Below are 48,733 nucleotides of genomic sequence, written 5' to 3' on the forward strand. Positions count from 1 at the left end.
CGGGCGTCTTGGCCGTCTGGGCCTGGGGCGGCTTGGGCTTGGCTTCGGGCGCCGGCGCGTTTTCCGGCAGCTTCACGGCTTCCGCCTCGGCCTGGTCGTTGACGATCGTCTCGGCAACCGGGTCCGGCTTGACATCCTGCTTGGGCTGCGGCTCGGGCGTCACTTCCGTCGCCGGCACGGGTGTCGGCTTGGGCTCGGCTTGCTTCGCCGGCTCGGGCTTCGGCTTTTCGGCCGGCTTCGGCTCGGGCTTGGGCGAGGGCGGGGGCGCTGCCGCGACGTCGACTTCCTTCTGGGTCGGCTCGGGCGTCGCCGGCTTGTCGCTGTCGATCTTGTTGTCGCCGACATTCTGGGCATCGGGCACGATGTCGGGACGGCTGGTCGGCTTGGGCGCCGGCTTTTCGTTGGCCGGGGCCTTCTTGTCGCCCTTCTGGATCTGGGTGATCGATTCCACCGGCACGATGTCGACCGGGAACGCCTCGACGTCGGCGACTTCGAGGGCGCTGGGCGCCGACAGCGTGAACAGGCCGAAGCCCAGCATCGCTGCATGCAGAACCACAGATGTCGTGAGGCCGGTCTTCATTTTGCGGGCTACTGGTCCTGTTCCTGCAGCGTGACGAGGCCGATCTTGTTGTAACCGGCGGCCTGGATGCGAGCCATGACCTTCATCACCGTGCCGTAGTCGGCGGTCTTGTCGCCGCGCACGTAGATGCGCTCCTCGTAGCCGGCCTTGGCGATGGCGCCGAGCTTGGCGACAACCTCGTCGATCGGAATCTCGGTCTCCTGGATGTGGACCTGGCCGGCTTCGTTGATCGAAATGGTGATCGGCTGCGTTTCCGAGTTCAGCGCCTTGGCGGCCGTCTCGGGCAGGTCGATCGGCACGCCGACGGTCATCAGCGGTGCGGCCACCATGAAGATGATGAGCAGCACCAGCATGACGTCGACGAAGGGCGTGACGTTGATTTCGGACATCAGGCCATGATGGCGGCCGCGCCGCCGGTGGCCGCGCCCGCCGCGGCCCGAACCGCCCGCGCTAACTGACATACCCATGGTCTACTCCTCAGGCCCGCTGCGCGACTTTTTCATCGATTTGGCGCGAGAGTATGGCGGAGAACTCGTCGGCAAAGCCTTCCATCCGGACGGCGATCTTGCCGGCGTCTGATGACAGCTTGTTGTAGGCGATGACGGCGGGAATGGCGGCCAGCAGGCCGATCGCGGTGGCCAGCAGCGCCTCGGCGATGCCGGGGGCGACGACCGCGAGATTGGTCGATTTCGAGCCGGCGATGGCCTGGAACGAGGTCATGATGCCGACGACGGTGCCGAACAGGCCGATGAAGGGGGCGGCCGAGCCGATGGTGGCGAGGAAGCCGAGGCGGCCTTCCAGCCGCTCCATCTCGCGCGTCAGCGCCAGGTCCATCGCCTTGTCGATCCGAGTCTGCAGCGCCAGCGGCGACTTGGCGCCTTTCTCGAAGCTCTTCTTCCACTCGCGCATGGCGGAGACGAAGATCGCGCTCATGCCGGTGGTCTTGCGATCCGACAGGTTGCGGTATAGCTCTTCCAGCGACTGGCCGGACCAGAAGATCTGTTCGAAGCGGTTCAGCGCCGCGCGCATGCGGTTATAGGCGACCAGCTTGTCGACGATGATGGCCCAGGTCCACACCGACGCGCCGAGCAGGCCCAGCATCACCAGCTTGACCACCCAGCCGGCCTGCCAGAACAGCGCCCAGATCGACAATTCCGCGCCGGTCTGGGCGAGAGGTAGGTTTTCCATCGTGTAACAGTCCTTAGATTTCCGAGGCTGGCTTTCGGCCAGCCTTAGCGCATCATCCCGTCGTGGTCCGTTCGCGCGAAGCTTCCGGAAGTGCCCCAAAATGCGCCTTTCGCGGCCTTTTCGGGGCGAAATTTGGTGAAAGGAAGGCCGCTCGGAATCCTTACGACTTTCACTGAGCCCTTAATGGACCGTTATGGTTAAGGATGGGTTAGGAATATGCCGCCGCGCTAACGTGTCGCCATCCGCAGCAAGGCCTGCGGCGGGTTGGTGGCCGGAATCGCCGCCCTGGCGTCACACGATCTTGTGATCGGCGCATCTCTTCGAGGGTGCTGGGCCATGCCTGCAGACATCGGATCGGCGTCGGATGCGACCGCTTCAGGACGCCGCGGGCATGAAGACTTCGATCCAGTCCTTGGGGAAGCGCCTGGGGCGGCCGTTTTCGCCGATGATCGCCGCCTCGACCCTGGCTTCGACCAGCACTTCGTCGCCGCGCTTCAACTGCTGGGCCATGGTGATACGGGCACCCGAAATCTCCACCGTGCGGGTGTCGATCGTCAGCACGTCGTCGATCCGCGCCGAGGCGCGAAAGTCGATCTCCATGCGGCGCACGATCCAGACGATCTTCTCGCCATGCTTGCCGTCGGCGAGCTCGGTGTGGTGGACGCCGGCAAGGCGAAGGAAATCCGAGCGGCCGCGCTCGAAGAACTCGAGATAGCGCGCATGGTAGACGACGCCAGAGAAGTCGGTGTCGGCATAATAGACCCGCGCCGCCAGCCGATGCCCGAATGGCGTCAGCGTACCGGAAAGGCCGGCAGCCAGCGCGTCTTCTTCACCATGATCGGCCATGGGACTTTCCTTTTTCGGGGCTTTTGGGCACCAGTCTTGTCTGTAGCGAACCGGATGGCAGCAATAGTGGCGATGATCAAGACCTCACTCGTGGCGTTGCTGGCGCTGGCGCTGTCGGTCTGCGCGGCGGGCGCGGCGACGTTTTCAATGAAGCGCGGCATCAATCTCGACATCTGGGACACCTGGCCGGACGAGGCCCGCTGGGGCGATGCCGAGGCCATCCTGCCGTTTCCCGAATGGCGCAAGCGGCTGGGCACAGCCGATCTCGATGCGCTTAAGGCCGATGGTTTCGACGTCGTGCGCATTCCCGTCGACCCTTCGGTCCTCCTGTCGGAAAAGACCGGGGCGCTGCGCGAGCGATTGTTCGAAAGCGTTCTGGAATCGGCCCGGCTCGTCAATGCGGCGGGGCTCAAGGCGGTCGTCGATCTCCATCTCTTTCCCGCCGGCGGCAATCGCAAGATCGGCATGGCCCAGGTCATGGACGACCCTTCCTTGTTCGACGGTTACGTCGACCTTGTCCGCCAGATGGGGCTCACGCTTGCCGGGGAGGACCCGGCCCTGGTCGCATTCGAAGTGATGAACGAGCCGGTCGTCGATTGCGAGCCGGGGCAAACCAAGGCCTGGCCCGGGCGCCTCAAGCGCCTCTACGCTGCCGCCCGCGCCTCGGCGACACGGCTGACGCTGGTGTTGTCGGGCGGCTGCTGGGCCAGTGCCGAAGGTCTCGCGGCCATCGACCCGAAGGACATCCCGGACGACAACGTCATCTGGACCTTTCACAGTTACGCGCCCTTCCTGCTCACCCACCAGGGCGCGACCTGGGCCGGAGACTTCATTCCCTACGTCACCGGGCTGCCTTATCCGCCGCATGCCGTGCCACGCGCCGAACTCGACACCGCACTCGAGAAGGTCAGGGAAAAGATCAGGTCCGAAGCACCCCTGCTGCGCCGTTCCGGCCTGCTGTCCTATCTCGACGAGCAGGTGGCCACCCTCGACACCAAGGCCAAGCTAGACGCGCTGCTCGATACGCCGTTTCGGCTGGTTTCCGACTGGGCCAGCAAGAAAGGCATTGCGCCTGAGAACATCTATCTCGGCGAGTTCGGCATGATCCGCCAGGAGTACGGCAATCCATTCGTCATGCCTGGGTCCTGGCGTGCTGCCTATGTCGGCGACATGATCGCCCGTGCCGAGGCGCATGGCTTTGCCTGGTCGATCTGGGGCTATGGCGGCGCCTTCGGCATCGTCGATGAATTCGAAGGCCGGAAGGCTGAGCCGGGCGTGCTGGAGGCGATCAGGAAGCTGAGGTGAACTTGGGTCCTGATTTCTATCATTGATTGTAGGAATATTTTCTTGTACCATTGCCTTTGTTTGGCGATGGGATGAGCATGACGAACACAAGTGAAGACCAGGCGCTCAGAAAGCTCCGCGCAAGACATGCTGCGCTTGACGTGGACATCAAACTGCTGCGCCTTCGGCTGAAAGCCGGCTTCAATCCAAGCCAACCGCGCGTGCCCGCCGGAGATCCCGACGGGGGGCAGTGGACGGACGGCGGTGGAGGTGCGGGACGCTCGCGGCCGAACCGCAACCCCGGTGGAGTTGGAACGCCGCCCATCAAGACGCCAGGCAGGGATGCCGCGGTGGGAGTAGCGCCAGCACGCGTTGCGACGCGTGCCGGCCCACGACACAGCCCGGCAAATCCCCACGTCCGGCACACGGTGACCCTGGCCGGAGGAAGGCGTTTCGTCTTCCAGACCGAAGGTGCGACACAAACCGTGACGGATGGCGCAGGCAATCCGGTCAGCAAAACGGTGTGGACGCCGACAGGGCCGATGTCCCTGCCTGTGATTCAACGTGTCAATGCGCCGGTTGCTCGGCAAGCTTTCGAGGCGGGGCGGCAGCTCTACAATCACCTTTCGGTTGGCAATACGCGCGACCAGAAGGCGTGCCTTGCATTTACGGCCAAGGAATTCCGGCCGAACGGGTCGTTGCTGACGCCGTTGAGCTTTGTCGGCATACTCTCGCGCGCAGAGACGGAGAAGGTCTGCACCAAGCTCGAACTCGTCCAAAGGCTGTCGGACGAAGCGATGCAGGAGGCCAGGCTCGCCGGGCCGTATTCGAGTGCCACGGTGTTCGGCACGGCGGTGCATTCGCGGTTACATAACAAAATCGTAGCTCTCAACGATCCGACCCTAAGGTCGGAACAGTCTTTGCTGAAACGAATCGAGGAGACCGTGATCGATTTCAGCGCGGTGCGCGTCGATGTTTTGGAAGATCGAGATGTTGGCCCGATCTGTGTTTATGATCTCAAAACAGGAAGACGGGGGCTTAGCCGCAGCCGGGCCATCGAGTTTGCGAGGCGGCTTGCCTATCTTGGCCGTCCGATCGTCATCATCGAAGTGAGGCCTTACGAATGACCGCTTCGGAACTCATCAAGCGTCGTCTCGGCCCCGTTCTGAAACGCCATCCGGATCTCGGGATGATCGGCCGCTGGATTGTCATGAAGCCGATCAGGCATGTGCTTCGCGGAATTGTCATGCTGAGCCGTGACCACGATTCCTTCGTCGTCCCCCAATGGGCCGTCACCCATTTCTGCGAACCAGTCGGCAACTTCCCACTCAACTGGGGCGAGCGTCTCTATCGGGACAGCCCAGGTCTTTGGCTGTGGGACGACCCCGATATGCCGGAATACTTCATCTCAAAGCTTGAAAGTGTGGTGCTGCCCATCTTTCGCAGCATCCAGACGCTGGACGATCTGGTCGGCTATGTCGAAACCAAGCCGCTCCCGTATCGCCATTTCGAGATCGACGAACTGCGCGGCGCCTGCCTGCATGCGGCGCGTGGCGATCTGGAGACGGCAAGGGCCAAGCTCGACGATCTCAGGAATGGCCGATCCTTGTGGTGCATTCCAGGCTTTGCCGAAGCGGAAGTGGCGGCGGTCGTCGATGGGCTCGGGCCGGCGCTCGACAAAGGCGACAGGCTTGCTATTGCCCGGCAACTGGCCAACTGGGAAGAAGCGCGCATGGCCAAACTGCCCAAAGGCTTCGCCCGCATCTGGGAGCCGACGCCGTTCCCGGTGGAGCAGGCACTGTAGCGCGGCGGCACGATGCCGAAGCCCAGGCTGTCCGAGAAGGTCTGGTCGCTGCCGCCCTGGAAGAAACGCGGCGTGTGATCAAGATCCAGCGCCCGTGCGGCGTCGCTCGAAACGCTGTTCGCGCACGCCGCCCGACCATTGGTCGCGCTCCTCCTCGGCAACGAGGGTGAAGCCAAAGGACTCGTAGAGATGGCGCGCGGGGCCGAGCCCGGCGAATGTCGTGAGGTAGACGCCTGGAAAGCCTCTGGCGCCGACATGCGCCATGGCCTGTTCCATCAGCCGCCGGCCGAGGCCGGTGCCACGCGCGCCGTCGCTGGTGATGAACCAGCGCAGATGCGCCAGCGGCTCGACTGGCGTGGACGCTTCGATGCTGATCGTGCCCAGCAGGCTGCCATCGTCGGCGTATTCGGCGGCGAAGAAATCCTGGCCTTGCCTGAAGTCGCGCAGGAAGGCCGACAACTCGCCGGCGACCTTGGCTTCGAAGAGCAAGCCGAAGCCCCATTCCCGGGCGTAATATTCGGCGTGCAACCGGACGATGTCGGCTATCACTCCCGGGCGATAGCCGAGCATGTGTCAATCCTCTTCCTGGAACAGGTTGATCTGCTGCACGGACAGCTCCCTCGGCACGTCGAGGCCAAGGTGTTTCCAGGCATTCGCCGTCAGCATGCGGCCACGCGGCGTGCGCTGGATGAAGCCCTGCTGGATCAAATAGGGCTCGATGATGTCCTCGATCGCATCGCGCGGCTCGGACAGGCCGGCGGCGATGGTCTCGATGCCGACCGGGCCGCCACCGAAATTCATCGCGATCATCGACAGGTAGCGCCGGTCGAGTTGGTCGAGGCCGAGCGCATCGACCTCGAGCCGCGACAGTGCCTCGTCGGCAATGCGGCGGTCGACCGGACCCGAGCCGGCGACGGCTGCGAAATCGCGGACACGCCGCAGCAGACGGCCGGCAATGCGCGGCGTACCGCGCGCGCGCCGTGCGATCTCGATGGCGCCGTCGTCGGCGAGCGGCATACCGAGAATGCGAGCGCCGCGGCGCACGATCAGTTCGAGTTCCTCGACCGTGTAGAAATTGAGCCGGGTCGGGATGCCGAAGCGGTCACGCAGTGGGTTGGTGAGCAGGCCAAGCCGGGTGGTGGCGGCGACGAGCGTGAATTTCGCCAGGTCGATCTTGACCGAGCGCGCCGCCGGGCCTTCGCCGATGATCAGGTCGAGCTGGTAGTCCTCCATCGCCGGATAGAGGATTTCCTCGACCGCCGGGTTGAGCCGGTGGATCTCGTCGATGAACAGCACGTCGCGTTCCTCGAGATTGGTGAGCAGTGCCGCGAGATCGCCGGCCTTGGCGATGACCGGGCCCGAGGTCGAGCGGAAATTGACGCCGAGCTCGCGCGCCATGATCTGGGCGAGCGTCGTCTTGCCGAGGCCGGGCGGGCCGACGAAGAGCACATGGTCGAGCGCCTCGCCACGCCCCTTGGCAGCCTCGATGAAGATCTTCAGGTTGGCGCGCGCCGCCGCCTGGCCGACGAAATCGTCCAGGGTCTGCGGCCGCAGGCTGTTGTCGGCGTCTTCGCCGCGCTTTTCCGGGGTGATGAGGCGGGTGGGCGTGTTCATGCCTTCGTCCTCGCATGGCGCCTGTCTGCGGGCAAGGCAATCACCGCGCCAGCTCCTTCAGGCCGAAACGGATCAGCTTGGAGGAATCGGCGTCGTCGCCGGCGGTCTTCATGGCGGCGGCAATGGCGTTGGCGGCGATGTCGCGGGAATAGCCGAGATTGACCAGCGCCGAGACCGCATCCGCGATCGGGGCAGGGGCGACACCCTCGCCGAGCTCCTGCTTGAGGCCGATCGTGCCCGAGGCTTCCCCGGCGAAGGCCGGCGCCTTGTTCTTGAGTTCGGTGACGATGCGTTCGGCGACCTTCTTGCCGACGCCGGGCGCACGGCTGACCATGGCGATGTCGCGCAGCGCGATGGCATTGGCCAGATCGGCCGGCGCCAGCGTCGACAGGATGGCGAGCGCCACCTTGGCGCCGACGCCGGGGACGTTGTTTTGCAGCAGCCTGAACCATTCGCGCTCCAGCTCGGACTTGAAGCCGTAGAGGCGGATCATGTCTTCGCGGACATAGGTCTCGATATGGAGGATCGCGGCTTCGCCGGCCCCGGGCAGGGCGGCGAGCGTCCGCGCCGAGCAATAAGCGACGTAGCCGACGCCGTGGACGTCCAGCACGCAATAGTCCTCGCCGATCTCGTCGACGGTGCCCTTCAATTTGCCGATCATGTGCTGCTTTCCGTCATGGATGGGTGTCGGGTGCGATGATGTCGAGGTCGGGGAAGTAGCTGCGATAGCGCGTGGCGTCGCGCGTCAACAGACGGTGCCCCGCCACCTGCGCATGCGCGCCGATGAGGAAGTCGGGCAGGGTGCGGTCGCGGGTTCCACCCGAACGCCGGTACCTCGCATGCGCCAGTCCGGCGAGGAAGGCGGCGTCCCATGGGATTTGTTCGCGACGTGGCTTGAGCCACGCCAGGGCGCCTTCGAGGCCTGCTTGGTCGCGCACCGGCGATGCGAGTTCCGACCAGATGATCGGGTTGATCGCGATTTCGCCTGCATGGAAACACACCTCGAGATGCCTCGCGGACCAGCCGCCCCTGAGTTGTTCCGGCAGCAAGACGTCGATGAAGATGTTGGTGTCAACGAGGGTCGAGATCGTCACGCGGCCCCCGCAGCCATTCCATGTAGTCGTCAGCGGTCATGCCACCGAGATCGACCGTACCTGCAACACGATCCAACCATTGCTTGAACTGTTGCGCCCTTTCCTCGGGCGTTTGTGCCGGCCGGATCGGGACGATGCGGGCACCTTCCTGATCGGTCACGAAATCCACCTCCGAGCCGGGCTCGATGCCAAGCCGGTCGCGGATCTCCTTGGGGATGGTCACCTGGCCTTTGGTCGTCACGCGCATGGTAATACCTCGTTGGTATTACTTACGTGTCGTGAGAGAACAAGTCAAGAACATGGCGCTGCCGCGGGTAACGGCTCCAGCGCCAGAACCAGGGGCTCGCCGCTACCGTTCCCTCGCCAGGGCCGACAACTCGTCGGCGCCGGCAGACTGATCGGCAGCACCTTCGAGGCGGTCGAGAATGGCCAGGAACCGGTCCAGCCGGTCGCGGTCGGCCAGCCTGTTGATCTCGTCCTTGGGTACGATGGTGATCTTGCCGCCCTCGATGCCGAAGATCACTTCGGTATTGGCGCCGATACCGAATGTTTCGCGCAGGTCGCGCGGAATCGTCACCTGTCCCTTGCTCGTCACGCGCATGGAATCATCCTTCTCTTACGGGGAAGGCATGTCCCCATGAATGGAACAAGTCAAGAACATCAAGCCTGCGCGGCAAGTGCTGCAAGCCGGTAGGCCGGGCTCTGGCGATGGTGCGCGTGGCAGATGGCGATGGCCAGCGCGTCGGCCGCGTCGGCGGTGTCGAAGCCGGCCTTGGGCAACAGTACCTTGACCATCATGGCGATCTGCTTCTTGTCGCCGTGGCCGACGCCGATCACCGCCTTCTTGACGGCGTTGGGCGAATATTCGGCGACCGCCAGCCCGGCGCGGGCCGGCACCAGCATGGCGATGCCGCGGGCCTGGCCAAGCTTCAGCGTGGCGGTGGCGTCCTTGTTGACGAAGGTCGCCTCGACCGCTGCTTCATGCGGCATCTCGCGATGGAGCACGTCGGCAAGGCCGTCGTGCAACTGGCACAGCCGGCTGGCCAGCGCCGCCTTGCTGTCGGAACGCACCGTGCCGGAGGCGACGAAGCGCAGCGAGTTGCCGAGCGATTCGATGATGCCCCAGCCAGTGCGCTGAAGGCCCGGGTCGATGCCAATGATGCGAATCGTCTCTCTCATCCGCGAACTCTATCTCCACGGATGCAGGACGCCAGAAAAATGTGAACAAAATAGCAACGATCCCCGCATTGGCGAGGACTGTGCCGGCGCCTAGTTGCGGGCGAATGCAGTGTTGAGCAGGCTGATCTGGTCGGAGACGGGGTTGCTGCGGCGCATCGCCTGCACTGGCACGACGGTAGCACCGTTGCCATAGATCTCCTCGTCCATGCGGCGGACATGCGCCTGCAGGCGAAGCGAGCGGCGGACGAGGTCGACGAAATCGGCAGGCAATTCGTTCCAGCCGGCGGCGTCGTCATGGGCGGAAGCGGTGTCGAGGCGTACCTTCGATTTCTCGGAGGCGACCTGGTCGCGGGTCATCTCGCCGGAGTTGGCGGCCCGCTGCAGCAGAAGCCAGGATGCGATCTGCATCAGTCGCGTGGTCAGCCGCATCGATTCGGCGGCGTAAAGCGTGGCGGCAAGCCGCGACAGCTTCTTGGCCTCGACGCGTCCGGCGCCGTCGAGATACTCGGCGGCCTGTTCGACCAGCCCCATGCCCTCGTTGTAGAGAGGCTTGAAGGACGGCGAAAACACCCGCCTTTCGGCGAGCTTGATGGTATTTCCGCTTTCCCTCGAAGGCTCGTTCATCATCGCTACCCTGCAACCCTGATCCGCGTACTGCCCGTCTTTGGCGACGGATTCTGCGCGGTCCGCTCCTATACGCCAAGCCCGATGAAAATGCGCTTCCGCTCATGCGAACGCAAGCGCATGTTTAACAAAGGGTTAACGCGGCGGATTGGAGCGCTTTTGGAGGGCGCTCCACGGACCTGCGCGCGAAAAAAAAGAGCCGCGGAAAAGCGCGGCTCTCAGGAGTTTAACAGGGAGGCGTCAAACAAAGTGGCTCCAACCACTCGGTAAGAATCCAGATGACTGGATACGCACAGTAAACAACTGGAATGCTTAATGGACGCTTAAGGACGTTGCCGATTTGTCGTTGACTGTGCCGACACGGCACAACCCTGCCGTGGAGAACGCCCCGCCGGTGCTGCGCCGACTCACGACTTCCAGACGACCGGAAGTGCTATGACGGCAAACAGCAACATCGCCGCGTAGAAGCCCATCGACGACATCGCGACCACAGGCTCGATCGCGGGATTGCCGCCGAGCAGGAAGAACAGTCCGACCAGAAGTCCGATGCCGCTGATGGCCGTCAGCCAGAAATGGATCTTGGCCAGCATCTTGTCCCGCGCCACGGGGAACAGATGATAGAAGACGGCGAACACCGCCGACATCAGCCAGCCTGCCACCATGGTGTGGGCGTGGACCGGCATCTGCGTGTGGTCCTGGCTGATCGACATGTGCAGGCCGAGCGCCATGCCGGCCAGCGCATAGACGATGGCGAGCGTGAAGAAATTCCGTGCTACCCCTTGCATATCCTTGCTCCGATTGCCTTTTCCCCCCGCAGGGAATGGGTTGGTGACGACGAACAGGTCGGTGCCGGCGCATTAGCACCGGCCGTGTTTCCGCCGCATGCCGCGCTGCTGCACGGCATGCTTCCGGTCTCGTTACATTGGAAGCTGGATCAGCCAGCCGTTGCCTCCCCGCGGCCGGGTTCCGGATGCGCGCCGTCCCCACGGCGCATGTAAACATACCATGCCTTCAGGCCCGTTGCCCAACCGTCGCCATGTCCGGCGATTGGAATTTCCGCAGTTTTCCGGGGGTCTTTCGCCTCAGTCCGGCCAGCGGCCGGCGCCCGTGCTGTACAGACCCTTCCAACTCGTCCGCCTGGAGCCCGGCAGTCATGTGGATCAGCCAATGCGTCAACCTCTCGGGTGGGTCTGCCGAAACATTCGGCGATCCGCGCCGACACAATGGCGAAACAGCGCCGGTGCTATTTGCCGCGCCGAAAATCAGCGTCGCCAGAGAGATGGGTTGCCGCGTTTTCGGGAAACCGGATTGGAAAGGTTCGGAGATGGATTTGTATTCTCTCGTCAAGCTGCTGCATGTCGTGGCGGCCGTGCTCTGGGTCGGCGGCGGCTTCGCGCTCATGCTGCTTGCGGCGCGGGCCGACCGTGCCGGCGACACCCAGGGCATGCTGCAGGTGATGCGTTCGGTCGGCGAACTCGGCAACCGGCTGTTCATGCCGGCATCGCTGGTCACGCTCCTGCTCGGGCTCGTCATGTGCTGGTTCTGGGTCGGCTTCCGCGATCTCTGGATCGTCATCGGCCTTGCCGGCTACGCAACGACCTTCCTGGTCGGTACATTGGTGTTCAAGCCGTCGGCCGACCGCATGTCGGCGCTCATCGCCCGCGAGGGCGTCACGCCCGCCGTTCTCGACCAGGGCCGGCGCATCCTCAAGGTGGCGCGCTTCGATTATGCGGTGATGCTGGTCATCGTCGCCGACATGGTGCTCAAGCCGACAGCGGCGGACGTGCCGATCCTGCTCGCCATGGCCGCCGTGCTCGGCCTTGGCCTGTGGGCCGCTTTCGACGGGCTGCGGCCGGCCCCCGCCGTCTCGGCCTGACGGGCGAAACGGCGCTGGGCGCTGGGGCTCCGGTCATCCCCTGGCCATGTCGCGCAGGCGGAATTTCTGGATCTTGCCGGTCGATGTCTTGGGGATCTCGGCGAAGATCACCGCCTTCGGCACCTTGAAACGGGCAAGCAGGCCGCGGCAGTGCTCGATGATCTCGGCTTCCGTCGCTACCTTGCCCGGTTTCAGCTCGACATAGGCAACGGGCACCTCGCCCCACTTGTCGTCGGCGCGGGCGACCACGCCGCAGGAGGCGACAGCCGGGTGCTTGTAGAGCGCGTCCTCGACCTCGATCGACGAGATGTTCTCGCCGCCCGAGATGATGATGTCCTTGGAGCGATCCTTGAGCTGGATGTAGCCGTCGGGATGCATCACGCCGAGGTCGCCGGAATGGAACCAGCCGCCGGCGAAGGCCTCGTCGGTGGCCTTCGCGTTCTTGAGATAGCCCTTCATGACGATGTTGCCGCGGAACATCACCTCGCCGATGGTCTCGCCATCGTCGGGCGTCCGCTCCATCGTCTCGGGATTCATGACCGTCAGGCCTTCGAGTGCGGCATAGCGCACGCCCTGCCGCGCCTTCTTCGCCGTGCGCGGATCCTTGTCCAGCCCGTCCCATTCGCCGTGCCACTCGTTGACGACGGCCGGCCCATAGGTCTCGGTCAGGCCGTAGAGATGGGTAACGGCGAAACCGGCATCGGCCATGCCAGACAGCACCGCCTCGGGTGGCGGGGCTGCTGCCGTGTTGAAGGTCACCGCCTGCGGAAAGCTGCGCTTTTCTTCGTCCCTGGTGTTGATCAGCAACGACATGACGACAGGCGCGCCGCAGAGATGGGTGACGCCATGGTCGGCGATTGCCGCGTACATCTGCCCGGCGCGCACCCAGCGCAGGCAGACATGAGTGCCGGCCTGGACCGCGAGGGTCCAGGGAAAGCACCAGCCGTTGCAGTGGAACATCGGCAGCGTCCAGAGATAGACGCAGTGCTTGCCCATGCTGGCATGGATGGTGTTGGAATAGGCCATCAGCGCGGCACCGCGATGGTGGTAGACCACGCCCTTGGGGTTGCCAGTCGTGCCGGAGGTGTAGTTGAGCGAAATGGCGTCCCACTCGTCGTCGGGCATCGACCAGGCAAAGGTCTCTTCGCCCGAGGCAACGAACGCCTCGTAGTCGAGGCTGCCGATGGGTTCGCCCTTGGGGTAGGGGGCATCGGCGGGATATTCGGGATCGTCATAGTCGATGACCAGCGGCTTGACGGTTGCCAGCGCCAGCGCCTCCCTGACCACGCCGGAGAATTCGCGGTCGACGATCAGGAGCTTGGTCTCGGCATGGTCGAGCTGGAAGGCGATGATCGCCGCGTCGAGCCTGGTGTTGAGCGAATGCAGCACGGCCTTGGTCATCGGCACGCCGAAATGCGCTTCCAGCATCGGCGGCGTGTTGGACAGCATCACCGTCACAGTGTCGCCCTTGCCGATGCCCTTGGCTGCAAGGGCCGAGGCGAGCTTCAGCGAGCGGCGCCAGAAATCGCGGTAGGTCAGGCGCTGGCCGCCATGGATGATCGCGACATGGTCGGGAAAGGTCTTGGCGGCACGTTCGAGCAAGGTCAGCGGCGTCAGCGGCTGGTGATTGGCGGGGTTCTTGTCGAGGTTTTCCTCGTATGGCCGACCCATCGGTGTTCTCCCTGATCTACCGGATCAAGATAAGAGACTGGCTGCTTCGCCCTCAAATGAATTCGGCGATCCCGTCATAAAGCAGCTTCAGCGCGACGATTGCCACCGTGGCGTAGGTGAAGGGATAGAAGATTTCCGGCCGCATCCGCCTGACGAGCCAGGCGCCGGCAAGCGTCGCCAGCGGGGCAATCGGCATGAGGACCAGCGACGCGGTGAGGTTGGCGGTATCGAATTGTCCGAGGGCGAAATAGGGGACCAGCTTGATGGCGTTGGTCACCGCGAAGAAGATGACGCTGGTGCCGGTCAGCACCTTGGGGTCCATCCGCAGCGGCAGCGTGTAGACCTGGAAGGGTGGACCGCCGACATGGGCGACGAAGCTGGTGAAGCCGGCGATCAATCCCCAGAAGGCGCCGGCGATGCCATTCGGCTCGGTCTTGTGGTCGGCGCCGTGGCGCAGGCTGGTGTAGATCCAGCGGGCAACGAAGATGAAGGCGATGGCGCCGACGATGAAGCGTACGTTGTCGGCGGTCACCACCGAAGCCATCAGCCAGCCGATGCCGATGCCGACGATCGATCCCGGCAGCATCTGCCAGAGGATCGTGCGGTCGAAGACGCCGCGCCAGCTCCACAGCGACACGACGTCCATCAGGATGAGGATGGGAAGGAGGATGGCGGCGGCCTGCACCGGCGACATCACCAGTGCCATCAGCGGCACGCCGACGAATCCGACGGCACCGCCGAAGCCGCCCTTGGACAAGCCGACGAGAATCACCGCCGGCACCGCCGCCGCGTAAAACCACGGATCGAGCAGAAGCGAAATCATGGACAGCCGCCTTTCGCGTCCGCAATAGCCGCACGGCAGCGTGTTGGCGAGTGCTGCGCCAATCTTTTCATATGCTTGGGTTCAGCTGCCTGTCCTGTTCAACGGCGGCACTTTGTTCTATGCCCCAATGCAAACATGATCGCCTTGCATAGGCGTCAAGCACCGGATCGATGAACATGAACCCAAACACGCCGCCCAATCGCTGCCGCATCGTGCTGATTGCGCCGCCCTCGGTGCCGCCGCAGGATGTCGAGGCCGCACTTGCCGGTGGCGACGTCGCTTCGCTCATTCTCCCCGCCGAGGGCGCCGATGAGGTGTCGTTCCAGGCCTTCGCCGAAAAGGTTGCCGCAGCGGCACGCGAGGCCGGCGTGGCCGTGGTCGTCGCCGGCGACACCCGCGTCGCCGGCCGCATCCATGCCGATGGCATCCATGTCGAGGGCAAGAAGGCGGATCTCGCCGAGGCCGTCGAGCATTACCAGGAGCGCATGATGGTCGGCGTCGGCGGCGCCAAGACGCGCGACGACGCGCTCGAACTGGGCGAGGAGCGTCCCGACTACATCTTCTTCGGGCGGTTCGGCTACGACAACAAGCCCGACCCGCATTCGCGCAATCTCTCGCTTGGCCAGTGGTGGGCCGAGATGATCGAGATCCCGTGCATCGTCATGGCCGGTTCGGACCTCGCCTCCGTCGGGGTGGTGGCTGCGACGGGCGTGGAATTCGTCGCGCTGTCGTCGGCGGTGTTCGGCGAAGGCATCGATCCGCGCGAGGCGGTGGCTCGCGCCAATGCGCTGCTCGACGAGACGGCGCCGCATTTCGAGGGTTGACGATGGACCGTTCGCGCTTCCTTGCCGCACTTCTGTGCCTGGGTTTCGGGCTCGAGCCCGCGATTGCCGTCGAAAGCGCGCCGGTCACACCGTCCGACCAGGGTGCGGTTCCTTCGCTTGGCAAACCTGTCGACATCGTCGACCCCAGTCGCTTCGGACCCGCGCCGACGCCGGAGGCGATCCCTGCCTTGCAGCCGGCTCCCGCTGCTCCCGGTGTGCCGGATCTCGGCGCCAATCCGGCGACCAGGGCGCCCGACGGCATCGATCCCAACCGTTTCGGCGGCAAGCACTCGGACGAGGCCTATGGCGCCTTCCAGCGCGGGCTCTACAAGACGGCCTACAATCTGGCGCTGCCGCGGGCCGAAGCGGGTGACTCCGCTGCCCAGACGCTGATCGCCGAGATCCTGTCGCGCGGCCTGGGCGTGGCGCGCAACGATTCCGAGGCGGCCAAATGGTACGAGCGCGCCGCCGAGCAGGGCGTTCCCGAAGCCCAGTTCCAGTATGCGCTGCTGCTGCTCGACGGAAAATACGTCACCCGCGACGACAAGGCTGCCAACGCGCTGATGCAGGCGGCGGCCGAGGCCGGCAACCGGCTCGCCCAGTTCAACTATGCCCAGATGCTGGTGCAGCGCGAGCCCGGCGGCCGGGGCCTGGAGAAGGCCGTGCCCTATTACGAACGGGCCGCGGCGACCGGACTTGCCGACGCGCAATATGCGATGGCCCAGGTGCTTGCCAACGGCGTCGGCGGCAAGCTGCGCGACGACAAGCAGGCGCGCATGATGCTCGTGCGCGCGGCGCGCCAGAACTATGACACCGCCCAGTTCGATCTTGGCCTGTGGATGGCCGACGGTCGCGGCGGCGACCGCGACCTGAAGTCGGCCTTCGGCTGGATGAAGCTCGCCGCCGACAGCGGCAATGTCGCGGCGCAGAACCGGCTTGCCAAGTTCTACATGGGCGGCATCGGCATCGATCCCGATCCGATCCTCGCCGGGGCGTGGTACATCAATGCCCGCCGCGCCGGTCTCAACGATCCCGAGATGGACGACTTCCTGCGCGGCCTGACCGACGTCGAGATGAAACAGGCGCTGGAGCGCGCCAACCGCATCCGCTGAGATCAGCGATAATCGCGACTTCTCTTGCCTAAAAAGCCATTTTGTGGTCTTGGAGGCGCCGATAGCGCCCCTTCCGGCGCAAACCTCTCTTCCGGAATCCAATCATGGCCAAGATCAACGGCAACGAAATCCGTCCCGGCAACGTCATCGAGCATGACGGCGGCCTCTGGGTGGCGGTCAGGACCAATCACGTCAAGCCCGGCAAGGGCGGCGCCTACAACCAGGTCGAGCTGAAGAACCTCATCAACGGCACCAAGCTCAACGAACGCTTCCGCTCGGCCGAGACGGTCGAAAAGGTCCGCCTCGAGCAGAAGGACTTCTCGTTCCTGTACGAACAGGGCGACGCGCTGGTGTTCATGGACACCGCAAGCTACGAGCAGCTCGAACTGCTCAAGGATTTCGTCGGCGACCGTGCCGCCTTCCTGCAGGATGGCATGATGGTCACGGTCGAGCTCTATGACGAGCGCCCGATCGGCATCGCGCTGCCCGACCAGGTGACGCTGACGATCACCGAGGCCGACCCGGTGGTGAAGGGTCAGACGGCCGCTTCGTCCTACAAGCCGGCCGTGCTCGAAAACGGCGTCCGCGTTCTGGTGCCGCCCTTCATCTCGTCGGGCGAGCGCATCATCGTCGATACCAACGAGATCACCTACGTCCGCCGCGCGGATTGAGCACGGCAACGGAGAGTTCCAGATCATGGCGCGTTCAGCGATCCTAAATGTCATGGTGCAGGCCGCCATGAAGGCCGGCCGCTCGCTGGCTCGCGACTTCGGCGAAGTGCAGAACCTGCAGGTCTCGCTCAAGGGCCCGGGCGACTATGTCAGCCAGGCCGACCGCAAGGCCGAAGACATCCTGTTTGCCGAGCTGTCGAAGGCCCGTGCGGGCTACGGCTTCCTGATGGAAGAGCGTGGCGTCGTCGCCGGCGAGGACGACCAGCACCGCTGGATCGTCGATCCGCTCGACGGCACCACCAACTTCCTGCACGGCATTCCGGTGTTTTCGATTTCGATCGCGCTGGAACGCCAGGGCCAGATCGTCGCCGCGGTGGTCTACAACCCGGCGATGGACGAGCTCTACACCGCCGAACGCGGTGGCGGTGCCTTCCTCAATGACCGCCGCCTGCGCGTCTCGGGCCGGACTAAGCTTTCGGATGCGGTCATCGGCTGCGGCGTGCCGCATCTCGGCCGCGGCCACCACGGCAACTTCCTGCTCGAACTGCGCAACGTCATGGGCGAAGTCGCGGGCATCCGCCGGCTCGGCTCGGCGGCGCTCGACCTGGCCTATGTCGCTGCCGGCCGCATGGACGGCTTCTGGGAGACGGCGCTGTCGCCCTGGGACGTCGCAGCCGGCATCCTCCTGGTGCGTGAGGCCGGTGGCTTCGTCTCCGACGACAAGGGTGGCCAGGACATGCTCGATGGCGGCTCGATCGTCGTCGGCAACGAGACCATCCACCGCGCGCTTCTCAAGACCCTGAAGAAGCCGGTCACGCCGCGCTGATCCGCCGCGCGGCGCGCTGCTTGCGCTTCGTGCCTGCGCCTGCCCATATTAGGGAGGGCGCAGGGACGAACGATGACGGACAATCTCCGCAAGCCTGAGACAGCTGTGCCCTTCATCGGGCGCTACAGCCATTCGCGTGCCGAACTCATCGCCGACGGCGTGGTCCACGCGATCGGCATCCTGCTCGCCGTCGGCGCCGGTTCGGTGCTGCTTTCGATCTCCGCATTCTACACTGCCACCGGCGAGTACCTCGCCGCCGTGGTTTTCGTCGTGGCGCTGCTGACCGTGCTTTCGGTGTCGTGCGCCTACAATCTGTGGCCGATCTCGCCGGCCAAGTGGGTGCTGCGCCGCTTTGACCATGCCGGCATCTATCTGCTGATCGCCGCCACCTACACGCCGTTCCTCGTCCAGCTCGACGATCATGTCACGGCCGGCTGGATGGCGGGCATCGTCTGGTCGGCGGCCATCGCCGGCATGGCGATCAAGCTGTTCCTGCCCGGCAGGCTCGACCGGCTGGCGATCGCCTTCTACCTCGCCATGGGCTGGAGCGGCGTCGTCATCCTGCGGCCGCTGGTGGCAACGCTGCCTTCGGCGACGCTGTGGCTGCTGTTTGCCGGCGGCATGGTCTATTCCTGCGGCGTGATCTTCTATGCCTGGCAGCGGCTGCGTTTCCAGAGCGCGCTCTGGCATGGCTTCGTCATCACCGGGGCGGGCCTGCATGTCGCGGCGATGATCGACCTTCTGGTGGTCGCGCGGCTGTGATCGCGGGACGATGCGCGCCACGAAGCGCAAGCGTCTTTCATTTTCGTCACATTTCCGCTTACAGTCGTGGTCCACTAACGCGTCGGTGCAACTTCACGAAAGCACCATGCGTGGATTGAAAGCGGCGAAGCGTCCTTTGCGTGTCCGGATGGATGTGCGACGCCTTGGTCGCGCGGAACTGGAACCGGGGCGCCGATGTCATTCTTGAAATCTCTCGGAGTAGGCAAGGGCTCCGATGTGCTCAACTACGATCCGCATCGCCTGTCCAGTCCGCAGGTGTTCCTGCTGACGATGATCATCTTCCTGGCGATCGTCGCCTTCATCGCGGCGATCCTGACACGGCAGATTTCCAACGCCTTCGTCACCAATCCCGGGCTCAACGGGCTGATCATCGGCGTGCTCGTCGTCGGCATCGGCCTCGCCTTCGTCCAGGTCGGACGCCTGTTCCGCGAAGTGCGCTGGATCAATTCCTTCCGGGCCGGCTCGGAAGTCACCGAACCGGTGCTTTTGGCGCCGATGAAGGCGATGCTCGGCCGGTCGTCGTCGATGGCGTTCTCGACCAGTTCGATGCGGACGATGCTCGATTCGATCGCCACCCGCCTCGACGAAAGCCGCGACGTCTCGCGCTATCTCGTTGGCCTGCTCGTCTTCCTCGGCCTGCTCGGCACGTTCTGGGGCCTTCTCGAAACCATCGGTTCGATCGGCGACACCATCCAGTCGCTCGATCCCGGCACGGGCGATGCGGCCGCTGTGCTGGAAGCGCTGAAGGCGGGGCTCGCAGCGCCGCTGCAAGGCATGGGCACGGCGTTCTCGTCGTCGCTGTTCGGCCTGTCCGGCTCGCTGGTGCTGGGGTTCCTCGACCTTCAGGCCGGCCGCGCCCAGACGCGTTTCTATACCGAACTGGAAAACTGGCTGTCGACCGTCACCGACCTGTCCTCCGACATCGTCGTCGCCGACGCCAAGAACGGCTCCACGGACGAGATCAGGGCGCTCAGCGAGCGCCTGCGCAACATGCAGGAGCAAGGTGGGTCGAACCCGCGCATCGCCGCCGCCATGGCCAGCCTCGCCGACGGCATCTCCGGCCTGGTCAAGAACATGCGCAGCGAACAGCAGATCATGCGCGACTGGGTCGAGGCCCAGTCCGACGAGCAGAAGGCGATGCGCAGCACGCTCGAAAAGATCGCCGACGCCCTCAAGAAAGAGGGAGTCCACTAAGTGGCTCTGGCGCGTGGGCGGCGGGGCGACCGCCGCATCGACTATTGGCCGGGTTTCGTCGACGCGCTGTCGACGCTGCTTCTGGCGATCATGTTCCTGCTCTCGGTTTTCGTGCTGGCGCAGTTCCTGCTCAGCCGCGAGATCTCCGGCAAGGACGAGGTGCTGACCCGGCTCAACTCGCAGATCAACGAGCTGACGCAGCTGCTGGCGCTGGAAAAGTCCAACTCGCAGGACGTTGAGGACACGCTGGCCGATCTCCAGGCGTCGCTGTCGGCCGCCGAGAGCGAAAAGAGCCGGCTCGAACAGCTGTTGTCCCAGGGATCAGGCGCCGGCGCCGAGGCTACGGCGCGGATCGGTTCGCTGACCGGCGAGCTCGACAGCGAGCGCCAGATCAGCCAGCGCGCACTCAGCCAGGTAGAACTGCTCAACCAGCAGATCGCCGCCCTGCGGCGCCAGATCGGCGCGCTCGAGGAAGCGCTCAACGCTTCGGAAACCCGGGACAAGGAATCCAACACCAAGATCGCCGATCTCGGCCGTCGCCTGAACGTGGCGCTGGCCCAGCGCGTGCAGGAACTCAACCGCTACCGCTCCGACTTCTTCGGCCGCCTGCGCGAGATCCTGTCCGACCGCGAAAACATCCGCATCGTCGGCGACCGTTTCGTGTTCCAGTCGGAAGTGCTGTTTCCGACGGGGTCCGAGCAGATCAACGATGCGGGCCGGGGCGAGATGAAGAAGCTCGCCGATGCCATCCTCGAGCTGCAGAAGGAAATCCCGCCGGAGATCAACTGGGTGCTGCGCGTCGACGGCCACACCGACAACATCCCGCTGTCCGGCACCGGGCGCTACCGTGACAACTGGGAGCTTTCCTCGGCGCGCTCGACGTCGGTGGTGAAGTTCCTGATCGAGAATGGCGTGCCGGCCAATCGTCTCGTCGCGGCCGGCTTCGGCGAGTTCCAGCCGCTGGACGAAAGCGGCACCGACGAAGCGCGCTCCAGGAATCGACGCATCGAGCTCAAGCTCACCGAGCGGTAAGTCCGCAGGCGGGCTCGGTCTCAAAATTTCGTGTGCGAAAAGCCTGCCTCATCCGGGGCGGCGGTGCGGCATTGGCCGCGCGATTGTGGCGGGCCAAGATTATCTTTTCTTAATTGGGCTTCCCGGCGGCGCGAACCTAGACTCCAGCCGCAGTCCGGGAACCGCCGGCGATGACGTCCAGTCGCGACACGACGGAACTTGACGGGCTGCGATCGACGGGACGCCGCGCGCTAGCGGGTCCCGCAAGTTCGGGAGACGCAATCATGCGCTCTTTGACCCTCAAGGCGGCGCTTGCCGCATTCCTCGTCTCGGCTCCTTTCGCTTCGGCCCTGGCAGCGCCGATGCATGAGCCGCATTTCCGTTCGTCGGACCATGACGACAGCGACGCACCTGCGCCCACGACCTATGCCATCGGCGGACAGCTCAGCGCCGTACTCAACGATCTGCGCGACGCCGACGCACGCATCGCATCCGATCGCCAGCTGAAGCTGATCACGCCGGCACAGGCCCGCGGTCTGGCAGCGCAGGCGGCGGCGATTCGCAAGGAAGCGGTCGCAGGTTCTAAGCATGACGGCGGCATGATCCCGGCGGGCGAATACCACCAGCTGATGGCGCGGATCTCCGGCCTGGACGATCAGGTCGGCCAGGACGCCTTCCGCGGCTGATCCTGCTGTTGTTCTTGTCGGGCGTCCCCGGTCGGGGGCGCCTGGCTTTGCGTCCGGCTACCAGCCGATCCACAGCGCGGCGAGCGCCAGTGCTGCCGGCACGGCCTGGATGTAGAGGATCTTGCGGCTGACGGTCGCCGCGCCGTAAAGGCCGGCGACGACGACGCAGAGCAGGAAGAACATTTTCACCTGGAAGCCTGCCGTGCCCAGCCACAGGCCCCAGATCAGGCCGGCGACAAGGAAGCCGTTGTAGAGCCCCTGGTTGGCGGCCAGCACCTTCGAGGCGGTGGCAAAATCGGGCTTCAGGCCGAACGCCTTGTGGCCGCGCGGCGTGTCCCACAGCACCATTTCCAGATAGACGATGTAGAGGTGGATCAGCGCCACCAGCCCGACCAGGATGTTCGCAAGCATGACCGTCCCCTTCGATTCCGGACGACTTGAGCATGCCGGCTGCCGCACCGGCAAGTGGTGGAGCAACTGAACAGCCTTGCGAACAGGCGCGGTTTGGTATCCTCTCGCCGCGATTTTGAGACAGGGGAAAAGCAATGTCCTTCGCAAGACTCGATGCACTCGGCCGCAAGCTCGAAGCGCTGGAGCACGCGCTCGCCATTCTCGGTGCCGACGAGGCAACCCACATGGCGGTGGGCGGCGGTGCCAAGCGCGCCGAGGCGCTGTCGGCGCTCGCCGGCATGCATCACCGCCAGGCGACCGCACCCGAGATCGCCGACTGGATCGCTGCTGCCGAGGCGGAAACGCTCAATGACGAGCAGGCTGCGGCGCTGCGGGAATTCAGCCGCCAGTACACCAACATGACCTGCCTGCCGTCGGAGTTCGTCGAACGCCAGACCTCGGCGCGGCTGCGCTGCGAGCAACTGTGGCGCGACCTGCGCGCCAAGAACGACTGGGCCGGTTTCCAGCCGGCGCTGGAAGGCATCGTCACGCTGGTGCGCGAGGAGGCCGCGCTGCGCTCGGAAGCGCTCGGACTCGCGCCCTACGATGCGCTGATGGAGCAGTACGATCCCGGCAACCGCACATCCGACATCACGCCGGTGTTCACCGACCTCAAGGCCTTTCTCCGGGATTTCGTGCCGGAAGCACTGGCAGTGCAGCAAGAGCGCCGCGCCAAAAACCCGCCGCGCGCTCTGTCAGGCGTCTATGCCGTCGAGCGCCAGCGCGAGCTTGGCCTTGCGATGATGGGCGCCGTCGGCTTCGACCTCACCCGCGGCAGCCTGTCGGTGTCGCACCACCCGTTCTGCGGCGGCGTGCCGTCGGACGTGCGCATCACCACGCGCTACAAGACCTCCGACTTCCTGTCGGCGCTGATGGGCGTGCTGCACGAGACCGGCCATGCGCTCTACGAGCAGAACCTGCCGGAGGCATGGGCGCACTGGCCGCTCGGCAAGGCGCGCGGCATGGCCGTGCACGAGAGCCAGAGCCTGTTCGTCGAAAAGCAGCTCGGCCGCAATCCTGCCTTCTGGCATTGGGCGTTGCCGCTGGTCGAACAGCATCTCGGCGAGCGCTGGACGATCGGCGAGATCCTGCCGCACGTCCATCATGTCGAGCGCGGCCTGATCCGCGTCGACGCCGACGAGGTCACCTATCCGCTGCACGTCATCCTGCGCTACGAACTGGAGCAGGAGCTCGTCTCGGGCCGCCTTGCGGTGTCGGACCTGCCCGAGGCATGGGACGCCAAGATGCGCGACTATCTCGGCCTCTCGACCATAGACAATCCCGCCGACGGGCCGATGCAGGACGTGCACTGGCCGGGTGGCGCCTTCGGCTATTTCCCGTCCTACACGCTGGGTGCGATGATGGCGGCGCAGCAATGGGCAGCCATCGTCAAGGCGCATCCCGCCGTCGACGAAGAGATCGCGCGCGGCCATTTCGACACGGTCAACGATTGGCGCCGCGACAAGATCTGGTCGCAGGCCTCGCTTTGGTCGACGCCGGAACTGCTCGAACGCGCCACGGGCGAGCGATTGAACGCGGCGTATTTCACCAGCCACCTCAAGAAGCGCTACGGCGCATAGCTGATGACTTCTCTCCGCAAGTCCGGGGAGAAACATCGCCAACCGCCAGGACACAGCATCGCAAGACTTGGTTTCCTCGCCCCCACATAGTGGGGGAGAGGTGGCCGCGAAGCGGCCGGAGAGGGGGCTTCCAACTGCCCAACGGTACCAGACTATCGCGACTTTCCGCTTGATCTTGCCGGCCTTTGCCCGAAACTCCGCGCAACACCAAAAGACCTTGGGAGGGGCAGGTGGCGGATCTTGCGGATGCGATCGTGATCGGCGGCGGGCTCGCCGGCCTCGTCGCCGCGGCCGAACTCGCCGATGCCGGCAAGCGCGTCGCCATCCTCGAGCAGGAGGGCGAGAACTCGCTCGGCGGCCAGGCATTCTGGTCGCTCGGAGGGCTGTTCTTCGTCGACAGTCCCGAGCAACGCCGCATGCGCATCAGGGACAGCCGCGAGCTTGCGCTTCAGGACTGGCTGGGCTCGGCGCAGTTCGACAGGCCGGAAGACCACTGGCCGCGCAAGGTGGCCGAAGCCTTCATCGATTTTTCCTCCGGCGAGATGCGGCCGTGGCTGCATGCCCAGGGCATGCGCTGGTTTCCCGTCGTCGGCTGGGCCGAACGCGGCGGGGCTCACGCGCACGGCCACGGCAATTCGGTGCCGCGCTTCCACGTCACCTGGGGCACCGGGCCCGGCGTGCTTGTGCCCTTCCTGCGCCGTGTCGGCGAACACGCGGCTGCCGGCCGCATCGCGCTGAAGTTCCGGCACCGGGCGAGTCGCCTCATCAAGACCAATGGAGCCGTCACCGGCGTTGCCGGCGACATGCTCGAACCCTCCACCGTCGAGCGCGGCCAGCAGTCCGGACGCGCGGCGACCGGCGATTTCGAGTTCCACGCCGGCACGGTGATCGTCACCTCGGGCGGCATCGGCGGCGACCATGACCTCGTCCGCAAGGCATGGCCGGTCGAGCGCCTCGGTCCGGCGCCGAAGAAGATGGTGGCGGGCGTGCCGCATCATGTCGACGGCCGCATGATCGCCATCACCGAGGCCGCCGGCGGCACCGTCATCAACCGCGATCGCATGTGGCACTATACCGAGGGTGTGACCAACTGGAATCCGATCTGGCCGAACCATGGCATCCGCATCCTGCCGGGACCGTCGTCGCTGTGGTTCGACGCGGCTGGCGAGCGGCTGGAGGCGCCGTTCCTGCCCGGTTTCGACACGCTGGGCACGCTCCGGCGCATCCTGTCCACCGGCCACGACTATTCCTGGTTCGTACTGACTCAGAAGATCATCAAGAAGGAGTTTGCGCTGTCGGGCTCCGAACAGAACCCCGATCTCACCTCCGGGCGCTGGATCGAGGTGCTGAAGAGCCGCCGCGCCAGGGGCGCGCCGCCGGCGGTCGAAGCCTTCAAGCGGCATGGCGAGGATTTTGTCGTGCGCGACGATCTGCGAGACCTCGTTGCCGGCATGAACGCGCTCGCCGGCAACGACCTCATCGACCACGACCGGCTGCACGCGCAGATCGTGGCGCGCGATCGCGAGATCGACAATCCGTTCTGCAAGGACGCCCAGGTCACCGCCATTCATGGCGCGCGGCGTTATCTCGGCGACCACTTCGTGCGAACGGCCAGGCCGCACAAGATCCTCGACCCTGACAACGGCCCGCTGATCGCCGTGCGGCTCAATGTGCTGACCCGCAAGACGCTGGGCGGGCTGCACACCAATCTTGACGGTCAGGTGCTGGACGCCACCGGCGAACCCATCCCTGGCCTCTATGCGGCGGGCGAGGTGGCAGGCTTCGGCGGCGGCGGCTACCACGGCTACAACGCACTCGAAGGCACCTTCCTCGGCGGCTGCATCTTCTCGGGCCGCAACGCTGGAAGGCACGTCGCGCGAGGCTGACCGCCATGATCAGGTCCGTCCATTGACGGCATGAGCCATTTTCCCGAATGTCCGCCAACACGATCAAGCAACGAGAGTACCCCGATGACCGTCTCGTCCGCCCACAGCTACCGCACCGTTCCGCTGCCCGATTTCGAGGAGAAGCCGCTTGCGGAGATGCGGGCCGGTGCCCGGTCGTTCTACGACGAGATACGTACGCGCCACACCGTGCGCGATTTCTCGACACGGCCGGTGCCGCGCGACATCATCGAGACCTGCATCATGGCCGCAGGCACGGCACCCAACGGCGCCAACCACCAGCCCTGGCACTTCGCTGTCATCGGCGATGCCGACATCAAGCGCCAGATCCGCGAGGCGGCCGAGATCGAGGAGCGGGCCTTCTATGAGGGCCGCGCCGGCGAGGAGTGGTTGAAAGCCCTGGCGCCGCTCGGCACCGATGCCTCCAAGCCGTTCCTGGAGGAGGCGCCATGGCTGATCTGCATTTTCGGCGAGCGCAAGAGCCGTTCGGCCGACGGCGTCACCCGCAAGAACTACTATGTGCCGGAATCAGTCAGCATCGCCACCGGATTCCTGATTGCCGCGCTGCATCGCGCAGGTCTCGCCACGCTCACGCATACGCCCAATCCGATGAGTTTCCTCAACCAGATCTGCGGCCGCGATCCGCACGACAAGCCCTACATCCTGATGGTCGTCGGCTACCCCAAGGAAGGCGCCACGATCCCCGTCCACGCTACCGAGAAGCGGCCCCTGTCGGAGATAGCGACCTTCCTTTGAGGCGCTATTCCACAGCGAATGGATTTAGGATGCGCAGCCGCCCGTCGATGATGCGGCCGTGCTGCATGTCCTCCGACCACAACGTCGCGCAATTGGCGCGAAGCGCTGCCGCGATGACCAGCGCATCGTAGAACGAAAGTCCATGGCGTCCGGCCTGGGCGACGGCTTCGGCATGCGTTTCAACGTCGAGCGGCAGAATGCGCGGGCAAAGCGTGCGGATGATCGTCAAAGCGTCGCCGATCTCGCTCCAGCTCATACCGAGCTTGCGGTGCGCGACATTGGCGAATTCGTTGAGCCCCTGGACGCTGACGAGGCAGCCCTTGGCCAAGAGCTTCTCTGCCGTCGCGCAGCGCGGGTCGGTGGTGAATGCATAGACGAGGATGTTGGTGTCGAGCAGTCCGTCTGGCGCCGCCATTAGCGCAGGTTCGCCTCGTCGCGGTCGAAACTCCAGCCCTTGGGCAGAGGCTTGCGCAGCGCGCGAATGCGTTCGAGCGCACGCTCGAGGCCGCGGTCGCGCTCGATGTCGAAGGCGCGTTCACCCGCGACGCGAATGTCGATCTCGTCGCCCTCCTTGAGATCGAGCGCCTCGACCACCTGGGCCGGCAGGCGGATAGCGAGGCTGTTGCCCCATTTCGAAACCTGCATGACGATCTCCAAGATATACAACTGCAATGTATATCTTGCCGAGCAAGTCGCCAAGGGCGGTGCTTGAACTACTCCGCCGCGCCCTGGAAGGCGCCGGCGCCGGTGTCGAACTGCAGCCTGGCAAGGCGCGCATAGATGCCGCCCTTGGCGACCAGGCTCTGGTGCGTGCCTTCCTCGACGATGCTGCCGCCATCCATGACCAGGATGCGGTCGGCCTTCAGCACCGTCGCCAGCCGGTGGGCGATGACGATGGTGGTGCGGCCCTGCATCAGGTGTTCGAGTGCCGTCTGCACCTGCTTTTCGCTGTCGGCGTCAAGCGCCGAGGTCGCCTCGTCGAGCAGCAGGATCGGGGCGTCGCGCAGGATGGCGCGGGCGATGGCGATGCGCTGGCGCTGGCCGCCCGAGAGGGTCACGCCGCGTTCGCCGACCTGCGTTTCGTAGCCGTCCTGCAGCTTTTCAATGAAGCCGTCGGCAAGGGCCGCCTTGGCCGCGGCTTCGATCTCCGTCCGCGATGCCCCCGGCCGGCCGAAGCCGATGTTTTCGGCCGCCGTGCTGGCGAACACGGTCACGTCCTGCGGCACGATGGCGATGCGCGCGCGCACCGCCTCGGGGTCGGCCTTCTGGAGGTCGACGCCGTCGATCAGCACCGAGCCGTCTTCCGGGTCGTAGAAACGCAGCAGCAGCGAAAACACCGTGCTCTTGCCGGCGCCCGATGGCCCGACGATGGCGACCGTTTCGCCCGGCCTGACGGTAAAGCTTAGGCCATGGACGGCGGCGCGATCGGGCCTGACCGGGTAGGAGAAGGTCACGTCGCGGAACTCGATGGCGCCGGTGCTCTTTGCGGGCAGGGCGACAGGCGAGGCCGGCGCGGCGACGGTCGGGGTCTCCGCGAGGATTTCGGTGATGCGCTCGGCGGCACCCGCGGCCGAGCTCAACTCGCCCCACACTTCCGACAGGCTGCCCAGCGCGCCGGCGGCGAAGACCGAGTAGAGCAGGAACTGGCCGAGCGTGCCCGCCGACAGCGTGCCCTCGAGCACGTCGCGCGAGCCGAACCACAACACTGCCACGACCGAGGCGAAGATGGTGAAGATGGCAAAGAAGGTCAGCACCGCGCGCGCCAGCACCGAGGCGCGGGCTGCGGTGAAGGCGGTCTCGACCGCGGCGGCGAACTTTCCGGTGACGAGGCGTTCGTTGGTGAAGGCCTGCAGCGTGCGGATCGCGCCGATCTGCTCGCTGGCAAAGGCGGTGGCGTCGGCCAGCGTGTCCTGCGCGGTGCGCGACTTGCGGCGCACGGAGCGGCCGAAGGCGACGAGCGGCAGCACGATCAGCGGGATGGCGGCGATCACCAGGCCCGAAAGCTTCGGGCTGGTCACCACCATCATGGCGAGTGCGCCCAAGAAGAGGATCAGGTTGCGCAACGCAACCGAGGCGGTGGCGCCGACGGCAGCCTTGATCTGGGTGGTGTCGGCGGTGAGCCGCGACACGATCTCGCCCGACATCGCCGTGTCGAAGAAGGCGGGCGACAGGTGGGTGACGTGGGTGAAGACGTCGCGCCGGATGTCGGAGACGACGCGCTCGCCGAGCGTGATGACGAAATAGTAGCGGCAGGCCGAGGCGAGGGCGAGCAGGGCGGCGATGGCCACCAGCATGCCGAAATACTGGGCGATGAAGGTCGTGTCGGTCGACGAGAAGCCGTGGTCGATCATGCGGCGCACGGCGAGCGGCAGGGTCAGCGTGGTGACGGCGGCCGCAACCAGCGAAATGATGGCGCCGACGACGAGCCTGGGATAGCGGTAGAGATAGGGCGAAAGCCGGCTCAGCGGGCGGAGCGAACGCCGGCGCTCTTCGTTGGCGGCCGTTGTCGTGTTCGCCATGATATTTCCCTCTGGGCGGCGGCCCATTTGCCGGCTGCGCGGCCTTGTGATTCGAAATCGGCTGATGTATAGGCACGCCGACCGTTTCTGAAGCCGTGGCCTATCTAGCCGTGGCTTCGAATTTTCGAAAGAGGCGCATCGCCGCAGGATACCTGCGCAAGCCGCGCCGCGACAGCAGGAACAGAGCGATGAAAGCCGATATCCATCCCGACTACCACGCCATCAAGATCGTCATGACCGATGGCACCGAATACATGACCCGCTCCACCTGGGGCAAGGAAGGCGATACGATGAACCTCGATATCGACCCGACCACGCACCCGGCCTGGACCGGCGGCCAGCAGACCCTGCTCGACCGCGGCGGCCGTCTGTCGAAGTTCAAGAAGCGCTACGAAGGCCTCGGCATCTAAGCCGACCCTGCGTCACGGAATACGAAAAACCCGCCCTCGTGGCGGGTTTTTTTGTTACGCGTCGGGCGTCTGCATGAAGACGGGCATGGCGCCGATGCCCTCCCTCCCTTTGTGGCGAGGGAAAAAGGTGGGGCAGTCTGCCTGTATATTGCCAGTTCGCCGTAAGATGCGAGGAGCACCAATTGCCCTATATTAGGTAGCGAACACCACCAATACCGTCTTACGCATTCGAATTAGAATAGAAACTCCAGCCAAAATTCCGGTAATGACGCTGACGATGTTCGCGATCGTGGCAGCCTTGCGCCTGAACCGTCATTGTGTTTCCTCTGGAAGCGCGAACACCGTACATTGACTGGAATGTGCCCGCCCGTATTCTCACCTGTAAGTTCGAGGAGGGCGGGGTCATCTTGGCGGTAACTCAACATATCATTGATCGAGGCGATGGCGCTCGCGTCGAACTGTTCCAGTCTCGACCCTCTGCGGCCAAGAATGGAGCGATACTGTTCGTCCATGGCAACCAGGGTGGACTTCTCTTAGGCGGAAAAGAGGCTGTCGATGACGGGTCTCTGGTTCGCTTCTCATCCCGTCTCGGTGTCACGGCGGCTGCAGTCTCGCAACCGGGTTTTGGTGCATCAGACGGTCCCGCCGATTTCTGCGGCCCGACTACTCAGCAAGCGATTGTAGCCACCTTGGAGTTTCTGAAGCAGCAGCCGTCGGTCGATCCCGAACGCATAGTTCTTTATGGAAACAGTCGAGGGGCTGTGGCATCCGCCATGGTGGCCACCAAAGTCCAAGGGCTAAGGGCGCTAATCCTGACAGGGGGCGTTTACGATCTGCGAGAAGCCTACGAACGCAGTCCGAGGGGCTTGCAACAGGCCATTCAGACAGAGGCAGGCACTACGAACCAGGCCTTTTCGGATCGCTCCGCACTCCATCATTCGCACCGCGTTGAAGCGGAAACCCTAATTCTACATGGTAAGTACGATGATCGCGCATCCGTCGATCAAGCGGAACGATTTTCAAAGGCGCTTGAACAGGCAGGTGTGCCAGTCACGCTTCACACACTCGAAGGGGGCCACCGCCTTCCCCGTGACCAAGTCACGCCAATCCTCCGGGACTTCTTAACTCGGATACTTAGGCCAGCCGTAACGCTCCACTGAGTTATGGTCGCTCCGGGCCGACTGTGGCCGTCGGCGTCGCCCGGATAGCGCATCGGCCCGAGAATCGGGATCGATTTTTGGAAAGCATGATGCGCAGAGTCAAAGACTTAGAGCGTCCTTTGTGCGTCTGTTCGGACGCACAAAGGACGCTCTAAACCGCCGCGATCTCCCGCAGCGCCATCGCCTTGTAGTCGGCCACCAGCGCGTCGCCCTCCGCTCGCTCGACCGAAATCGCCAGCCGCATCGCCGATTCTCCGAGCGACATGATCAGGAAGGCCTTGCGCTCGATTGCGCCAACATCCGCGCCGGGCATCACCCGCTGCCACGCCTCTGCCAGAAGGGCGCCGTTGGCGCGGCTGTCCCTGACATCGATGTCGCGCAGCGCCTTGTCCGCCTGGGTGCCCGACCAGATGTCGCGCATCACCGGTTCGGCGAGGAAGATGCCGTAATAGGTGTCGATCAGCCCGCCGAAGGCCTCGACAAGCCCGCCCATGTCGCGCACGTCGGCCAACCCTTCGGCGATGCAGGCGCGGCCTTCGGCGTTGTAGCGCTCGGCCAGCGTGCGGATGATGGCGCCCTTGTCGGGAAAGTACTGATAGAGCGAACCGATCGACACGCCGGCGCGTTCGGCCACTTCGCCCATGCGCATCGCGTCGCTGCCGCCCTCCGAGATCAGGGCGCTTGCCGCCTGCAACATGCGTTCGACGCGCTCCTGGCTGCGTTTCTGGCTCGGAGCGCGGCGCAGCGCCTGGCTGGTTGTGTCTTCCGTCGCGTCCATGGCTTTCCGTCCGAATGCGAATCCGCTTGACCGCAATAATATGAGGGTTTATCACATTTGCAAATGTGAGGATTTCTCATGTTTGTAGAGGAGGCCCAAGTGAACACGTTCCAACAGACCACCAGGCCCATTCTGATCCTCGGCGGTACCGGCAAGACCGGCCGACGGATCGCCGACCAGCTTTCGGGGCAAGGTCTTGCTGTCCGCATTGCATCGCGCATAGGCAGCCCGGCTTTCGACTGGGAGAACCGCGCCACCTGGGGCAGAGCGCTCGAAGGGGCTGCCGCCGTCTATGTGTCCTATTATCCCGACCTCGCCGCGCCGGGCGCTGCAGCGACCGTGGGCGCATTCGCCGACCTCGCCGTCGCCATGGGCGTGAAGCGGCTGGTGCTCCTGTCCGGCCGCGGCGAACCCGAAGCGCAGCGGGCGGAGGACATGGTCAAGCGCGCCGGTGCCGACTGGACCGTGCTGCGCTGCAGCTGGTTCATGCAGAATTTCAGCGAAAGCTTCATGCTCGACGCGGTGCTGGCAGGCGAGGTCGCACTGCCGGTCGGTGCGGTGCGCGAGCCCTTCATCGATGCCGACGACATCGCCGATGCCGCAGTCGCCGCCTTCACCGACGACCGCCACATCGGCCAGCTCTACGAGCTTACCGGTCCGCGCCTGCTCAGCTTTGGCGACGCCGTGGCCGAGATTGCCGCAGCCAGCGGGAGGAGCGTCCGCTTCACCGAAATCACGGCAACCGACTTCGCCACCGGACTGGCCGCGGGAGGGCTGCCGCCGGATCTCGTGGCGCTCCTGATGATGCTGTTCACCGAGGTGCTCGACGGCCGCAACGAACATGTATGCGACGGGGTCCAGCGGGCGCTTGGCCGCCCGGCCCGCGATTTTCGCGACTACGCCCGGGCCGCTGCCGCATCGGGTGTCTGGGGAGGCGCGAAATGACCGGCATGCTGTTTTCGGCTCTCACCTTTGCCGCCGTGCTGGGCAGCGGCGTTGCCGCCGGCCTGTTCTTCATCTTCTCCAACACGATCATGGCCTCGTTCGCCAGGTTGCCGGCGGCGCAAGGCATCGCCGCCATGCAGTCCATCAACGTCACCATCATCAACCCGCTGTTCATGACGGTGTTCATGGGAATGGTCGCGCTGTCCCTGGCGCTTGGCGCCAAGGCGATCATCGGCTGGACCGAGGCGGGCTCGGCCTGGCTGCTCGCCGGCGGCGTTGCCTATCTCCTGGGCTGCTTCCTGGTGACGATGGTCTTCAACGTGCCGCTCAACGACGCGCTCGCCGCCGTCGATCCGGCAAGTGCCGAAGGTGCCGCCCTGTGGACACGCTACCTCCAGGAATGGCTGCCGTGGAACCACGTCCGCACTGTCGCCTGCCTGGTGTCGCTGGCATCCTTCGCCATGGCCTTCGCGCGGGCGGCCTGACAGAAAAGGCCGGGTCAGCCCCGGCCTCTTTGCCTCAAGCCTGGCGCTTCCAGCGTGCCACGGCGTGCGCGATCAACCTGCCGACGAGATCGGGATAGGCGACGCCCGACGCCGCCATCGTCTTCGGATACATGCTGATGTTGGTGAAGCCGGGGATGGTGTTGACCTCGTTGACCAGCGCCGAGCCGTCCGCCTTCACGAAAAAGTCGACGCGCGCCATGCTTTCGCAGCCCAGCGCCAGGAAGGCGCCGCGAGCGATCTGCTGCAGCTCGGCAGTGGCACCCTCCGGCAGCTCCGCGGGGATGCGCAGTGCTGCGCCATCGGCGTCGATGTACTTGGCCTCGTAGGTGTAGAAGCCGTGGCTCGCGGCCGGCACGATCTCGCCCGGTACGGATACCGAGATCGAGCCATCAGGTGCCTCGAGCACGGCGAACTCGACCTCGCGGCCGTCGACGAACTCCTCGATCAGCACCTTGCGGTCGTATTTGAAGGCCTCGGCCAGCGCCTTCTCCAGCTGCGCGGCCGTCTCGGCCTTGCTGACACCGACCGACGAGCCCTGGCGCGCTGGCTTGACGAAGACCGGCAGCCCGAGCACGGCCTTCACTGCCTCGAAGCTCGGCACCTGGCCGACATGCACGGTCAATCCGCGTGCCACCGGCAGCCCGGCCTCCTTCATCAGCCGCTTGGCCGTGTCCTTGTCCATGGCGTTGGCCGAGCCGAGCACGCCGGAGCCGACATAGGCAATGTCGGCCACCTCGGCGAGCCCCTGGACCGCGCCGTCCTCGCCGAAAGGGCCGTGCAGCACTGGAAACAGCACGTCGACGGCTGGCAGCTCGAACGGCGCTTCGCCCCTGGGCAGCGCGACAAGCCGGCCTTTGCCGCCGGGCACCAGCGCCACCTCGGTGCCGCCTTGCGGCACGGCGGGCAGGGCGCCGCCCTCGCCGAGTTCGGCCAGGAACCAGCGGCCGTCGCGGCCGACGCCGATGGGCACGACTTCGAAGCTGGAGGCGTCGATCGCCTTGACCACGTTGCTTGCGGACATGATGGAAACGTCGTGCTCGGAGGAACGTCCGCCGAAAAGAACTGCAATGCGCGGTCTGGTGGTCATGAATGCTGTCCCGTCCCTGTGAATTTCCGGGCAAAACGCACCACGCGGCGCGGCCCCCTGCCTGGTTGCGTAGCAAATGGAACTTATCTGTGGCGCTGTCCCTCGGCCGGCCCGGTTTCTGCCGGGTCGTTCAAGCCGGGTCCTTGGCCTTGTGGCCCTTGCGGTCGGAATGGCCGAGATCGCGCTCGGGGTCGATCAGGTCGCGCACCAGCTGCTTGAGCTGCGCCGCGTCGGGGAAGCCGCCGTCGCGCTTGCGGTCCCAGACCAGCTCGCCGTTGCAGGTGACGGTAAAGGTACCGCCGGTGCCCGGCACCAGCGTGACCTCGCCGAGCTCCTGCCCGAAGGTCGAGAGCAGCTCCTGCGCCATCCAGCCGGCGCGGAGAAGCCACATGCACTGGGTGCAATAGGTGATGCGGATCTGGGGAAGGGTGTCGTTGGTCATGAGCAGCTCCGAGACCGAAGGTTGTTCTCTGGCTTGCTGCGCGCTCCTGTCGGCCCGGCCGGCGAGGAGCAGCGGTGGCTTGCTGGTGTCGGCCTCCATCTCGGAGGCGAGCCATTCGCGGCGAAAGTCGACCCGCCGCGAAAAGGCAATGTTGCTTACGCCGCGCTGAGCTTGGCCAGCGTCGCTTCGTCGACTTCGAAGTTGGCGTAGACGTTCTGGACGTCGTCGTCGTCTTCCAGCGTGCCGACGAGCTTCATCAGCGACTGGGCGCGGTCCTCGTCGACGGGGATGTTGTTCTGCGGCTTCCAGACGATCTTCACCGACTCGGCGTCGCCGAGCGAGCTCTCGAGCGCCTTCGACACTTCGCCGAGGTTTTCGAAAGCGCAGGTGATGGTGTGGCCGTCCTCGTCCGACTGCACGTCGTCGGCGCCGGCTTCGATCGCGGCGTCCATGACCTTGTCGGCGTCGCCGGCCTTGGCGGCGTAGACGATCTCGCCGACGCGGTCCCACATGAACGACACCGAGCCGGTTTCGCCCATGGCGCCGCCGGATTTGGTGAAGGCGGCGCGGACGTTGGAGGCGGTGCGGTTGCGGTTGTCGGTCAGCGCCTCGACGATAAGCGCAACGCCGCCTGGGCCATAACCCTCGTAGCGCACTTCTTCGTAGTTCTCGGCGTCGCCCATCGAGGCCTTGGAGATGGCGCGCGCGATGTTGTCCTTGGGCATCGACACGGCCTTGGCGTTCTGGACCGCCAGGCGCAGGCGCGGGTTCATCGTCGGGTCGGGCACGCCGGTCTTTGCGGCAACGGTGATTTCGCGCGCGAGCTTGGAGAACATCTTCGACCGCACCGCGTCCTGGCGGCCCTTGCGGTGCATGATGTTCTTGAACTGTGAATGGCCGGCCATGGGACCCCTGTTTGTCGCTTCGGCAGTGTTTGAATGGGCCGCGTTATAGATAAATCGGCTCAATACGTCCAGACATCAGGGCTTTCCGGCACTCGCGAAAACGTGACTACGCGCCGTCTGCCTCGGCTGAGATAGTGCGGCCACGCCCCGAACGCACGAGAGAGCCATGCCCCTTCGCCTGTTCGCCGCCTGCCTGCTCGCCTTGTTTGCGCTCGCCCGGCCTGCCGCTGCCGCCGAAGATCCGGTGCCCAGCAAATGCATGGCCATTGCCCAGGCGCTGCCCAGGGCCAGCTATGCCAGCTTCACCCCGGCGCAGACATTCGTCGACGGCGACGTCACCATCACCTATGCCGGCCACTCGACCTATGTCATCGAGACGCCGGGCGGCGTGCGCATCGCCACCGACTACAGCGGCCTCTACGGCTCGAACCCGCTGCCGCGCATCGTCACCATGAACAAGGCGCATCGTACGCATTACACCGATTTCCCCGACAAGGGCGTCGAACACGTGTTGCGCGGCTGGAACCCAGACGGAGGCCCGGCCAGGCATGCGCTGGTGGTTGACGACGTCTATGTCCGCAACGTGCCGACCGACATCCGCCGCTTCGACGAGATGGAACGCGATGGCAATTCGATCTTCATCTTCGAGGTCGCCGGTCTGTGCATCGGCCATCTCGGCCACCTGCACCACCGGCTGGAGGATGCGCACTATGGCGCCATCGGGCGGCTCGACGTGGTGATGGTGCCGATCGACGGCGGCATGACGCTGTCGATCGACGCGATGACCGAGATCACCACCCGGCTCTATTCCTCGATGATCCTGCCGATGCACCGCCATTCCACCGACATCGGCGAGTTCACCGGCATGATGGGCGATGGGTTCGCCGTCGAGTTCCGCCCCAGCCGCTCGCTCAAGGTCTCGCTGAGGTCGCTGCCGGCGCGCCCAACGATCATCGTTCTCGAAGGCGTCTGAGGGCTTTCAGTTGCGGATGCGGACCTGGTTGCGTCCGCCGGCCTTGGCTTCGTAGAGCGCCTGGTCGGCGGCTGCCAGCATCGCATCGATGGAGGTGCCGAAGTCTGCCCGGTGCGCCGAGACGCCGATGCTCACCGTGAACTCCAGCGCTTCGCCGGAGGGCAGGGACAGCTTGGTGGCCTCGACCGCAAGCCGGATGCGCTCGGCCAGCGCCGCCGCCTCGATCATGTCCGCCGAGGGCATCAGCACGGCAAATTCCTCGCCGCCCAATCGCCCGAACAGGTCGCCGGCACGCAGGTTCTTCGCCGCCTGCGGGAAGAACGCTTTCAGCGCGGCGTCGCCGACGCCGTGGCCATGCTCGTCGTTGATGCGCTTGAAGTGGTCGAGGTCGATCATCAGCACGGCGATGTTGCCGTGGCCCTGGATGAGTTCGTCGAGCCGTGTTTGCCCGCGCTCGAAGAAGGCGCCGCGCGCCAGTGCGCCCGTCAGCGCATCGTAGTTGGCGGTGTGCTGCAGCCTGGCGATCAGGTCCCTGCGCCCGGAATTGATGCTCGCCACCGTCAGCGGCCCGAGCGCCATCAGCGCGATGCCGAGGCGGATCGAGTCGAGCGAGCGGATCGGGTCCGCCGGTGCCGCGAGATCGACGAGCCCGGCGGGAATCGAGATCAGCAGCCAGATGCACAACAGCAGGGTCATCACCGAAGTGGTGAACAGGCTGTAGGTGAGCGCGCACCACAGCAGGGCGGGGATCGGGAACGCCAGCGCGCCTGGACCGCCGATCAGGACGCCTGCGGCGACCGACAGGATCAGGGCAAGGCATGGCGCGCAATGCAACATCGTTTCCAGCGACAGGCCGTCGGAAGGCCAGCGGAGGGAGAGCGCCCGAATGCCGGGAAATGTCAGTATGGCCGGCAGGATCACCAGGGTGTTGACCAGTTCGGTGACGAACCACAGCTTGAAGCCCACCGCGAAGGTGCGGTCGAACAACAGGCCCGCCGCCCCGCCGCCCACAAATGCGGCGGCCACGGCTGCCATGCAGCAGATGCCGAAGAGGTAGAGCACCGAGACAGGACGCTGCAGCTTCCTGTCGTCGTCGCTGACGAGGCGGAACAGCAGATAGCCCGTGATGGCGGAAGACATGTTCGCCGCGGTCAGCCACGCCGTGATGTACCAGCCGCCACCGGTCAGCATGTCCGCCATGACATAGCCGACGAAGGCGGCCGCCCAGCCGGCCGGGCCGGCATAGCGGGGATTGTGCACCATCAGCCCGAGCAGGATGGCGTTGGCTGGCCAGAAGCTGGCTAGAAAGCCTACCGGCCGCGTGAGGATCCCAAACAGCGCTGCGGCGAACACCACGCCACCGACAATCAATATGCCGGGTATCCGCTGCGCCGCGTTCGGAGCGGCGAGCCGGCTTTTGGCCTCAGTTGCAGACATAGGACCCTATATACGTGTTGCCGACGTCCCTTGTTGCCTATGGTTGCAGCAAGGGGTTCAAAACGCCTTAACGCATATGAGGAATGTTGAATATCGGAGTCTGCAGGTTTGGGCGTTCGCCGTGCCCGGCTGTGCCGGCTCCACTTGCGTCCAAAGCAGGGACGCTCCCCGATGGGATTTGTGGGGAGCGTCTCCAAGGCAAGGTCAGGCCGCCAGTCGTGCGTCCAGATCCTGCGCGGTCAGTTGCCCGCAGAAGCCGCCGGAGGATCGATGCGGCGTCTCGTCCTCGATGGCGTGGGCAAAGATCACCGCCGGATCGGCCTCGAGCCTGGCCATGTGCCTGTGGATGCCGGGGAAGTCCCTGGCGATGTCGAACAGGCCGAGGTCCTCGCCCCAGCGCGCGATGCCGATGAAGTAGGCGTCGGCCACCGTCTTGGTGTTGCCGGCCAGCCACTCCCGACCTTCGAGCACGCCTTGCAGATAGGCATAGGCTTCGGCCGACTTTTCGCGGGCGAGGCGGCGCAGGAACGCCTTGCCGGCATGGTCGTCCTCGTCCAGCTTGTAGGCGTTCCAGCCATAGCCGAGGTCCGAATGCAGGGTCGTGTGCAGGTAGGAGAGCATCCAGTTGAGGTCGTCGAACTCCCTGGTGCCCTGGGCGAAGCCCAGCCCCTTGTCGAGGCCGCGGGCGGCGATGTTGTGCAGGATTGCCAGGCTTTCGGTCAGCGGCTTGCCGTCCGGTGCGATCATCGCCGGTGTCTGGCCGAGCGGGCTCACCCTGGCAAAGCCTTCGGAGCGTTTCGACAGCATGTCGATGCGGTGCAGGCGGTAGGGCTGGCCGAGCCATTCGAGGGCCACGATCGAGCCGAAGGAGCAGCCGTGGGGCACGCCGTAAAAGAGCACAGGTTCCATTTCTCGTCCTTTCGAAATCGGGCCGCGAAGCATTCGCGGCGTGCCGCAGAACCTATGCATTGCTTTCATTCCAACAAGTACCTACAATTTTGTAAGGTACTGACTTCAAAGTAAGAATTGAGGAATTCCATGGCAAAGACGCAGCCAGAGAGTTGCGGCCTCGGCCCCGCATTCCAGGTCATCGGCGGCAAATGGAAGGCGCTGATCCTGTGGCTCGTGCACACCGAACCGCGCCGTTTCGGCGAGTTGAAGCGCCTGGTGCCCGATATCAGCGAGAAGATGCTGATCCAGCAGCTGCGCGAAATGGAGGCCGATGGTCTGGTCCACCGCGAGGTTTTTCACGAAGTGCCGCCGCGGGTCGAATACTCGGCGACGTCGCTCGGGCAATCGCTCGACGATGCCCTCGTTCCGCTCGCCAACTGGGGCAAGGCGCATGGCGCCGCCATCGAGGCGCGCAAGGCGAAGGTTGCCTAGCTTGCGGCATCCCTTGCAAGGCTGAGGAACGCCTCAACCTTCGAGGTTCTGCTTCAGCCGGTCGAGAATGCTCATTGCGTGGCCGGCATATCCGCTGATCCAACGGTCGTGGATCAGCTTGATCGGCATCGAATTGAGGTGGTTCCAGCGCTCGCGCCCCTCGCGCCGCGCCACCACCAGTTCCGCCTCCTCCAGAACCTTTAGATGCTGCATCACGGTGCAGCGGTCCATGTCGTCGAAGCGTTCGCACAGCGTGCCCGTGGTAAGCGGCCCATCCTTCAGGCAATCGAGCATCAGGCGCCGGCGAGGATGAGCCAGGGCCTTGAAAACATTATCGTCTTTCGAATCGGTTGACATGTTATGTTTTTATAACACATTATCGCCAGATGCAAGCAGAGGAGATCATAATGTCCCTTGGTTTCAAGGTTTCGGGGCGCATAGCCAAGCCCGTCCATGAGGTGTTCGACGCGGTCGTCAATCCGACGAAGCTCAGTGCCTATTTCACCACCATCCGCGGCGCCAGCGCACCGCTGGTCGCCGGCACGACGGTCACCTGGTGGGGCTCGGTGCCGGTCGAGGTCGAGGAGATCGAGCAAGACAAGCGCATCGTGTTGCGCTGGGACGCCGAGGTGGCCGAGGGCCAGCCGGCCTACAAGACCAGGATCGAGATGGGCTTCGAGGTGCTGGAGGAAGGCTCGACCTTTGTCACCATCGGCGAATCGGGCTGGGTCGAGGATCAGGTCGGCCGCAAGGCGTCCTACGGCAATTGCGAGGGCTGGGCCGAGATGCTGTCGGCGATGAAGGCCTGGCTCGAATACGGCATCAACCTGCGCGAGGGCTTTTATCCCTCTGAGATGCGCGGCGAACTGCCGACGACCAGCGAACGAAAATGAGGAGCCAGACAATGGGTGCAAGGATCGAAGGCGGCATCAACATCGCCATGAAGGTGCCAAGCCATCAATACCAGGCGACGATTGCCTTTTACCACGACGTGGTCGGCCTGGAGGGCATCCCGGAGAAGGCGCCGGCCGTCGGCTTCAAGCTTGGCCCCAACCAGCTGTGGATCGACGAGGCGCCGACCATGAGCCAGGCCGAGGTCTGGCTGGAACTGTTCACGCCCGATTTTGCCGGCACGCTCAGGCAACTCGGCGATGCGGGCGCGGTGCGCTGCGACCCGATCGAGCCGCTGGGCGACAGCTTCCGCGGCGGCTGGATCATGAACCCGGCCAACATCGTGCACATGGTGCGCGAACCCGACGCCTGGTGAGCATGGCGGCAGCGTCTCGGGCGGCGGGGATTGCCCGTCGCCGCCCGATCTCGTCAGGCCGTGTGAAACCGCATCTCGCCGTTGCTCAGGAAGCACGCCTTGTCGAACAGCTTGAGGTCGAGCGGATTGGGCAGCCTGACATCGTCCAGGTCCGGCACCGACTTCGTCGACGGATCATAGGAGCGGTCGATCTGCGAGATCATGACGACGATCAGTCCCCTGTCGCGCGCCAGCGATCTCAGCGTGCGCACCTGATCCATCAGTGAGGGGTTCTCGCGCTTCTGGTCGAGCAGTTGCAGGTAGTCGACCACAACGACGGTTCCGCGCGGCGATGACGCCATGCGCCTGGCGATATGCCCGGCGCTGATGGCATCGGAACTGTCGAGGTCGAACAGGTCGCCGAGCTGCGCGCTGTCGGCGCCGATGGCGCGAAAACGGTCCAGCACCTCCTTTTCCGTATATTCCAGCGTGAAGAAGCTGCTGCGCCGGCCGGCCTTCATCGCCTCGACGGCAAGCTCGAGCCCCATCAGCGTCTTGCCCTGGCCCGGCCGCGCGCCGAGCAGAACGAGGTCGCCGGGTGAGAGCCGCGCGAACAGCTTGCCTGCCGGCCGCGTCGCCGCCGACGTTGCGGCGAGCAGGCTCCATGCGCCAAAGCCTTCCTCGGCCGCTACGCGGTCGAGTGCCTGGTGCAATGGCATATGGCCGGTCCTGGCGAGAAGCCTGGCCCTGCGCTTCAGCATGGGTATGGGTGCGGAAAGTTTCATCCGGCGAACCTCCTATCGCGAGCAGTCGTCGCAACCCCTCCTTATGCAAGCGCTCGAACAGTTGGCTCGGAAATCGAGACACCCTGCACGAACTGTACTTTCCCGATGGAGGGGGGAGGCGTGGGCTGCGCCAGAATCAGATCATAGCCCAGAATCCAGTGGCCTGAAATTGGCGCGGAACGAAAACGGCGGGCTTTTGGCCCGCCGTTTGGCTTGGTGTCAGTGCTTTTCGGCGTTCTGTTGCCTGCGGCGATTCCGCTGCAGCATGTTGAGGCCCTCGACCAGCGCCGAGAAGCCCATGGCGGCATAGATGTAGCCCTTGGGCACATGGTAGCCGAAGCCGTCGGCGATCAGCGTCATGCCGATCATCAGCAGGAAGCCCAGCGCCAGCATGACGATGGTCGGGTTCTTCTCGATGAAGGTGGCGAGCGGGGTCGCCGCCAGCAGCATCACCGTCACGGCCACGATCACGGCGATGTACATGATACCGATCTCGTCGGTCATGCCGACGGCGGTGATGATCGAGTCGATCGAGAACACCAGGTCGAGCACCAGGATCTGGAAGATCGCGGCACCCATCGACAGCTGCAGCGTCCGCGACACCATCTCGTCCTTGTGGTCTTCGGGATCGACCGAGTGGTGGATTTCCTTGGTCGCCTTCCACACCAGGAACAGGCCGCCGGCGATCAGGATCAGGTCGCGCCAGGAGAAGCCGTGGCCGAAGGCGCTGAACACCGGCGCCGTCAGCGCGACGATGAAGGAAATCGTGGCCAGCAGCACCAGCCGCATGATCAGTGCCGCGCCGATGCCGAGCCGCCGCGCCTTGGCGCGCTGGTGTACCGGCAATTTGTTGGTCAGGATCGAGATGAAGATCAGGTTGTCGATGCCGAGCACGACCTCGAGCGCAATCAGGGTCAACAGCGCCACCCAGGCGGTGGGGTCGTTGACGAAGGCGAAATATGGCGCCAGGAATTCGATCATCTGCGTGTCCCCGTTGTTCTTCTAAATGTCAATCGAGCGGCTGGTGGGCCGCTCTCGCGCAACTGAAAATTGTTGGAGCGGCCGTTGCGCGTGCCACCTGGCCGCGCAAAGGCCGCTCTAACATTTGCTGACTTGTTGCGGGCAAGTATGCATCCACCGGCCCCTCGTCAATGTCAGGACCAGAAGGAAGGAACGGTTTCTTCGAGACGGGGACCGCGGCGCAGCGGCGCGATCCGCTCGGCCAGGCCGGTGCGGTCGGAAATGTCGACGCCGACGCCGCAGATGGTGGCCGGGCCGTTGGCAGCCTCGAAGCGACCCTTCGGCACCTTGGAGAGGAAGCGGTTGAGCGGCTCCTCCTTGTCCATGCCGAGCGAGGAGTCGTAGTCGCCGCACATACCGGCGTCGGTCAGGTAGGCGGTGCCGCCGTTGAGGATCTGGTGGTCGGCGGTCGGCTGGTGCGTGTGCGTGCCGACGACGAGGCTGGCGCGGCCGTCGACGAAATGGGCGAAGCACATCTTCTCGCTGGTCGCCTCGGCATGGAAGTCGACCACCACCGCATCGGCCTGCTCGCCAAGCGGACAGGCGGACAGTTCGCGCTCGCCGGCCTGAAACGGATCGTCGAGCTCGGGATGCATGAACACCCGGCCCATGATGTTCGACACCAGCACGCGGGCGCCGTTCTTGGCGATGTAGAGGCCCGAGCCGCGGCCAGGCGTGCCCTTGGGAAAGTTCGCCGGGCGCAGGAAGCGGTCCTCGCGCGGCGCAAAGGCCAGCGCCTCGCGCTGGTCCCAGACGTGGTTTCCGGTGGTCACGACGTCGGCGCCGGCATTGATGGTTTCGCGGAAGATTTCCTCGGTGATGCCGAAGCCGCCGGCGGCGTTCTCGCCGTTGACGATGACGAAATCGAGCCGGAAATCCGAAATCAGGCCGGGCAATTGCTCCCACACCGCCGTGCGGCCCGCCTTGCCAACCATGTCGCCCAGAAAAAGAAGTCTCATGAAATCATCTACAATTCAGAGACGAATCTGCGCAACCCGCTTTCGGTCAGTATTTCGGGGATGATGACGTCGTGGTTCTCGTCGGGAACGCGCTCGACCTGCTGGCAGTCGAAGGCGATGCCGATCAGCCTCGGCTCGATGCCCTTGTCCTGCAGCTTGGCGATGGCCCGGTCGTAATATCCCGCGCCATAGCCGATGCGGTGGCCGCGCCCGTCGAAGGCGGCCAGCGGCACCAGCATGATGCTGGGGTCGAGCACCTCGGCCTCCGCATGCGGCCCGACCGTGCCAAAGCCCATGTCAACCATCGGCGCACCGCGCACGAGTTCGCGGAAGACGATGGTGTGCTTGTCGAGGATCGCCGGCAGGCAGAGCCGCGCGCCATGCTCGCGCAGCGCAAACATCATTGGCCGCACGTCGACCTCCGAGCGCATCGGCCAGAAGCCGGAAACGATCGTGCCGGGCTCGAACCGGATGTTGTCGCGGGCGGTCTCGGCCATCTCCAGCGAAGCCTCGATGCGCCAGAACTCGTCGAGCCTGTCGCGGCGGGCCAGCGCTTCCTTGCGCAACTGCTTCTTGATCTCGCGGTGGGAAGTCATGCCGGTGGTCGCCCCATTCTCCTGTCGTCACAGGTGTTTGGCACACCGGCTGCGGCCACGGCAACGCACAAGTCGCCGCTTTTCGGGCCTGGGTAGGCAGGTTCTATCTGGATGGGGAGGGTGACGATCCACGCAACCGGTGAAGAAGTCGATCCCGGAGACCTACAAAGTAGGTGGGCGCCGTATGGAAGAACCCACGGGTCCTCCCAGGGACAGCTCCCTAAGGATCGTTAAGGCCCCGGGGAATATTGCTCTCCTGCCGCGAGGCGCAGACCGTCCCCGCCAATATAGGCGCTGTGGCGGCGATGCGCCATGGCCATGCGCCGCCGGCGCAATGATATTTGCGAGGCGGGATGCTGCGCTTGCCCCACCGCCCGCACCTCCCTAGTGTCTCCGGCGAAAGATTGGAGCTTCGCATGCGGTTTGAAGGAACGTCGGCCTATGTCGCCGACAAGGATCTGATGGTGGCGGTCAATGCGGCGATCGCGCTGGAGCGGCCGCTTTTGGTCAAGGGCGAGCCGGGCACCGGCAAGACCGAGCTTGCGCGCCAGGTGGCGGCCGGCCTCGGCCTCGAGATGATCGAGTGGAACGTCAAGTCCACCACCAAGGCGCAGCAGGGCCTCTACGAATATGATGCAGTGTCGCGCCTGCGCGACAGCCAACTCGGCGACGGCCGCTTCAACGACATCAAGAACTACATCAAGCGCGGCAAGCTGTGGGACGCCTTCGCCGCCGACAGGAAGGTCGTGCTCCTGATCGATGAGATCGACAAGGCCGACATCGAGTTTCCCAACGACCTGCTGCAGGAACTCGATCGCATGGAGTTCTTCGTCTACGAGACCGGCGAGACGATAGCCGCCAAGGTGCGCCCGATCGTCATCATCACCTCCAACAACGAGAAAGAACTGCCCGACGCCTTCCTGCGGCGCTGCTTCTTCCACTACATCCGCTTCCCCGACGTCGACACGCTGCACAAGATCGTCGAGGTCCACTATCCCGGCATCAAGCAGAACCTGGTGCGCGCGGCCCTGACCCAGTTCTACGAGATCCGCGACGTCGCGGGGCTGAAGAAGAAGCCGTCGACGTCGGAAGCGCTCGACTGGATCCGCCTGCTGGTCGCCGACGACGTCGCGCCGGAAGATTTGCGCGCCGACCCCAGGAACGCGCTGCCCAAGCTGCATGGCGCCCTGCTCAAGAACGAGCAGGACGTGCACCTGTTCGAGCGGCTGGCGTTCATGGCCAGACGGCAGGGGTGATCTGAAAGTCTTGCGTTGCAGGCACCCCCACCCCTGACCCCTCCCCACAAGGGGGAGGGAGACTAGATTGGCGCCCTCCGACACAGGGTCGTCGGGTCGGCACCGGGTGGTGGAGTGAGGTTTGGGCGAGACGCGCCTCGCGATTCCCCTCCCCCTTGTGGGGAGGGGTTAGGGGTGGGGGTACTCGCCGGAGCACAACCTTGCCGGCTCGCGCCACCCCCGGCCAATCCATTCCCACCCTGTGGACCGTTGGCCCCGCAGTTCCACTCAGGCAGTTTGCCGCGCATCCAGTTCATCCACGGAAGGCCATGCCATGACCGACATCACCATCCGCCCGCTTCAGCTAGCCGACCATGCCGAATGGCGCCGGCTGTGGACGGCCTATCTCGATTTCTACAACACCGTGCTGCCCGAGAGCATCTACGAGCTGGCCTGGAAACGCCTGTTCACCGACGGCGAGTTCGAGCCCAAGGGGCTGATTGCCCTCGTCGACGGCAAGGCGGTCGGGCTGACGCATTACCTCTACCACCGCTCCGGCTGGTCCGAGGCCAACAATTGCTACCTGCAGGATTTGTTCGCCGACCCGGCAGCGCGCGGCAAGGGCGTGGGTGCGGCCCTGATCGAAGCGGTGAAGCAGGAAGCCGGCAAGCTCGGCGTCACCAATGTCTACTGGATGACCCACGAGACCAATGCCACGGCGCGCAAGCTCTACGACCGCGTCGCCCGCCGGACGGGCTTCATCGAATACGACCTGCTCTAAGCGGTCGGACGCCGGGGCGCGGGCCGGTCAGCCCGCCGACCTTGCCACCCATTGATGCCACTGGGCCTCGGTGCCACGGAACACGTTGAGGTCGATCTTGCCGTCGACGCCGTGCGACAGGCCCGAGCCCGAATACTGCCAGAACACCCACTTGCGGCCGGGATAGACCTTGGACGGCGGCTCGGCCACGGCGCGCAGCCAGAACGGGTAGTCCAGGAACTCGCCCCTGAGATTGTCGCGGTAGAAATCGGGCGCGGTGTAGATGATCGGACGCTGGCCGTAGTGGCGCTCCAGCTTGTCCATGAAGACCTGCATCTTCTCGATCGTCTTTGCACGCGACAGCCGGCGCTTGCAGCTCGATTCGCCATTGTACTCGACGTCGATGACCGGCGGCAGCGCCCCGGCAACCTTGGGCACGTTGCGGATGAACCAGTCGGCCTGCTCGCCGGCGGTGCGGCACCAGTAGAAGAAATGGTAGGCGCCGCGCCTCAGGCCGGCGGCCTCGGCGGCGCGCCAGTTCTTCCTGAACATCGGATCGAGATGGTCGCCGCCGTCGGTTGCCTTGATGTAGGCGAAGTTGGCGCCCTGCGTGCGCAGCTTCGGCCAGTCGATCTCGCCCTGCCAGCGCGAGACGTCGACGCCGTGGACGGCAAAATTCCTGGGCGAGGCCGCCTTGCCGAAATTGATCGGCTTGGCGTCGCGGAAGCGGCGGCCATAGATCTGGCCGGGCGCGAAGGGCGTGGCCTTCATCGGGTTGGACGGGGCGATCAGCGCGATCGGCTTGGTGTCGGGTGTCGGGACGCTGTCGAGTTCGATCCGCGGTGCTGCCATCGCCACCTGCACCGGCTCTTCGGTCACCATCTGCGCCGGCATGGGCGGCGCCACCAGGATGCCGGCCTGCGGGATCGGGGCCGACATGGCCTGCTGGACCGGCACGGAAGGCGCGGCCGCGGCGATGTCCGCCTGTGGTACCGGGCTCGCCGGGCGAGCGACCGAAGCGGTCGTCTCCTTTGACGGGCCAGACGACATGATGTCGCTGAGCCCCATGCTCGAGGTGCAGCCGGCAAGGGCCAGGCTGGCGAGAACGATCGCTGACGCCGCTGAGAAACGCATAGGTACCCGTACGCAAGAACAACTCGGATCGGAGGCAGACTCGCCCCCGCTTCCCCACTGGTTTCAATTGCTAACGGGAAATTACCAAAAAAGACTGAATCAGATTTTTACTTTAATTAGATTCTGGGTGTTGCAACCTTGCCGAAACTCGAACCTTGGCTCGCGCCACTTGGACGCGGCCTTGATGGGCTTGCCTGCCGGCTCGCGCGGAAGCAAAGTGCCCGCCATGTTCATACCCTTCTTCCTCGAACTCAAGGCGGCCAAGGTTCCGGTGTCGCTGCGGGAGTATCTGGCGCTGCTCGAGGCGCTCGACGCCGACCTCGTCAGCTATGACGTCGAGGGTTTTTATTACCTGGCTCGCGCGGCTCTGGTGAAGGACGAGCGCCACATCGACCGCTTCGACCGGGTTTTTTCGCACTACTTCAAGGGCGTCGAGGCGATCTCGGGCGAGGGCGGCGTCGATGTCGCCGACATTCCCGAGGAATGGCTGCGCCGGCTGGCCGAAAAGACGCTGAGCGACGAGGAGAAGAAGCTGGTCGAGGCGCTCGGCGGCTTCGAGAAGCTGATGGAGACGCTGAAGCAGCGGCTGGAAGAGCAGAAGGGTCGTCACCAGGGCGGGTCCAAGTGGATCGGCACCGCCGGCACGTCGCCCTTCGGCGCCTATGGCTACAATCCCGAGGGCGTGCGCATCGGCCAGGAAACGAGCCGCCATCGCCGCGCGGTGAAGGTGTGGGACAAGCGCGAATTCAGGAATTTCGACGATTCCGTCGAGCTCGGCACGCGCAACATCAAGGTGGCGCTCAAGCGCCTGCGCCGCTGGGTGCGCGAGGGCGCCGAGGAAGAGCTCGACCTGCCGGGCACCATTCACGCCACCGCCGACCACGGCTATCTCGACGTCAAGACCCGGCCCGAGCGGCGCAACGCCGTCAAGCTGCTGATGTTCTTCGACGTCGGCGGATCGATGGACGACCACATCAAGGTGGTCGAGGAGCTGTTTTCGGCAGCCAGGGTCGAATTCCGCCAGCTCGAATATTTCTACTTCCACAACTGCCTCTACGAAGGCGTGTGGAAGGACAACCGTCGCCGCCATGCCGAGGTTTTGCCGACGCTCGACGTGCTTCACAAATACGGCCACGACTACAAGGTCATCTTCGTCGGCGACGCCTCGATGAGCCCCTACGAGATCGCCTATGCCGGCGGCTCGGTCGAGCACTGGAACCCCGAGCCGGGCGCGGTGTGGCTGCGCCGCGTGCTCGACCAGTGGCCCAACGCCGTCTGGATCAACCCGACGCAGGAAAAGCACTGGGGCTACACCAGTTCGATCAAGATGATCTCGGAGATCTTTGCCAGCCGCATGTACCCGCTGACGCTGGCCGGGCTCGAGGCGGCAACCAGGCAGCTGTCGCGGAAGCATTGAGTGCCGTTCACCGCGAAGTGATGCCCTGTCAGGCAGCACCTTCCGTAACTATCTATGCGAAGACCACGAACAACAAGAACAAGTCCGGGAGACCCCTGAATGGACGCCAAGACCTACCCCGTCACCCGCACCGACGCCGAGTGGCGCGCGATGTTGACGCCCGAGCAATACCAGGTGATGCGCCACCACGGCACCGAGCGGCCGGGCAGCTGCGCCCTTCTGCATGAGAAACGCGCCGGTACATTCACCTGCGCCGGCTGCGATCAGCCCTTGTTCGAATCCAAGCTCAAGTTCGAGAGCGGCACCGGCTGGCCGAGCTTCAACGATCCGGTCGAGGGTTCGGTCGAAAACACCGTCGACCGCAGCTACGGCATGACGCGCACCGAGGTACATTGCGCCAATTGCGGCAGCCATCTCGGCCACGTCTTTCCCGACGGTCCGCCGCCGACCGGCTTGCGCTACTGCATCAATGGCGTGGCGCTGAACTTCGAGCCGTCGGCCTGATCGCTCTCGCATCGGCCCGAAAATGGCAGCTGCGCGTCCAGAGGGACGCGCAGGGCACTAGAGCGTTTCCTATCTTGAGCGAATCGTAGGATTCCCAAAGAAGGTGGTTTGTGATTCAAGATGCTGGCTGGGTGGAGGCCAGCATCTGATGA

58 protein-coding genes and 1 other RNA gene (1 of these 59 running past the window's edge) are annotated in these 48,733 nt (G+C 64.8%); 27 read left to right on the plus strand and 32 right to left on the minus strand.

The window, feature by feature from the left end:
- The 4 genes from GGR00_RS19250 to ybgC form a co-directional block, all read right to left on the minus strand.
- Nucleotides 1-580 carry the 5' portion of a hypothetical protein gene (locus GGR00_RS19250; RefSeq protein ID WP_055974574.1) on the minus strand. The gene continues 482 nt to the left of window position 1, outside the view, so the window shows 580 of its 1,062 coding nt (coding positions 1-580); the start codon lies at nucleotides 578-580; its stop codon lies off the left edge, out of view.
- An 8-nt stretch (nucleotides 581-588) separates the two neighbouring features.
- A complete protein-coding gene (gene tolR / locus GGR00_RS19255) occupies nucleotides 589-1,047 on the minus strand; it encodes a protein TolR (protein WP_055974571.1) in 459 nt (152 codons plus the stop codon).
- 10 nt (nucleotides 1,048-1,057) lie between these two features.
- A complete protein-coding gene (gene tolQ, locus GGR00_RS19260) occupies nucleotides 1,058-1,768 on the minus strand; it encodes a protein TolQ (RefSeq protein ID WP_055974568.1) in 711 nt (236 codons plus the stop codon).
- A gap of 375 nt (nucleotides 1,769-2,143) precedes the next feature.
- Nucleotides 2,144-2,614, minus strand: a complete 471-nt coding sequence (gene ybgC, locus GGR00_RS19265) for a tol-pal system-associated acyl-CoA thioesterase (protein ID WP_055974564.1) — start codon at nucleotides 2,612-2,614, stop codon at nucleotides 2,144-2,146.
- Between the two features lie 54 nt (nucleotides 2,615-2,668).
- Between ybgC and GGR00_RS19270 the strand changes: the two genes are divergently transcribed.
- The 3 genes from GGR00_RS19270 (at nucleotide 2,669) to GGR00_RS19280 (ending at nucleotide 5,702) form a co-directional block, all read left to right on the plus strand.
- Nucleotides 2,669-3,919, plus strand: coding sequence for a glycoside hydrolase family 5 protein (locus tag GGR00_RS19270; protein ID WP_184700427.1), 1,251 nt, complete (start codon nucleotides 2,669-2,671; stop codon nucleotides 3,917-3,919).
- Between the two features lie 71 nt (nucleotides 3,920-3,990).
- Nucleotides 3,991-5,025: a hypothetical protein gene (locus GGR00_RS19275; RefSeq protein WP_184700429.1), complete on the plus strand. Its 1,035-nt coding sequence runs from the start codon at nucleotides 3,991-3,993 to the stop codon at nucleotides 5,023-5,025.
- Nucleotides 5,022-5,702, plus strand: coding sequence for a hypothetical protein (locus GGR00_RS19280; protein WP_184700430.1), 681 nt, complete (start codon nucleotides 5,022-5,024; stop codon nucleotides 5,700-5,702). Before GGR00_RS19275 ends, GGR00_RS19280 begins: the two co-directional genes overlap by 4 nt.
- Nucleotides 5,703-5,780: 78 nt before the next feature.
- On the opposite strand, the gene GGR00_RS19285 is transcribed toward GGR00_RS19280, so the two are convergent.
- The 9 genes from GGR00_RS19285 to GGR00_RS19325 form a co-directional block, all read right to left on the minus strand.
- Nucleotides 5,781-6,272 (minus strand): GNAT family N-acetyltransferase, encoded by a 492-nt coding sequence (locus GGR00_RS19285; RefSeq protein ID WP_055974551.1) that lies wholly within the window; start codon nucleotides 6,270-6,272, stop codon nucleotides 5,781-5,783.
- A gap of 3 nt (nucleotides 6,273-6,275) precedes the next feature.
- On the minus strand, nucleotides 6,276-7,316 hold the full coding sequence (gene ruvB, locus GGR00_RS19290; RefSeq protein WP_184700432.1) for a Holliday junction branch migration DNA helicase RuvB: 1,041 nt from the start codon (nucleotides 7,314-7,316) through the stop codon (nucleotides 6,276-6,278).
- Between the two features lie 40 nt (nucleotides 7,317-7,356).
- Nucleotides 7,357-7,977, minus strand: coding sequence for a Holliday junction branch migration protein RuvA (ruvA, locus tag GGR00_RS19295; RefSeq protein WP_184700434.1), 621 nt, complete (start codon nucleotides 7,975-7,977; stop codon nucleotides 7,357-7,359).
- 13 nt (nucleotides 7,978-7,990) lie between these two features.
- Nucleotides 7,991-8,410: a PIN domain-containing protein gene (locus tag GGR00_RS19300; protein ID WP_184700436.1), complete on the minus strand. Its 420-nt coding sequence runs from the start codon at nucleotides 8,408-8,410 to the stop codon at nucleotides 7,991-7,993.
- Nucleotides 8,388-8,657, minus strand: a complete 270-nt coding sequence (locus GGR00_RS19305) for an AbrB/MazE/SpoVT family DNA-binding domain-containing protein (RefSeq protein WP_055974539.1) — start codon at nucleotides 8,655-8,657, stop codon at nucleotides 8,388-8,390. The genes GGR00_RS19300 and GGR00_RS19305 overlap by 23 nt, the downstream gene beginning before the upstream one ends.
- A gap of 102 nt (nucleotides 8,658-8,759) precedes the next feature.
- On the minus strand, nucleotides 8,760-9,011 hold the full coding sequence (locus GGR00_RS19310) for an AbrB/MazE/SpoVT family DNA-binding domain-containing protein (RefSeq protein ID WP_055974536.1): 252 nt from the start codon (nucleotides 9,009-9,011) through the stop codon (nucleotides 8,760-8,762).
- A 59-nt stretch (nucleotides 9,012-9,070) separates the two neighbouring features.
- Nucleotides 9,071-9,589: a crossover junction endodeoxyribonuclease RuvC gene (gene ruvC, locus GGR00_RS19315; RefSeq protein ID WP_055974533.1), complete on the minus strand. Its 519-nt coding sequence runs from the start codon at nucleotides 9,587-9,589 to the stop codon at nucleotides 9,071-9,073.
- Between the two features lie 90 nt (nucleotides 9,590-9,679).
- Nucleotides 9,680-10,213 carry a protease adaptor protein RcdA gene (rcdA, locus tag GGR00_RS19320; RefSeq protein WP_055975432.1) on the minus strand — a complete coding sequence of 178 codons (534 nt, stop codon included), beginning with the start codon at nucleotides 10,211-10,213 and terminating at the stop codon, nucleotides 9,680-9,682.
- Nucleotides 10,214-10,620: 407 nt separating this feature from the next.
- Nucleotides 10,621-10,998, minus strand: coding sequence for a hypothetical protein (locus tag GGR00_RS19325; protein WP_055974525.1), 378 nt, complete (start codon nucleotides 10,996-10,998; stop codon nucleotides 10,621-10,623).
- A gap of 539 nt (nucleotides 10,999-11,537) precedes the next feature.
- On the opposite strand from GGR00_RS19325, the gene GGR00_RS19330 reads away from it, so the two are divergent.
- A complete protein-coding gene (locus GGR00_RS19330; RefSeq protein ID WP_055974522.1) occupies nucleotides 11,538-12,089 on the plus strand; it encodes a DUF2269 family protein in 552 nt (183 codons plus the stop codon).
- 33 nt (nucleotides 12,090-12,122) lie between these two features.
- Here GGR00_RS19330 and GGR00_RS19335 read toward each other — a convergent pair whose 3' ends face one another.
- Both GGR00_RS19335 and GGR00_RS19340 read right to left on the minus strand, forming a co-directional pair.
- Entirely contained in the window at nucleotides 12,123-13,760 is a 1,638-nt protein-coding gene (locus GGR00_RS19335; protein ID WP_055974519.1) for an acyl-CoA synthetase, read from the minus strand.
- A 52-nt stretch (nucleotides 13,761-13,812) separates the two neighbouring features.
- On the minus strand, nucleotides 13,813-14,583 hold the full coding sequence (locus GGR00_RS19340) for a sulfite exporter TauE/SafE family protein (protein WP_055974516.1): 771 nt from the start codon (nucleotides 14,581-14,583) through the stop codon (nucleotides 13,813-13,815).
- A 176-nt stretch (nucleotides 14,584-14,759) separates the two neighbouring features.
- Here GGR00_RS19340 and GGR00_RS19345 point away from each other — a divergent pair, with 176 nt between their 5' ends.
- The 8 genes from GGR00_RS19345 to GGR00_RS19380 all read left to right on the plus strand — a co-directional run bounded on the left by GGR00_RS19345 (nucleotide 14,760) and on the right by GGR00_RS19380 (nucleotide 21,690).
- Nucleotides 14,760-15,407, plus strand: a complete 648-nt coding sequence (locus tag GGR00_RS19345; protein WP_055975430.1) for a thiamine phosphate synthase — start codon at nucleotides 14,760-14,762, stop codon at nucleotides 15,405-15,407.
- Between the two features lie 2 nt (nucleotides 15,408-15,409).
- A complete protein-coding gene (locus GGR00_RS19350) occupies nucleotides 15,410-16,519 on the plus strand; it encodes a tetratricopeptide repeat protein (protein ID WP_055974513.1) in 1,110 nt (369 codons plus the stop codon).
- Between the two features lie 104 nt (nucleotides 16,520-16,623).
- On the plus strand, nucleotides 16,624-17,190 hold the full coding sequence (gene efp / locus GGR00_RS19355; protein ID WP_018429990.1) for an elongation factor P: 567 nt from the start codon (nucleotides 16,624-16,626) through the stop codon (nucleotides 17,188-17,190).
- A gap of 25 nt (nucleotides 17,191-17,215) precedes the next feature.
- Nucleotides 17,216-18,016, plus strand: a complete 801-nt coding sequence (locus GGR00_RS19360; protein ID WP_055974506.1) for an inositol monophosphatase family protein — start codon at nucleotides 17,216-17,218, stop codon at nucleotides 18,014-18,016.
- A gap of 72 nt (nucleotides 18,017-18,088) precedes the next feature.
- Nucleotides 18,089-18,778, plus strand: a complete 690-nt coding sequence (gene trhA / locus GGR00_RS19365) for a PAQR family membrane homeostasis protein TrhA (protein ID WP_055974504.1) — start codon at nucleotides 18,089-18,091, stop codon at nucleotides 18,776-18,778.
- A gap of 195 nt (nucleotides 18,779-18,973) precedes the next feature.
- A complete protein-coding gene (locus GGR00_RS19370; protein WP_055974501.1) occupies nucleotides 18,974-19,993 on the plus strand; it encodes a MotA/TolQ/ExbB proton channel family protein in 1,020 nt (339 codons plus the stop codon).
- Nucleotides 19,994-21,025 carry a peptidoglycan -binding protein gene (locus GGR00_RS19375; protein WP_184700437.1) on the plus strand — a complete coding sequence of 344 codons (1,032 nt, stop codon included), beginning with the start codon at nucleotides 19,994-19,996 and terminating at the stop codon, nucleotides 21,023-21,025.
- 263 nt (nucleotides 21,026-21,288) lie between these two features.
- A complete protein-coding gene (locus GGR00_RS19380) occupies nucleotides 21,289-21,690 on the plus strand; it encodes a hypothetical protein (RefSeq protein ID WP_055974495.1) in 402 nt (133 codons plus the stop codon).
- Between the two features lie 57 nt (nucleotides 21,691-21,747).
- Here GGR00_RS19380 and GGR00_RS19385 read toward each other — a convergent pair whose 3' ends face one another.
- The gene (locus GGR00_RS19385; protein ID WP_184700439.1) at nucleotides 21,748-22,101 is read right to left on the minus strand and encodes a DUF1304 domain-containing protein; all 354 of its coding nucleotides are present in this window, start codon (nucleotides 22,099-22,101) and stop codon (nucleotides 21,748-21,750) included.
- 134 nt (nucleotides 22,102-22,235) lie between these two features.
- Here GGR00_RS19385 and GGR00_RS19390 point away from each other — a divergent pair, with 134 nt between their 5' ends.
- The 3 genes from GGR00_RS19390 to GGR00_RS19400 all read left to right on the plus strand — a co-directional run bounded on the left by GGR00_RS19390 (nucleotide 22,236) and on the right by GGR00_RS19400 (nucleotide 26,380).
- Entirely contained in the window at nucleotides 22,236-23,720 is a 1,485-nt protein-coding gene (locus GGR00_RS19390) for a carboxypeptidase M32 (protein ID WP_184700441.1), read from the plus strand.
- Between the two features lie 230 nt (nucleotides 23,721-23,950).
- Entirely contained in the window at nucleotides 23,951-25,606 is a 1,656-nt protein-coding gene (locus GGR00_RS19395; protein WP_184700442.1) for an FAD-binding dehydrogenase, read from the plus strand.
- Nucleotides 25,607-25,690: 84 nt separating this feature from the next.
- Nucleotides 25,691-26,380: a nitroreductase family protein gene (locus tag GGR00_RS19400; protein WP_184700444.1), complete on the plus strand. Its 690-nt coding sequence runs from the start codon at nucleotides 25,691-25,693 to the stop codon at nucleotides 26,378-26,380.
- Between the two features lie 4 nt (nucleotides 26,381-26,384).
- Here the strand turns inward: GGR00_RS19400 and GGR00_RS19405 are convergent, their stop codons facing one another.
- The 3 genes from GGR00_RS19405 to GGR00_RS19415 form a co-directional block, all read right to left on the minus strand.
- Entirely contained in the window at nucleotides 26,385-26,795 is a 411-nt protein-coding gene (locus GGR00_RS19405) for a PIN domain-containing protein (protein ID WP_184700445.1), read from the minus strand.
- The gene (locus tag GGR00_RS19410; RefSeq protein ID WP_184700447.1) at nucleotides 26,795-27,025 is read right to left on the minus strand and encodes an AbrB/MazE/SpoVT family DNA-binding domain-containing protein; all 231 of its coding nucleotides are present in this window, start codon (nucleotides 27,023-27,025) and stop codon (nucleotides 26,795-26,797) included. The genes GGR00_RS19405 and GGR00_RS19410 overlap by 1 nt, the downstream gene beginning before the upstream one ends.
- Before the next feature lie 68 nt (nucleotides 27,026-27,093).
- A complete protein-coding gene (locus GGR00_RS19415) occupies nucleotides 27,094-28,899 on the minus strand; it encodes an ABC transporter transmembrane domain-containing protein (RefSeq protein ID WP_184700448.1) in 1,806 nt (601 codons plus the stop codon).
- Nucleotides 28,900-29,087: 188 nt separating this feature from the next.
- On the opposite strand from GGR00_RS19415, the gene rpmE reads away from it, so the two are divergent.
- Together rpmE and GGR00_RS19425 are read left to right on the plus strand one after the other, a co-directional pair.
- Nucleotides 29,088-29,309: a 50S ribosomal protein L31 gene (rpmE, locus tag GGR00_RS19420; RefSeq protein WP_055975420.1), complete on the plus strand. Its 222-nt coding sequence runs from the start codon at nucleotides 29,088-29,090 to the stop codon at nucleotides 29,307-29,309.
- A gap of 404 nt (nucleotides 29,310-29,713) precedes the next feature.
- Nucleotides 29,714-30,469, plus strand: coding sequence for a prolyl oligopeptidase family serine peptidase (locus GGR00_RS19425; RefSeq protein WP_184700484.1), 756 nt, complete (start codon nucleotides 29,714-29,716; stop codon nucleotides 30,467-30,469).
- A 151-nt stretch (nucleotides 30,470-30,620) separates the two neighbouring features.
- Here the strand turns inward: GGR00_RS19425 and GGR00_RS19430 are convergent, their stop codons facing one another.
- On the minus strand, nucleotides 30,621-31,247 hold the full coding sequence (locus GGR00_RS19430; RefSeq protein ID WP_184700450.1) for a TetR/AcrR family transcriptional regulator: 627 nt from the start codon (nucleotides 31,245-31,247) through the stop codon (nucleotides 30,621-30,623).
- A gap of 99 nt (nucleotides 31,248-31,346) precedes the next feature.
- Here GGR00_RS19430 and GGR00_RS19435 point away from each other — a divergent pair, with 99 nt between their 5' ends.
- On the plus strand, nucleotides 31,347-32,192 hold the full coding sequence (locus GGR00_RS19435) for an NAD(P)H-binding protein (protein ID WP_377864937.1): 846 nt from the start codon (nucleotides 31,347-31,349) through the stop codon (nucleotides 32,190-32,192).
- The gene (locus GGR00_RS19440; protein ID WP_184700453.1) at nucleotides 32,189-32,677 is read left to right on the plus strand and encodes an anthrone oxygenase family protein; all 489 of its coding nucleotides are present in this window, start codon (nucleotides 32,189-32,191) and stop codon (nucleotides 32,675-32,677) included. The genes GGR00_RS19435 and GGR00_RS19440 overlap by 4 nt, the downstream gene beginning before the upstream one ends.
- A 34-nt stretch (nucleotides 32,678-32,711) precedes the next feature.
- Here GGR00_RS19440 and GGR00_RS19445 read toward each other — a convergent pair whose 3' ends face one another.
- From GGR00_RS19445 to GGR00_RS19455, 3 genes are all read right to left on the minus strand, one after another.
- Complete coding sequence (locus tag GGR00_RS19445) at nucleotides 32,712-33,785, minus strand: D-alanine--D-alanine ligase family protein (RefSeq protein ID WP_184700455.1); 1,074 nt, start codon at nucleotides 33,783-33,785, stop codon at nucleotides 32,712-32,714.
- A gap of 130 nt (nucleotides 33,786-33,915) precedes the next feature.
- Nucleotides 33,916-34,227, minus strand: coding sequence for an Rdx family protein (locus GGR00_RS19450; protein WP_184700457.1), 312 nt, complete (start codon nucleotides 34,225-34,227; stop codon nucleotides 33,916-33,918).
- Nucleotides 34,228-34,382: 155 nt separating this feature from the next.
- The gene (locus GGR00_RS19455) at nucleotides 34,383-35,132 is read right to left on the minus strand and encodes a YebC/PmpR family DNA-binding transcriptional regulator (protein WP_184700458.1); all 750 of its coding nucleotides are present in this window, start codon (nucleotides 35,130-35,132) and stop codon (nucleotides 34,383-34,385) included.
- 166 nt (nucleotides 35,133-35,298) lie between these two features.
- Between GGR00_RS19455 and GGR00_RS19460 the strand changes: the two genes are divergently transcribed.
- Nucleotides 35,299-36,105: an MBL fold metallo-hydrolase gene (locus GGR00_RS19460; protein ID WP_055974457.1), complete on the plus strand. Its 807-nt coding sequence runs from the start codon at nucleotides 35,299-35,301 to the stop codon at nucleotides 36,103-36,105.
- Between the two features lie 6 nt (nucleotides 36,106-36,111).
- Here the strand turns inward: GGR00_RS19460 and GGR00_RS19465 are convergent, their stop codons facing one another.
- Together GGR00_RS19465 and GGR00_RS19470 are read right to left on the minus strand one after the other, a co-directional pair.
- Nucleotides 36,112-37,476 carry a GGDEF domain-containing protein gene (locus GGR00_RS19465; RefSeq protein WP_184700460.1) on the minus strand — a complete coding sequence of 455 codons (1,365 nt, stop codon included), beginning with the start codon at nucleotides 37,474-37,476 and terminating at the stop codon, nucleotides 36,112-36,114.
- A 270-nt stretch (nucleotides 37,477-37,746) separates the two neighbouring features.
- A complete protein-coding gene (locus GGR00_RS19470; protein ID WP_184700461.1) occupies nucleotides 37,747-38,451 on the minus strand; it encodes a glutathione S-transferase family protein in 705 nt (234 codons plus the stop codon).
- 129 nt (nucleotides 38,452-38,580) lie between these two features.
- Here GGR00_RS19470 and GGR00_RS19475 point away from each other — a divergent pair, with 129 nt between their 5' ends.
- Nucleotides 38,581-38,925 carry a winged helix-turn-helix transcriptional regulator gene (locus GGR00_RS19475; RefSeq protein WP_055974448.1) on the plus strand — a complete coding sequence of 115 codons (345 nt, stop codon included), beginning with the start codon at nucleotides 38,581-38,583 and terminating at the stop codon, nucleotides 38,923-38,925.
- Nucleotides 38,926-38,958: 33 nt separating this feature from the next.
- Here GGR00_RS19475 and GGR00_RS19480 read toward each other — a convergent pair whose 3' ends face one another.
- Nucleotides 38,959-39,282 carry an ArsR/SmtB family transcription factor gene (locus GGR00_RS19480; RefSeq protein WP_055974445.1) on the minus strand — a complete coding sequence of 108 codons (324 nt, stop codon included), beginning with the start codon at nucleotides 39,280-39,282 and terminating at the stop codon, nucleotides 38,959-38,961.
- A 50-nt stretch (nucleotides 39,283-39,332) separates the two neighbouring features.
- On the opposite strand from GGR00_RS19480, the gene GGR00_RS19485 reads away from it, so the two are divergent.
- Together GGR00_RS19485 and GGR00_RS19490 are read left to right on the plus strand one after the other, a co-directional pair.
- Complete coding sequence (locus tag GGR00_RS19485) at nucleotides 39,333-39,818, plus strand: SRPBCC domain-containing protein (RefSeq protein ID WP_184700463.1); 486 nt, start codon at nucleotides 39,333-39,335, stop codon at nucleotides 39,816-39,818.
- Nucleotides 39,819-39,829: 11 nt separating this feature from the next.
- Nucleotides 39,830-40,192, plus strand: coding sequence for a hypothetical protein (locus GGR00_RS19490; protein WP_184700465.1), 363 nt, complete (start codon nucleotides 39,830-39,832; stop codon nucleotides 40,190-40,192).
- Nucleotides 40,193-40,245: 53 nt separating this feature from the next.
- Here the strand turns inward: GGR00_RS19490 and GGR00_RS19495 are convergent, their stop codons facing one another.
- The 5 genes from GGR00_RS19495 to ssrS all read right to left on the minus strand — a co-directional run bounded on the left by GGR00_RS19495 (nucleotide 40,246) and on the right by ssrS (nucleotide 43,809).
- On the minus strand, nucleotides 40,246-40,956 hold the full coding sequence (locus GGR00_RS19495) for a DNA helicase (protein ID WP_184700467.1): 711 nt from the start codon (nucleotides 40,954-40,956) through the stop codon (nucleotides 40,246-40,248).
- A gap of 219 nt (nucleotides 40,957-41,175) precedes the next feature.
- Nucleotides 41,176-41,937, minus strand: a complete 762-nt coding sequence (locus tag GGR00_RS19500) for a TerC family protein (RefSeq protein WP_055974434.1) — start codon at nucleotides 41,935-41,937, stop codon at nucleotides 41,176-41,178.
- Nucleotides 41,938-42,110: 173 nt separating this feature from the next.
- Entirely contained in the window at nucleotides 42,111-42,935 is an 825-nt protein-coding gene (locus GGR00_RS19505) for a TIGR00282 family metallophosphoesterase (protein ID WP_184700469.1), read from the minus strand.
- Nucleotides 42,936-42,943: 8 nt separating this feature from the next.
- Nucleotides 42,944-43,531: a 5-formyltetrahydrofolate cyclo-ligase gene (locus GGR00_RS19510; RefSeq protein WP_055974428.1), complete on the minus strand. Its 588-nt coding sequence runs from the start codon at nucleotides 43,529-43,531 to the stop codon at nucleotides 42,944-42,946.
- 121 nt (nucleotides 43,532-43,652) lie between these two features.
- Nucleotides 43,653-43,809: non-coding RNA, 6S RNA (ssrS, locus tag GGR00_RS19515), on the minus strand.
- Between the two features lie 138 nt (nucleotides 43,810-43,947).
- Here ssrS and GGR00_RS19520 point away from each other — a divergent pair.
- Both GGR00_RS19520 and GGR00_RS19525 read left to right on the plus strand, forming a co-directional pair.
- Complete coding sequence (locus GGR00_RS19520; protein WP_184700471.1) at nucleotides 43,948-44,787, plus strand: AAA family ATPase; 840 nt, start codon at nucleotides 43,948-43,950, stop codon at nucleotides 44,785-44,787.
- 313 nt (nucleotides 44,788-45,100) lie between these two features.
- A complete protein-coding gene (locus GGR00_RS19525) occupies nucleotides 45,101-45,547 on the plus strand; it encodes a GNAT family N-acetyltransferase (RefSeq protein ID WP_184700473.1) in 447 nt (148 codons plus the stop codon).
- 27 nt (nucleotides 45,548-45,574) lie between these two features.
- Here GGR00_RS19525 and GGR00_RS19530 read toward each other — a convergent pair whose 3' ends face one another.
- Nucleotides 45,575-46,660 carry a glycoside hydrolase family 25 protein gene (locus GGR00_RS19530; RefSeq protein WP_184700475.1) on the minus strand — a complete coding sequence of 362 codons (1,086 nt, stop codon included), beginning with the start codon at nucleotides 46,658-46,660 and terminating at the stop codon, nucleotides 45,575-45,577.
- A 226-nt stretch (nucleotides 46,661-46,886) separates the two neighbouring features.
- Between GGR00_RS19530 and GGR00_RS19535 the strand changes: the two genes are divergently transcribed.
- A complete protein-coding gene (locus tag GGR00_RS19535) occupies nucleotides 46,887-48,077 on the plus strand; it encodes a vWA domain-containing protein (RefSeq protein WP_184700477.1) in 1,191 nt (396 codons plus the stop codon).
- A gap of 99 nt (nucleotides 48,078-48,176) precedes the next feature.
- Nucleotides 48,177-48,581, plus strand: coding sequence for a peptide-methionine (R)-S-oxide reductase MsrB (gene msrB / locus GGR00_RS19540; RefSeq protein WP_055974415.1), 405 nt, complete (start codon nucleotides 48,177-48,179; stop codon nucleotides 48,579-48,581).
- Nucleotides 48,582-48,733: the final 152 nt, after the last annotated feature.

It is taken from the genome of Aminobacter aganoensis (assembly GCF_014206975.1).
Lineage (GTDB): Bacteria > Pseudomonadota > Alphaproteobacteria > Rhizobiales > Rhizobiaceae > Aminobacter > Aminobacter aganoensis.

Excerpts from the sequence above, each read along its gene's own strand:
- tolR (WP_055974571.1), bottom strand. The coding sequence starts at position 1,047 with ATGGGTATGTCAGTTAGCGCGGGCGGTTCGGGCCGCGGCGGGCGCGGC.
- tolQ (WP_055974568.1), bottom strand. The coding sequence starts at position 1,768 with ATGGAAAACCTACCTCTCGCCCAGACCGGCGCGGAATTGTCGATCTGG.
- ybgC (WP_055974564.1), bottom strand. The coding sequence starts at position 2,614 with ATGGCCGATCATGGTGAAGAAGACGCGCTGGCTGCCGGCCTTTCCGGT.
- GGR00_RS19270 (WP_184700427.1), top strand. The coding sequence starts at position 2,669 with ATGGCAGCAATAGTGGCGATGATCAAGACCTCACTCGTGGCGTTGCTG.
- GGR00_RS19275 (WP_184700429.1), top strand. The coding sequence starts at position 3,991 with ATGAGCATGACGAACACAAGTGAAGACCAGGCGCTCAGAAAGCTCCGC.
- GGR00_RS19280 (WP_184700430.1), top strand. The coding sequence starts at position 5,022 with ATGACCGCTTCGGAACTCATCAAGCGTCGTCTCGGCCCCGTTCTGAAA.
- GGR00_RS19285 (WP_055974551.1), bottom strand. The coding sequence starts at position 6,272 with ATGCTCGGCTATCGCCCGGGAGTGATAGCCGACATCGTCCGGTTGCAC.
- ruvB (WP_184700432.1), bottom strand. The coding sequence starts at position 7,316 with ATGAACACGCCCACCCGCCTCATCACCCCGGAAAAGCGCGGCGAAGAC.
- ruvA (WP_184700434.1), bottom strand. The coding sequence starts at position 7,977 with ATGATCGGCAAATTGAAGGGCACCGTCGACGAGATCGGCGAGGACTAT.
- GGR00_RS19305 (WP_055974539.1), bottom strand. The coding sequence starts at position 8,657 with ATGCGCGTGACGACCAAAGGCCAGGTGACCATCCCCAAGGAGATCCGC.
- GGR00_RS19310 (WP_055974536.1), bottom strand. The coding sequence starts at position 9,011 with ATGCGCGTGACGAGCAAGGGACAGGTGACGATTCCGCGCGACCTGCGC.
- ruvC (WP_055974533.1), bottom strand. The coding sequence starts at position 9,589 with ATGAGAGAGACGATTCGCATCATTGGCATCGACCCGGGCCTTCAGCGC.
- rcdA (WP_055975432.1), bottom strand. The coding sequence starts at position 10,213 with ATGAACGAGCCTTCGAGGGAAAGCGGAAATACCATCAAGCTCGCCGAA.
- GGR00_RS19325 (WP_055974525.1), bottom strand. The coding sequence starts at position 10,998 with ATGCAAGGGGTAGCACGGAATTTCTTCACGCTCGCCATCGTCTATGCG.
- GGR00_RS19330 (WP_055974522.1), top strand. The coding sequence starts at position 11,538 with ATGGATTTGTATTCTCTCGTCAAGCTGCTGCATGTCGTGGCGGCCGTG.
- GGR00_RS19335 (WP_055974519.1), bottom strand. The coding sequence starts at position 13,760 with ATGGGTCGGCCATACGAGGAAAACCTCGACAAGAACCCCGCCAATCAC.
- GGR00_RS19340 (WP_055974516.1), bottom strand. The coding sequence starts at position 14,583 with ATGATTTCGCTTCTGCTCGATCCGTGGTTTTACGCGGCGGCGGTGCCG.
- GGR00_RS19345 (WP_055975430.1), top strand. The coding sequence starts at position 14,760 with ATGAACCCAAACACGCCGCCCAATCGCTGCCGCATCGTGCTGATTGCG.
- GGR00_RS19350 (WP_055974513.1), top strand. The coding sequence starts at position 15,410 with ATGGACCGTTCGCGCTTCCTTGCCGCACTTCTGTGCCTGGGTTTCGGG.
- efp (WP_018429990.1), top strand. The coding sequence starts at position 16,624 with ATGGCCAAGATCAACGGCAACGAAATCCGTCCCGGCAACGTCATCGAG.
- GGR00_RS19360 (WP_055974506.1), top strand. The coding sequence starts at position 17,216 with ATGGCGCGTTCAGCGATCCTAAATGTCATGGTGCAGGCCGCCATGAAG.
- trhA (WP_055974504.1), top strand. The coding sequence starts at position 18,089 with ATGACGGACAATCTCCGCAAGCCTGAGACAGCTGTGCCCTTCATCGGG.
- GGR00_RS19370 (WP_055974501.1), top strand. The coding sequence starts at position 18,974 with ATGTCATTCTTGAAATCTCTCGGAGTAGGCAAGGGCTCCGATGTGCTC.
- GGR00_RS19380 (WP_055974495.1), top strand. The coding sequence starts at position 21,289 with ATGCGCTCTTTGACCCTCAAGGCGGCGCTTGCCGCATTCCTCGTCTCG.
- GGR00_RS19385 (WP_184700439.1), bottom strand. The coding sequence starts at position 22,101 with ATGCTTGCGAACATCCTGGTCGGGCTGGTGGCGCTGATCCACCTCTAC.
- GGR00_RS19390 (WP_184700441.1), top strand. The coding sequence starts at position 22,236 with ATGTCCTTCGCAAGACTCGATGCACTCGGCCGCAAGCTCGAAGCGCTG.
- GGR00_RS19400 (WP_184700444.1), top strand. The coding sequence starts at position 25,691 with ATGACCGTCTCGTCCGCCCACAGCTACCGCACCGTTCCGCTGCCCGAT.
- GGR00_RS19405 (WP_184700445.1), bottom strand. The coding sequence starts at position 26,795 with ATGGCGGCGCCAGACGGACTGCTCGACACCAACATCCTCGTCTATGCA.
- GGR00_RS19410 (WP_184700447.1), bottom strand. The coding sequence starts at position 27,025 with ATGCAGGTTTCGAAATGGGGCAACAGCCTCGCTATCCGCCTGCCGGCC.
- GGR00_RS19415 (WP_184700448.1), bottom strand. The coding sequence starts at position 28,899 with ATGGCGAACACGACAACGGCCGCCAACGAAGAGCGCCGGCGTTCGCTC.
- rpmE (WP_055975420.1), top strand. The coding sequence starts at position 29,088 with ATGAAAGCCGATATCCATCCCGACTACCACGCCATCAAGATCGTCATG.
- GGR00_RS19430 (WP_184700450.1), bottom strand. The coding sequence starts at position 31,247 with ATGGACGCGACGGAAGACACAACCAGCCAGGCGCTGCGCCGCGCTCCG.
- GGR00_RS19440 (WP_184700453.1), top strand. The coding sequence starts at position 32,189 with ATGACCGGCATGCTGTTTTCGGCTCTCACCTTTGCCGCCGTGCTGGGC.
- GGR00_RS19445 (WP_184700455.1), bottom strand. The coding sequence starts at position 33,785 with ATGACCACCAGACCGCGCATTGCAGTTCTTTTCGGCGGACGTTCCTCC.
- GGR00_RS19450 (WP_184700457.1), bottom strand. The coding sequence starts at position 34,227 with ATGACCAACGACACCCTTCCCCAGATCCGCATCACCTATTGCACCCAG.
- GGR00_RS19455 (WP_184700458.1), bottom strand. The coding sequence starts at position 35,132 with ATGGCCGGCCATTCACAGTTCAAGAACATCATGCACCGCAAGGGCCGC.
- GGR00_RS19460 (WP_055974457.1), top strand. The coding sequence starts at position 35,299 with ATGCCCCTTCGCCTGTTCGCCGCCTGCCTGCTCGCCTTGTTTGCGCTC.
- GGR00_RS19470 (WP_184700461.1), bottom strand. The coding sequence starts at position 38,451 with ATGGAACCTGTGCTCTTTTACGGCGTGCCCCACGGCTGCTCCTTCGGC.
- GGR00_RS19475 (WP_055974448.1), top strand. The coding sequence starts at position 38,581 with ATGGCAAAGACGCAGCCAGAGAGTTGCGGCCTCGGCCCCGCATTCCAG.
- GGR00_RS19480 (WP_055974445.1), bottom strand. The coding sequence starts at position 39,282 with ATGTCAACCGATTCGAAAGACGATAATGTTTTCAAGGCCCTGGCTCAT.
- GGR00_RS19485 (WP_184700463.1), top strand. The coding sequence starts at position 39,333 with ATGTCCCTTGGTTTCAAGGTTTCGGGGCGCATAGCCAAGCCCGTCCAT.
- GGR00_RS19490 (WP_184700465.1), top strand. The coding sequence starts at position 39,830 with ATGGGTGCAAGGATCGAAGGCGGCATCAACATCGCCATGAAGGTGCCA.
- GGR00_RS19495 (WP_184700467.1), bottom strand. The coding sequence starts at position 40,956 with ATGAAACTTTCCGCACCCATACCCATGCTGAAGCGCAGGGCCAGGCTT.
- GGR00_RS19500 (WP_055974434.1), bottom strand. The coding sequence starts at position 41,937 with ATGATCGAATTCCTGGCGCCATATTTCGCCTTCGTCAACGACCCCACC.
- GGR00_RS19505 (WP_184700469.1), bottom strand. The coding sequence starts at position 42,935 with ATGAGACTTCTTTTTCTGGGCGACATGGTTGGCAAGGCGGGCCGCACG.
- GGR00_RS19510 (WP_055974428.1), bottom strand. The coding sequence starts at position 43,531 with ATGACTTCCCACCGCGAGATCAAGAAGCAGTTGCGCAAGGAAGCGCTG.
- GGR00_RS19520 (WP_184700471.1), top strand. The coding sequence starts at position 43,948 with ATGCGGTTTGAAGGAACGTCGGCCTATGTCGCCGACAAGGATCTGATG.
- GGR00_RS19525 (WP_184700473.1), top strand. The coding sequence starts at position 45,101 with ATGACCGACATCACCATCCGCCCGCTTCAGCTAGCCGACCATGCCGAA.
- GGR00_RS19530 (WP_184700475.1), bottom strand. The coding sequence starts at position 46,660 with ATGCGTTTCTCAGCGGCGTCAGCGATCGTTCTCGCCAGCCTGGCCCTT.
- GGR00_RS19535 (WP_184700477.1), top strand. The coding sequence starts at position 46,887 with ATGTTCATACCCTTCTTCCTCGAACTCAAGGCGGCCAAGGTTCCGGTG.
- msrB (WP_055974415.1), top strand. The coding sequence starts at position 48,177 with ATGGACGCCAAGACCTACCCCGTCACCCGCACCGACGCCGAGTGGCGC.